The sequence below is a fragment of the Sphingobium lactosutens genome (assembly GCF_013393185.1).
Lineage (GTDB): Bacteria > Pseudomonadota > Alphaproteobacteria > Sphingomonadales > Sphingomonadaceae > Sphingobium > Sphingobium lactosutens_A.
Genome location: NZ_QJQX01000077.1, coordinates 1 through 42758, shown reverse-complemented (window position 1 = coordinate 42758; position 42758 = coordinate 1). Strand labels below are relative to the sequence as shown.

At 61.6% G+C, this 42758-nt stretch carries 39 protein-coding genes and 2 tRNA genes; 16 read left to right on the top strand and 25 right to left on the bottom strand.

What is annotated here, in order from left to right:
• On the top strand, positions 1-182 hold a 182-nt coding region (locus DM806_RS27025), incomplete at its 5' end, for a hypothetical protein (RefSeq protein ID WP_218647264.1).
• A gap of 38 nt (positions 183-220) precedes the next feature.
• Here the strand turns inward: DM806_RS27025 and DM806_RS21915 are convergent.
• Entirely contained in the window at positions 221-685 is a 465-nt protein-coding gene (locus DM806_RS21915) for a hypothetical protein (RefSeq protein WP_179041249.1), read from the bottom strand.
• Between the two features lie 411 nt (positions 686-1096).
• Positions 1097-1792: a RadC family protein gene (gene radC / locus DM806_RS21910; protein ID WP_179045282.1), complete on the bottom strand. Its 696-nt coding sequence runs from the start codon at positions 1790-1792 to the stop codon at positions 1097-1099.
• A gap of 152 nt (positions 1793-1944) precedes the next feature.
• On the opposite strand from radC, the gene DM806_RS21905 reads away from it, so the two are divergent.
• Genes DM806_RS21905 through DM806_RS21895 form a run of 3 tightly spaced genes read left to right on the top strand, consistent with a single transcriptional unit; the run spans position 1945 to position 5767 of the window.
• The gene (locus DM806_RS21905) at positions 1945-5169 is read left to right on the top strand and encodes an intermembrane phospholipid transport protein YdbH family protein (protein ID WP_179045281.1); all 3225 of its coding nucleotides are present in this window, start codon (positions 1945-1947) and stop codon (positions 5167-5169) included.
• Positions 5166-5354: a YnbE family lipoprotein gene (locus tag DM806_RS21900; RefSeq protein WP_179045280.1), complete on the top strand. Its 189-nt coding sequence runs from the start codon at positions 5166-5168 to the stop codon at positions 5352-5354. The genes DM806_RS21905 and DM806_RS21900 overlap by 4 nt, the downstream gene beginning before the upstream one ends.
• A complete protein-coding gene (locus DM806_RS21895) occupies positions 5351-5767 on the top strand; it encodes a YdbL family protein (protein WP_179045279.1) in 417 nt (138 codons plus the stop codon). The genes DM806_RS21900 and DM806_RS21895 overlap by 4 nt, the downstream gene beginning before the upstream one ends.
• Before the next feature lie 186 nt (positions 5768-5953).
• Here the strand turns inward: DM806_RS21895 and DM806_RS21890 are convergent, their stop codons facing one another.
• The gene (locus DM806_RS21890) at positions 5954-6259 is read right to left on the bottom strand and encodes a metalloregulator ArsR/SmtB family transcription factor (RefSeq protein ID WP_179045278.1); all 306 of its coding nucleotides are present in this window, start codon (positions 6257-6259) and stop codon (positions 5954-5956) included.
• Positions 6260-6452: 193 nt separating this feature from the next.
• Here DM806_RS21890 and DM806_RS21885 point away from each other — a divergent pair, with 193 nt between their 5' ends.
• The 5 genes from DM806_RS21885 to DM806_RS21865 all read left to right on the top strand — a co-directional run bounded on the left by DM806_RS21885 (position 6453) and on the right by DM806_RS21865 (position 9087).
• Positions 6453-6776, top strand: a complete 324-nt coding sequence (locus tag DM806_RS21885; protein ID WP_179045277.1) for an AtpZ/AtpI family protein — start codon at positions 6453-6455, stop codon at positions 6774-6776.
• Between the two features lie 47 nt (positions 6777-6823).
• Positions 6824-7609: a F0F1 ATP synthase subunit A gene (locus DM806_RS21880; RefSeq protein ID WP_179045276.1), complete on the top strand. Its 786-nt coding sequence runs from the start codon at positions 6824-6826 to the stop codon at positions 7607-7609.
• Positions 7610-7669: 60 nt separating this feature from the next.
• Positions 7670-7897, top strand: a complete 228-nt coding sequence (locus DM806_RS21875; RefSeq protein ID WP_006961951.1) for a F0F1 ATP synthase subunit C — start codon at positions 7670-7672, stop codon at positions 7895-7897.
• Positions 7898-7985: 88 nt separating this feature from the next.
• The gene (locus DM806_RS21870; protein ID WP_179045275.1) at positions 7986-8480 is read left to right on the top strand and encodes a F0F1 ATP synthase subunit B family protein; all 495 of its coding nucleotides are present in this window, start codon (positions 7986-7988) and stop codon (positions 8478-8480) included.
• Positions 8473-9087: a F0F1 ATP synthase subunit B family protein gene (locus DM806_RS21865; RefSeq protein ID WP_179045274.1), complete on the top strand. Its 615-nt coding sequence runs from the start codon at positions 8473-8475 to the stop codon at positions 9085-9087. The genes DM806_RS21870 and DM806_RS21865 overlap by 8 nt, the downstream gene beginning before the upstream one ends.
• 91 nt (positions 9088-9178) lie before the next feature.
• Here the strand turns inward: DM806_RS21865 and DM806_RS21860 are convergent, their stop codons facing one another.
• On the bottom strand, positions 9179-10237 hold the full coding sequence (locus DM806_RS21860; RefSeq protein WP_179045273.1) for a hypothetical protein: 1059 nt from the start codon (positions 10235-10237) through the stop codon (positions 9179-9181).
• 136 nt (positions 10238-10373) lie between these two features.
• Here DM806_RS21860 and DM806_RS21855 point away from each other — a divergent pair, with 136 nt between their 5' ends.
• On the top strand, positions 10374-11306 hold the full coding sequence (locus tag DM806_RS21855) for an NAD(P)H-dependent flavin oxidoreductase (protein ID WP_179045272.1): 933 nt from the start codon (positions 10374-10376) through the stop codon (positions 11304-11306).
• Here DM806_RS21855 and DM806_RS21850 read toward each other — a convergent pair.
• Positions 11296-12210, bottom strand: coding sequence for an alpha/beta fold hydrolase (locus tag DM806_RS21850; protein ID WP_179045271.1), 915 nt, complete (start codon positions 12208-12210; stop codon positions 11296-11298). The genes DM806_RS21855 and DM806_RS21850 overlap by 11 nt on opposite strands.
• Positions 12211-12491: 281 nt before the next feature.
• The gene (locus DM806_RS21845) at positions 12492-14453 is read right to left on the bottom strand and encodes a hybrid sensor histidine kinase/response regulator (protein WP_179045270.1); all 1962 of its coding nucleotides are present in this window, start codon (positions 14451-14453) and stop codon (positions 12492-12494) included.
• Positions 14454-14631: 178 nt separating this feature from the next.
• Here DM806_RS21845 and DM806_RS21840 point away from each other — a divergent pair, with 178 nt between their 5' ends.
• Both DM806_RS21840 and DM806_RS21835 read left to right on the top strand, forming a co-directional pair.
• Positions 14632-15540 carry a sugar kinase gene (locus DM806_RS21840; RefSeq protein WP_179045285.1) on the top strand — a complete coding sequence of 303 codons (909 nt, stop codon included), beginning with the start codon at positions 14632-14634 and terminating at the stop codon, positions 15538-15540.
• 128 nt (positions 15541-15668) lie between these two features.
• Positions 15669-15742: transfer RNA gene (locus tag DM806_RS21835), tRNA-Gly, on the top strand.
• Positions 15743-15754: 12 nt separating this feature from the next.
• Here DM806_RS21835 and DM806_RS21830 read toward each other — a convergent pair.
• Genes DM806_RS21830 through cyoA form a run of 7 tightly spaced genes read right to left on the bottom strand, consistent with a single transcriptional unit; the run spans position 15755 to position 22509 of the window.
• Positions 15755-16288 (bottom strand): response regulator transcription factor, encoded by a 534-nt coding sequence (locus DM806_RS21830; protein WP_179045269.1) that lies wholly within the window; start codon positions 16286-16288, stop codon positions 15755-15757.
• The gene (locus tag DM806_RS21825; protein WP_179045268.1) at positions 16278-17603 is read right to left on the bottom strand and encodes an ATP-binding protein; all 1326 of its coding nucleotides are present in this window, start codon (positions 17601-17603) and stop codon (positions 16278-16280) included. The genes DM806_RS21830 and DM806_RS21825 overlap by 11 nt, the downstream gene beginning before the upstream one ends.
• Positions 17600-18322, bottom strand: coding sequence for an SURF1 family protein (locus DM806_RS21820; RefSeq protein WP_179045267.1), 723 nt, complete (start codon positions 18320-18322; stop codon positions 17600-17602). Before DM806_RS21820 ends, DM806_RS21825 begins: the two co-directional genes overlap by 4 nt.
• Positions 18319-18759, bottom strand: coding sequence for a cytochrome o ubiquinol oxidase subunit IV (gene cyoD, locus DM806_RS21815; protein WP_179045266.1), 441 nt, complete (start codon positions 18757-18759; stop codon positions 18319-18321). The genes DM806_RS21820 and cyoD overlap by 4 nt, the downstream gene beginning before the upstream one ends.
• A complete protein-coding gene (cyoC, locus tag DM806_RS21810; protein WP_179045265.1) occupies positions 18756-19379 on the bottom strand; it encodes a cytochrome o ubiquinol oxidase subunit III in 624 nt (207 codons plus the stop codon). Before cyoC ends, cyoD begins: the two co-directional genes overlap by 4 nt.
• A gap of 5 nt (positions 19380-19384) precedes the next feature.
• Positions 19385-21385, bottom strand: coding sequence for a cytochrome o ubiquinol oxidase subunit I (gene cyoB, locus DM806_RS21805; RefSeq protein WP_179045264.1), 2001 nt, complete (start codon positions 21383-21385; stop codon positions 19385-19387).
• 5 nt (positions 21386-21390) lie between these two features.
• Complete coding sequence (cyoA, locus tag DM806_RS21800; protein ID WP_179045263.1) at positions 21391-22509, bottom strand: ubiquinol oxidase subunit II; 1119 nt, start codon at positions 22507-22509, stop codon at positions 21391-21393.
• A 188-nt stretch (positions 22510-22697) separates the two neighbouring features.
• Between cyoA and DM806_RS21795 the strand changes: the two genes are divergently transcribed.
• Positions 22698-24029 (top strand): MFS transporter, encoded by a 1332-nt coding sequence (locus DM806_RS21795; RefSeq protein WP_179045262.1) that lies wholly within the window; start codon positions 22698-22700, stop codon positions 24027-24029.
• Here DM806_RS21795 and DM806_RS21790 read toward each other — a convergent pair.
• The 5 genes from DM806_RS21790 to DM806_RS21770 form a co-directional block, all read right to left on the bottom strand.
• Positions 24026-24874 (bottom strand): glycosyltransferase, encoded by an 849-nt coding sequence (locus DM806_RS21790; RefSeq protein ID WP_179045261.1) that lies wholly within the window; start codon positions 24872-24874, stop codon positions 24026-24028. The genes DM806_RS21795 and DM806_RS21790 overlap by 4 nt on opposite strands.
• A 4-nt stretch (positions 24875-24878) precedes the next feature.
• A complete protein-coding gene (locus DM806_RS21785) occupies positions 24879-26150 on the bottom strand; it encodes an ammonium transporter (protein WP_179045260.1) in 1272 nt (423 codons plus the stop codon).
• Positions 26151-26411: 261 nt separating this feature from the next.
• Positions 26412-30722: a glycosyltransferase gene (locus tag DM806_RS21780; RefSeq protein ID WP_179045259.1), complete on the bottom strand. Its 4311-nt coding sequence runs from the start codon at positions 30720-30722 to the stop codon at positions 26412-26414.
• A 222-nt stretch (positions 30723-30944) separates the two neighbouring features.
• Positions 30945-32168: a Hint domain-containing protein gene (locus DM806_RS21775; RefSeq protein WP_179045258.1), complete on the bottom strand. Its 1224-nt coding sequence runs from the start codon at positions 32166-32168 to the stop codon at positions 30945-30947.
• A gap of 371 nt (positions 32169-32539) precedes the next feature.
• Positions 32540-33277, bottom strand: a complete 738-nt coding sequence (locus DM806_RS21770; RefSeq protein WP_179045257.1) for a hypothetical protein — start codon at positions 33275-33277, stop codon at positions 32540-32542.
• A gap of 54 nt (positions 33278-33331) precedes the next feature.
• On the opposite strand from DM806_RS21770, the gene DM806_RS21765 reads away from it, so the two are divergent.
• Positions 33332-34012 (top strand): tyrosine-type recombinase/integrase, encoded by a 681-nt coding sequence (locus tag DM806_RS21765; protein WP_256869432.1) that lies wholly within the window; start codon positions 33332-33334, stop codon positions 34010-34012.
• A gap of 620 nt (positions 34013-34632) precedes the next feature.
• Positions 34633-35220 carry a LuxR C-terminal-related transcriptional regulator gene (locus DM806_RS21760; protein WP_179045283.1) on the top strand — a complete coding sequence of 196 codons (588 nt, stop codon included), beginning with the start codon at positions 34633-34635 and terminating at the stop codon, positions 35218-35220.
• Between the two features lie 571 nt (positions 35221-35791).
• On the opposite strand, the gene DM806_RS21755 is transcribed toward DM806_RS21760, so the two are convergent.
• The 7 genes from DM806_RS21755 to DM806_RS21725 form a co-directional block, all read right to left on the bottom strand.
• Positions 35792-35868, bottom strand: a tRNA-Arg gene (locus DM806_RS21755).
• Positions 35869-35942: 74 nt separating this feature from the next.
• The gene (locus DM806_RS21750) at positions 35943-36332 is read right to left on the bottom strand and encodes a hypothetical protein (RefSeq protein WP_179045256.1); all 390 of its coding nucleotides are present in this window, start codon (positions 36330-36332) and stop codon (positions 35943-35945) included.
• A 102-nt stretch (positions 36333-36434) separates the two neighbouring features.
• On the bottom strand, positions 36435-37082 hold the full coding sequence (gene nth, locus DM806_RS21745; RefSeq protein ID WP_179045255.1) for an endonuclease III: 648 nt from the start codon (positions 37080-37082) through the stop codon (positions 36435-36437).
• 5 nt (positions 37083-37087) lie between these two features.
• The gene (gene dapB / locus DM806_RS21740) at positions 37088-37852 is read right to left on the bottom strand and encodes a 4-hydroxy-tetrahydrodipicolinate reductase (protein WP_179045254.1); all 765 of its coding nucleotides are present in this window, start codon (positions 37850-37852) and stop codon (positions 37088-37090) included.
• 79 nt (positions 37853-37931) lie between these two features.
• Positions 37932-38459, bottom strand: coding sequence for a molybdenum cofactor biosynthesis protein B (moaB, locus tag DM806_RS21735; protein ID WP_179045253.1), 528 nt, complete (start codon positions 38457-38459; stop codon positions 37932-37934).
• Entirely contained in the window at positions 38459-40258 is a 1800-nt protein-coding gene (locus tag DM806_RS21730) for a lytic transglycosylase domain-containing protein (RefSeq protein ID WP_179045252.1), read from the bottom strand. Before DM806_RS21730 ends, moaB begins: the two co-directional genes overlap by 1 nt.
• The gene (locus DM806_RS21725; RefSeq protein ID WP_179045251.1) at positions 40255-40965 is read right to left on the bottom strand and encodes a uracil-DNA glycosylase family protein; all 711 of its coding nucleotides are present in this window, start codon (positions 40963-40965) and stop codon (positions 40255-40257) included. The genes DM806_RS21730 and DM806_RS21725 overlap by 4 nt, the downstream gene beginning before the upstream one ends.
• 142 nt (positions 40966-41107) lie before the next feature.
• Between DM806_RS21725 and DM806_RS21720 the strand changes: the two genes are divergently transcribed.
• A partial coding sequence (locus DM806_RS21720; RefSeq protein WP_179045250.1) for an electron transfer flavoprotein-ubiquinone oxidoreductase occupies positions 41108-42758 on the top strand: 1651 nt, incomplete at its 3' end.

The following is a 42758-nucleotide window of genomic DNA, read 5'->3' as shown; positions in this document are numbered from 1 at the left end:
AACGACCAGTTTCAGACCTTAGAACCGTTCCGGGTCCGCTCAGAAAGCTGCCGCTTGGCCTGCGCGATTGCTTCCTTCAGCTTGCTGTATCGGAATGCGCCAACGCTAAAGGAGTCGATCGGTCGGCGCAAAATCCCAAGGTTCGCCATTTCGGTCACTTCCGCTTCAGAGAGTGGTGCTAGCCCCAGTCCCGGTCCATTTCCCAGTTCCACATTCGTTGTCACGATGCATTCTCCGTGCGAGCAGCATGCGACATAGCAACTATCTTTGCCCGATCTTGCCTCAGGAATCGGCTACGATTCTGGAATGCCTTGCCGCTGACTTGGCCGTCGGCAAACTCGCGCGCTAACAAGCGCTCGTTCCTTTCCACAACTCTCTTTAAGGCCTTGAGGCTTTCGCCATAATCAGCCGTTTTCCCTGCACGTTCCTGGGCGAAGACATGGGGGCCATGCTCAGGATACGGAGTAGCGTTGACTAGCTGCCGGGTATGTAGAGAGGCGTCGCGATGAAATTCATACGCCGCACCGCTTACAGCTATTTCAGCGTTCATAATGGAAATTTGCTCTTGCGCGAGCAAGGAATTGAGGTCGCGATGTTGCCAATCAGGCTGAACACATCCGCCATCGTCTTCCCACGAGTTTATACTGAGGTCGCGTGAAGAAGTGTTATCTTTCGGCCGGGCCATAATGCTGCTCCTCTGCGTTTAAGCGGGAGCGCGTCACATCTCTCAGCCGTCCACATGCTGAATTTGCTGAACGGTGGAGGATAGATGGTAAGTCGGTCAGCAAATTACAATCAGTATGGCGGGAGCGTGCGTGGTTCGCTCTGTCCATCGGATCACCGAAAGCGGCTGTTCCCCTTTCCACCCCTTCGCGATATCGCGGCGTTTTGGCCAACTCCTCTTGCCACCAGCTTCGACGTTGCACTGTCCTACACGTCATACCCGTGATAGACCCGAAACCGGCTCTTTCCTATCGTCCGGCGACGATCGCGCGGCGTAACAATATTTCGAACAATCATCCCAAAATTTCAAAATCTACGGGAAATGTGCGAAGTTAAGCGCGGCATTTCCTATCCAGCCCAACCGCCAGGCCCCCTACAACAAGCCTTTCGCCCGCAGGCTTACATGTCCCTGCGCGCCGATGATGATATGGTCGTGGACACTGATGCCCAGCCGCTTGCCCGCATCGATGATCTGCCGGGTCACATCTATGTCCTGCCGGCTGGGTTCGGGCGATCCGCTGGGATGGTTATGCACCAGGATCAGCGCTGCCGACCCGAAGTCGATCGCCCGCCGGATAACCTCCCGCGTATAGATCGCCGCCTGATCGATCGACCCGTCGCCCATATGGTCGTCGCGGATCAGCATGTTGCGGCTGTTGAGGTGCAGCACCCGCACTCGCTCGACCCCCAGATAGGCCATGTCGGCGCGCAGATAGTCGAGCAGCGCCTGCCAGCTTCCCAGCACTGGCCGCGCCGCCACCTCGTTGCGGAGCATCCGCAAAGCGGTCGCCTGCACGATCTTGATTGCGGCGACGCTGGTGTCCCCCATGCTCGGCACGCGGGCGATCGCCTGCCAGTCGGCGGTCATCAGTCCGCCGATCCCGCCGAACGTCCGCAACAATTCCTTCGCCAGCGGCTTCGTGTCGCGCCGGGGGATGGCCAGCGCCAGCAGATATTCGATCAGCTCATGATCATGCAGCGCATCGCCGCCATTTTCCGCCAGTTTCTGCCTCAGACGGGCGCGATGGCCCGCGCCGTCATGGCTGGCTTTCGCGTCCTGTTCGGCCAATCTTTCGTCCCCCTCATCGACGCCAAGTCACGCTATGCGTTGCGGAATCGTGGAGCAAGGATATTTAAGGGGCCAGAGACGTTATGGTCCCGTTACGGACCATCCGCATCATTTTGGCAGCGTCATTTTAAGAGCCGGGGTTGGCCATAGGCATGGAAGAAGAAAACGGCGAAGAAGCGGTTCGCCGGGCATGGCTGCGCTGGCTGGGCGTGGGAACGGGATCGCTGGCGCTGGTGCTGGTGGCCCTGTGGATCCAGCGCGCGCCGATCGCCGAGAATTTCGTCAGCCGCGAACTGAACCGGCGCGGCGTGCAGGCCAGCTATGATCTGGTCGATGTCGGCCTGCGCACCCAGCGGATCGAGAATATCGTGCTGGGCGATCCCACCCGGCCGGACCTTACCGCGCGCTGGGTCGAGGTCGATATCGCCTTCACCGGATTGACGCCGCAGGTCGCCGCAGTACGCGCTGGCGGGGTGCGGCTGCGCGGTTCCTATCATGATGGCGTGATGCGCCTCGGCGAACTGGACCGTTTCCGCGACCCGGATTCGACCGCGCCGTTCAGCCTGCCCGACATGCTGGTGTCGCTCGCCGACGCGCGCGCGACGCTGGATACCGATGCAGGGCGGATCGGCATGCAGGTCGATGGCAGCGGCAACCTCCAGTCGGGCTTCCGGGGACGGCTGGCCGCCGCCATGCCGCGCGCATCGCTGGCGGGCTGCGGCCTGTCGCAGGCGACCGCGATGGTCACGATCGCGATGCAGCAGGGCGCGCCGCATCTGGCCGGCCCGGTGCGCGCCGATGCTGTCGCCTGCCGCGATGTCGGCGCGGCGATTGCCAGGCCGGCGGCAACGATCGACCTGACCCTCGGCAAGGCGCTGGACAACTGGACCGGCCATGTCGACCTGTCGGGCGAGGCGCTGAGGGGCGGGGGACTGGTGCTGGCCGCGCCCGATGGCCGGATCGATTTCGACGGCACCGCCGCCCGCACCGGCGGCAAGGTCCGCATGCGCGCGAAAGCGATCACCGGGCGCGGCGCGGTGCTGCGCGATGCGGCCCTGTCGGGCGACTGGGTGCTGGGCAAGGAAGGCCAGAGCCTGCAAGGCACATTGTCCGGAGAAGACCTGCACATGGCGCGCGGCAATCCCCTGGCGGGCCTGCGCGCATCCGCAACCGGCACGCCGGTCGAACCGTTGGCGGCGAAGTTCTCCGATGCGGTGGCGAAGGCCGGGCAACGCAACCGGCTGCGCACGACCTTCGCCCTCTTGCAGAAGCCCGGCAATGGCAGCCTCGTCCTCACCGATACGGGTTTCGAAGCGCGAAGCGGCGCGCGGATCGATGTCGCGCGGGGCGGGCGGGTGACGCTCGCCTGGCCGGGCAAGGCGGCCGGGATTGACTGGGCGCTCGACGGCGCGATCACGACCGAGGGTGGCGGCTTACCGGAGGCGGCGTTGCGCCTCGCGCGGCGACCGGGCGGCGGTTTTGGCGGGCAATTGTTCGTCGATCCCTACGCGTCGGGCGGCGCCAAGCTGGCGCTCGACCGGGTGCGCTTCACCGCCGACCGCAACGGCGCGACCCGCTTCGCGACCGCGATGCGGCTCGACGGTCCGTTACCCGATGGCCATCTGCGCGGGCTCAGCCTGCCGGTTACGGGCCGCGTGGCCGCCAATGGCGCAGTGCTGATCAATCCGGACTGTGTCCCCGTGTCGCTGCTGGAGGCGCGCTACGGCAATTTCGCGCTTGGTCAGACCCGTCAGACCCTGTGCACGGTCGAAGGCGGGGCGATGCTCGCCATGGGACCGGCAGGCGTGCGCGGCGGCGCAGCGATTCGCGACCTCGCACTCGAAGGCCGCAGCGGCGACAGCCCGATGCGCCTGACCGCCGATCAGGCAAGCGTTGCGCTCGGCAAGACCGGTTTCGTGCTGGCCAATCCGGCGCTCGCCATCGGTCCGCAGGACGCGCCGGTGCGTCTGTCCGCCGCCGCCATGGATGGCGCGATGACCGCCAACGGCTTTGCCGGCAAGCTGACCGGCGCAGGCGGGCAGATCGGTGCCGTGCCGCTGATCGTCGAGCAGGGGGCGGGGGACTGGAACTTCGCCAAGGGAATCTTTGGCCTTCACGCCGCCATGACCGTGCGCGATGCGCAGGATGCTGCGCGCTTCAACCCACTGTCCGTCCCCGATTTCGCGCTGACGCTGAAGGATGGCCGCATCACTGCCACCGGCACGATGACCCGCAGCGGGTCGACCGTGGCGAAGGCGGACATCGCCCATGATCTGGGCAGCGGGAAGGGGCATGCCGACCTCACCGTCCCGAACCTCGCCTTCAACCCCGGCTTTCAGCCCGACGCAGTGACGCCGCTGACGCTGGGCGTCGTCGCCAATGTGAAGGCGACGGTGACGGGGCAGGGGCGGATCGACTGGACCGGCTCCGCCGTCACCAGCAGCGGCACCTTCCGCACCGACAATGCCAATTTCGCCGCCGCCTTCGGCCCGGTCGAGGGACTGTCGGGCGAAATCCGCTTCACCGACCTCATCGGCATGGTCTCCGCGCCGGGTCAGGAAGTGCGCATCAAGAAGGTCAATCCCGGTGTCGAGGTGCAGGACGGCGTCGTCCGCTACCATCTCGAAGCCGGGCAGAAGGTGCGGATCGAAGGGGGCGGCTGGCCTTTCTCCGGCGGCAAGCTGGACCTGCTGCCCACGACGATGAATTTCGGCGAGGATGTCGACCGCTACATGACCTTCCGTGTCATCGGGCTGGATGCGGGCGCCTTCATCCAGGCGATGGAACTGGACAATGTGTCTGCGACCGGCACATTCGACGGAATCATGCCGCTGATCTTCAACGCCAAGGGCGGCCGGGTGTCGGGCGGCGTTCTGGTCGCGCGACAGCAGGGCATGCCGCCGCTCATCATGCCCGAAGGTGTGCTGCCGACCATCCCCTGCGATCCCACCCGCCAGTCGGGCGTGCTGTCCTATGTCGGCCCGGTGTCGAACGAGCAGTTGGGCGTGATGGGTAAGATGGCCTTCGATGCCCTCAAGAATCTGCAATATAAATGCCTGACGATCCTGATGGATGGTGCGCTGGACGGCGAGATGGTGACGAACGTCGTCTTCAACGGCGTCAACCGGGGCAAGCTGGGCGACGCGCCGGGGGGCATCGCGCGCAACTTCATCGGCCTGCCCTTCATCTTCAACGTGCGGATCGCCGCGCCCTTCCGCGGGCTGATGGGCACCGCCCAATCCTTCATCGACCCCTCGCAACTGATCCAGAACAGCATCGGCGATCAGGTGCAGGGGGAAATGCGAACGGGTTCGCAACAAAATCTTGCGGTTCAGCCTCGGGAAAGCGAGACTGTGTCAGACGGGGAGCAGAAATGAAGACACGCGCAATCATGACCGCCGGTATCGCCGGCCTCGCCCTGGGGGGATGCATTCAGGTGAAGGCTCCAGACCGCCCCATCGAAATCAACCTGAACGTCAAGGTGCAGCAGGAGGTTGTGGTGAAGCTGCAACGCGACGCCCAGGATCTTATCCAGAATAACCCGGAGTTGTTCCCGCAATGACACGCAAATTGCTCATGCCAAAGCTGACTTGGCTCGCCGCCGGCGCCGCAGTTGCGCTGGCCAGCGGCTTCGTCATGACCGCGCCCGCGCGCGCCCAGTCCGGCGCCGTCGCTGCCGCCATGAATGCCGGAACCGTGGGCGAGCAGGCCGACGGCTATCTCGGCATCGCGGGGACGGTGGGCGCCGATGTCCGCTCGGAGGTCGAAGCGATCAACATCAAGCGCCGCGCCGCCTACACGCAACTCGCCGGGCAGCGTAACGTTACGGTGCAGGATGTCGCCGCCGCCACCGGATGCCAGACGCTCAGCAGCCGGGTGAAGCAGGGGCAGGTCTATCGCATCGGCGCTGGCGCCTGGCAGACCAAGGGCGCGGGGGCGATCGCGCTGCCGGGCTACTGCGCGACGGCTGGCTGATCGGAGCCGTCGAAGAAACGAGGGAAGGCGTGGTGCTCCTGTCACCGCGCCTTCTTTCGTTCTGGGCATCAAGCTCGGTCATTGGCTTGGCATGCAGATACGCAACATCCGTTCGGCTCTTCGACAGGCTCAGGGCGAATGGAGGCTGGAAACAGGCCCATTCAACGGGTTCTCGTTAAGACACCCTCAATCCCGTTTGCGCCGCCGTGGCCGCTCTTCCACAATGCCCCGCGCCCGCTCGCAAAAAGGCGACAGGAAATCATAGAGCTGGTCGGTCAGTTCCTCTGTCGCCAGCGAATAGAGCACATATTGCCCGCGCTTCTGCTCGCGCACTACGCCAGCCTCTTTCAGCACCGCCAGATGCCGGGAAATGGACGGCATCGCCATCTCGAAATTGTCGGCAATCTCGCCGACCGTCATTGGCTCTTCAGCCAGATGGTGCAGGATACGGCGGCGCGGTTCGGACGCCAGAGCCTTGAAGATCTTGTCCATTCTTATTTAGCTAAATAGGAAAATGGCTAATCGCAAGGGTGCAGGACCGGGTGGTCCAAAAGACCGATTTTCCGGCCTTCTGGCGGGTTGACACTCCGTTAAACCCTTCCTAGAGGGGCGTCGCCTTGACGGGTGCAGCCGCAAGCGCCATGCCGAAACCGATGCGGGCGGAATATGCCTGATGGAGGATGCAATGGCGGCGGACACACCCGGACAGGACCCGGCGGGCGAGGACTCGCGGATCGCTTCCCTTGAGGAGCGGATCGCGAAGGCTGAGCATGTCGAAAAGGTCCGGCAGGGGGCTACGGAGCAGCAGGCGGACGATGGATCCCGCCTCGGCAACCGGGTTCTGGCCGAATTGATCGGGGGTCTTGTCGGTGGTGCGTTGATCGGCTGGGTCTTGGACCGGCTGCTTGGCACATCCCCATGGCTCCTGTTGGTTTTCCTCGGTCTCGGGATCGTGGCGGCCTTCAGGAACATCATCAGATTGACGACGACGAAGCGTCCCGACGAATAGGGACGCGTTCGTTTTAGTCCGAAGACTTGAACGTTACAGGGGTCAACGTGGCAGAATCCGGCAAAATCGATCCGATGCACCAGTTTGCGATCGAACCTCTGTTCGGTACGGATCATCTGTCGCTCGGCGGCTTCAACATCGCCTTTACCAACAGCGCGCTCTATATGGTGCTGGCTGCTGTTGTGCTGTGGATCTTCGTGATCGGCGGCATGAAGCGTGAACTGGTCCCCGGCCGCTGGCAGATGGCGGTCGAATATATGACCGGCTTCATCAAGAACCTGCTGATCGCCAATATCGGCGACAAAGGCCGGAAGTACATCCCGTATGTCTTCTCGCTCTTCATGTTCATCCTGCTGGCGAACCTGCTGGGCCTGCTGCCGCTGGGTCTGTTCGGGCTTCACCCCTTCACCTTCACCAGCCACTTCACCGCGACCGGCGTGCTCGCCATCATGAGCTTCTCGATCGTGCTGATCGTCGGTTTCTGGAAGCATGGTTTCCACTTCTTCTCGCTGTTCGTGCCGCACGGCACGCCCCTGCCGATGATCCCGGTCATTTTCCCGATCGAGCTGATCTCGTTCATGGTGCGTCCGTTCAGCCTCGGCCTGCGACTGTTCGTCGCGATGACCGCCGGCCACGTCCTGCTCAAGGTTCTGGCAGGCTTCGTCATCAACAGCGCCAATGCAGGTGTCGGCTTCGGCCTGACCGTCGGCACGGCCAGCTTCGTCCTGATGGTCGGCATCAGCGCGCTGGAAATGCTGGTCGCGGTGATCCAGGCCTATGTGTTCGCGCTGCTGACCTCGGTCTATCTGAACGATGCCGAGAACCTGCACTGAATTTTCAAGTTTCGCCTGATTTCTTCAACTTTTATCTGATTTAACAAGGGAGTTTACGACATGGACGCAGAAGCCGCAAAGCTGCTCGGTGCTGGCCTGGCCGCGATCGGTGCGGGCATCGCTGCCCTCGGTGTGGGCAACGTGTTCAGCGCGTTCCTGGAAGGCGCGCTGCGCAACCCGGGTGCTGCTGACGGTCAGCAGGGTCGCCTGTTCATCGGTTTCGCCGCGGCGGAACTTCTGGGTCTGCTGGCGTTCGTTATCGCCATGATCCTGGTGTTCGTAGCCTAAAGCACGAAATTCGGAGCGGGCAGAGGGGCTTTCGCCTACACTCTGCCTGCTCCTCTTATTGACCGCCCTCTGATCGGACGGACCGAAAATGCCTCAAATCGCGCAAATCGCCGAAACCTATTCCAGTCAGATATTCTGGCTGCTGGTAACGTTCGGCTTCGTCTTCTTCGTCATTGGCCTCGGCATGGTGCCAAAGGTTCAGGGCACGGCGGACGCGCGCGACGCGAAGATCAGCGGTGATCTGGACGCGGCCAAGGCCGCGTTCGCCCGCGCCGACGAAGCGGAAGCGGACTACCGCATTCGCGACGCCGAAAGTCGCACCGCCGCTCAGGCCGTGATGGCCAAGGCGAAGGGCGAAGCGGCCAAGTCTTCGGAAACGAAGCTTGCCGCCGCCGATGCCGATGTCGCGAGCAAGATTGCCGCGGCCGAAGCGCGCATCCAGGCCGCAAGCATAGCGGCGCTGGCAGAGATCGAAACCGTCGCCGCCGATGCGGCGCGCGACATGGTGGCTCGCATTTCCGGCGTCGAAGCGTCGGACGAGGCAGCCCGTAACGCAGTAAAGGCGGCACTGGCCCATGGCTGAGGCAGCAGCACAGCATAACGCAGCGACCCCTCCGTCGCTCGGCGAGGCGATCCATAGCGAAGGCATGGAGCCGGTCGGCACCGTTGCCCATGAGGGCGTCGAACCGCACACCGATCCCAAGGCGGTCGGCCTGGACGCGACCGCCTGGGTCAGCCTGGCGATGGCGGTGTTCATCGTCATCCTGCTGGTCAAGAAGGTGCCTGCCCTGATCGGGAAGGCGCTGGACGGTCGGATCGCGCAGATCAAGGAACAACTGGCCGAAGCCTCCAAGCTTCGCGCCGAGGCCGAAGCGCTCAGAGGCGAATATGAAGCCAAGCTGGCTGCTGCGGCTGGCGAAGCCGAAGCCATGCGCAAGGCCGCCGAGCATGAGGCCGAAGGCCTGATCGCCGATGCCAAGGTCAATGCCGAAGCGCTGGTCGCCCGTCGCCAGAAGATGGCCGAGGACAAGATCGGCGCTGCCGAACGCGCCGCGATCGCCAGCATCCGCACCAGGACGGTGAATGCGGCGACTGCCGCTGCTGCAGCCCTGATCGCCCAGGGTCATGATGCTGCGTCGGACAAGGATCTGGTCGACAGCGCAATCAAGGGTCTCGGTACGATCAACTGATCATATGGGCTAGAATATCAGAAGGGCCGGGGCGTATGTCGTCCCGGCCCTTTTTCTTTTGGGTCGTATCTGATCCTGATTGATGATGCCCTCAGGCGGTTGCGCGGTCGAGATAGGGCAAGCGATCGGTCAGGGCTGGCGGTAGGCCATGGACGATGAGTGCTCGTGCATGGTGCCAGAGCGCCGAGAGAAGCAGCAGCGCCGAGCCGATGACAAGGCTGGTGAGCGCCCAGGAAAGTTCCACCGCGCCGGCTTGCTTGAACAAGGCGTAGAGGGCGAAGAGGACATAGGCCAAGCTGGACACCAGCAGTGCGCGGCGATCGATCGCCAGTGCGACGATGCCGAAGACCACGTAAAGCGCGATGACCAGCAGTGCCCGGCCGGCACCGATCTCATCTCCGTTGAGCACGCCAAGCAGGTGGAACAGCGAATGGGCAATCATTGGTGCGGCGGCGAGATGCAGCCAGAAAGCGACATCCGACCGCCGGCTGATGCGGCTTCGGTCGCTCATGTCCCAGCGCATGGCGAGAAGAAAGATGGCGATACCCGATGCCAGCAATAGCAGGAAGGGCAGGGTGTCGTCCTCAGGGAAGGCTGCGATGACGAGACCGGCGATCACGCCGGCAGCCGCCGCTGCCCCGGCTGCAACGGTGATCGGAACCATGAAGCGCTGCCAGTGCGCCCATGCGGCAAGCGCGCTCATTGCGGCAATGCCGGACATGATCAGTGCTGCTTCGCTGTCTCCGGCATTGGGAAATATCTGTGTCGCGAGCGCGCCAAGTGCGAAGGCCATGCCGCCGACGAAGCCGCAAAGCAGCAATATGGATGGCAGCGCCATGCGCCGCTGGCGGGTGAAATATTCGGCCAGTCCCCAACTCGCGATCGCGATCAGCACGCCGGACATGAATGCGGGATGATGATCGGGGGCGCCGAATCGTAGACTGTCGCCGAGCCAGCCAAGCGCCACGAGCAGGATCACGCTGGCGATCGCCACGAAAATATCGTTGAATCCGGTCAACAGTCGGAAATGTTCCTCGTCGACCACGGGGGTGGCACGCAACTGCGCCACATGGTCACGTAACGACTGCGCAGCCTGGGGTGTCAAAGCACCGGCCGCTACGGCATCCTGTAGATCGCTCTCGCTATACATCTGTCCTGCTCCTGGGGCGTTGCGCTGACGCCATGCTAACATTGCTGTATTATATCATCAATACAGTTGTTTTTCGCCTTTTTCTGGGGGTTCGGCAGTGTTAGCGCGAGAATATCAAAAGAGAGGACGCCCTTGTATGACCCTGCCGCCGCTGCTCCGCGATCGTTTGTCGCTGCCGCTGATCGGTTCACCGATGTTCATCGTGTCACAGCCTGAACTGGTCATGGCGCAGTGCCGCAGCGGCATCGTCGGTGCCTTTCCTTCGCTCAACGCTCGGCCGTCCGGCATGTTCGAGGCGTGGTTGCGGCAACTGGGCGAGGCGCTGACCGAGAAGGACGCCCCGTTCGCCGTCAATCTGATCGTCCATCGAACCAATGCACGGTTGGAAGAGGATCTGAAGCTCTGCGTCCAATATCGGGTGCCGATCGTGATTACCTCACTCGGCGCGCGGGAGGACGTGAATCGGGCGATCCATAGCTATGGCGGCATCGTCCTGCATGATGTCATCAATAATGTCTTTGCGCGCAAGGCGATCGAAAAGGGTGCAGACGGCCTGATCGCGGTAGCGGCGGGCGCGGGCGGCCACGCCGGGACATTGTCGCCCTTCGCGCTGATCCAGGAAATTCGCCAGTGGTTCGACGGTCCGCTGGCGCTGTCCGGTGCGATCGCAACCGGCCGAGCGATCGCTGCAGCGCGCATGCTGGGTGCGGACCTCGGCTATATGGGATCGCCCTTCATCGCTACGACGGAAGCCAATGCCGACGCGGCCTACAAGCAGATGATCGTCGATAGCGGGGCAGCCGACATAGTTTATTCGGACGTCTTCACCGGGGTCCATGGCAATTATCTGCGGCCCAGCATCGTCGCGTCGGGGCTGGATCCGGATGGCCTGCCAAAGGCCAAGGATATGGATTTCGCCAGCCTGACCGGCGGCGAGAAAAAGGCATGGCGCGATGTATGGGGTGCCGGCCAAGGTATAGGCGCGATCGACCAGATACAGCCGGCCGCGGACTTCATAGCGCAGTTGAAGGCCGAATATCAGGCGGCCGTTGACGGATTTACGGCCTGACGCCGGCGCCCGCAACTTGCGCGGATGGCGGCGCGAGAAAAGCGCGGAGTTCGGCAATGAAGCGATCGAACTGGTCATGGTGGAGCCAGTGGCCGGCGTCGGTGAACTCCGCCAGGCGGGCGTCTTGGAAATGGGCCATGCGTCCGTCCTTCGCGGGATTGGACGCCCAACTGTCCTTGCCAAGGCAGAGCAGGGTTTGACAGGTAATGCGCGACCAGAAATCGGGCAGGTCGGCATCCGTACCAGCCTGAGGCGCGGCATTGTTGAGGTAAGGATCGAACTTCCAGCTATAGCTGCCGTCCTCGTTCCGATTGACGCCATGGCGCGTCAGGTGGAGAGCCTGCTCGACTGAAAGATGCTCATTGCGTTCGCGCATGCGGCCGACGGCGGCCTCGATCGTCGGATAACGCCGCGTGATGCGTCCAGCGCTCGCGCGACGACTGTCGATCCATTGGCGCCAGACATCGGGTACGGCTTCTTCCGCTTTATGCTTCAGCCGATTGGGTGAGAGGCCCAATCCTTCGATGGCGACGATCTGGCCGACCTTTTCAGGGAAGAGACCGGCATAGCGCAGGCTGATCGAACCGCCAAGTGAATGGCCGACCAGAGTGACCGGTGCACGATCCAGCAGATCTATGATCAGCGCCAGATCATAGACGAAATTGGCCATCATATAGGAGCCTTCGGGCGACCAGGCGCTGTCGCCATGGCCCCGCAGATCGGGCGCGATGACATGATAGTCCTGCGCCAGGGCGCGTGCCGTCCAGTCCCAGCTTCGCGCATGATCGAAACCGCCATGGACCAGAATCAGCGGGGGCGCAGATGGATTGCCCCAGTCCAGATAGTGAAGCCGCGACCGCAGCGACATGAAGAAATGGGACGTCGGGGTAGGCGCAGTCTGCATATCCGTTCGGTCCTGCGGCGGCTGGAGGGATGGCTGTCCCGTCCCTTTGGCCAACTCTTGCATGCTTGCAAGCGCGAATGAACGAAAAACATGATTTTTCTTATGTTTCTGCCGCGTGATTGCAAATAATTATTGCCGCGCGGCAAAGTTTGCCCGTGTAGATATTCACGAAACAGCCGCGATCGGCCGCCTTTGTTGCCGCTCCTTTACCGGGCGCGATACGTCATTCCCTTTCGCAGGAACATGTCGCGGATATCACCTGCATACAGCGATGGTGACAATCAGTCCTGGTCGATCGGAGTTGTGAACCGAATCAACCGGCCCGAGGCCGCGTCATGACTGGCGGCCATGACGGCCCGAGCCAGTTCCGCCTGCTTGAACGGCTTGTCCAGCCTGAGCCGGCTGCTGGCATGCGGCGGCAATTCGGCAAAGCCGGTGATGATGATGACGGGCAGGCCCGGATGATCCTGTTCGATCAGGTCCGCCAATTGCGCGCCGGTCATGCCGGGCATGGCATGATCGGTCACGACCAGATCGACATTGGCTTCCGCCAGCATGCGCAGTGCGTCCGCTGCGCTGCCTGCCTGAAACACGGTGTGCCCCAGGTCTTCCAGCATACCGGCGGTGTTTGTCAGGACAAGATTGTCGTCGTCCACTGCCAGGATCACCAGGGGCACCGTGGCGCTGCCGTGCAGATCGACGCCGACATCGCATGTCTTGGCCGGTTCCGCCTGCGAGACGGGAAGCCAGAGTGAAACGGTTGTGCCGGCGCCCGATGCACTGATTATGGTCAGCGCACCGCCACATTGCTGGGAAAAGCCATGGACCATCGACAGGCCGAGGCCTGTGCCCTTGCCCACGCCTTTCGTGGTGAAAAATGGCTCACGCGCGCGTTCAATCGTGCCGGCGTCCATGCCTTCGCCTTCGTCGATCACCGAAAGACGGATATAGGAGCCGGGCGAGAGGCCGGAAACGGCTTCGTCGATGATCTGCGCCTCGCTCGCTTCCAGAATGATCCGCCCGCCATCGGGCATGGCGTCGCGCGCATTGACCGCCAGATTCAGCAAGGCCAGTTCCAGTTGGGCCGGATCGGCATGGGCGGGGGCCAGTGTCAGCGGAAATCGGGTGTCGATGGCGACACTGGTGCCGATAGTGCTCTGCAGCAATTCGGCCATGCCGCGGACCAGCGCGATGCAATCGACGCTCTGTAACTTGAGTTCCTGCCGCCGCGCGAAGGCGAGCATGCGCTGGGTCAAGGTGGCGCCTCGCTCGGCAGCTGCCATGGCATTGTCAAGATAGCGGCTGATATCGGCGCCGCTCGCCATCCGTTGCCGCGCCAGGTCCAGGCTCCCGACGATCACCGCCAGAAGATTGTTGAAATCATGGGCGACACCGCCGGTCAGCTTGCCAATGGCGTCCATCTTCTGCGTCTGGATGATCGCGTCCCGCGCCTCGTCCAGCGCGCGCTGCGCATCGCGTCGCTCGGTGAGGTCGCGGGTGATCTTGGCAAAGCCGAGCAGATTGCCCATTGGATCACGGATCGGATCGATCACCACATTGGCCCAGAAGCGGGAGCCGTCCTTGCGGATGCGCCATCCCTCCGCTTCGAACCGGCCCTCGCGCTCGGCGGTGTGGAGCGCGCGGGACGGCAGGCCTGCGATCCGATCCTCCTCCGAATAGAAGCGGGAGAAATTTTTGCCCATGATCTCGTTGGCGGTGTAGCCCTTGAATCGGGCCGCGCCGCTGTTCCAGCTCGTGATGGTGCCGACGGGATCGAGCATGTAGATGGCATAGTCCGTCACGCTTTCGACCAGCAGGCGGAACCGTTCCTCGCTCTTACGCAATTCCTCCTGCGCTTCGCGCCGTTCGGTGAGGTCGCGGGTGATCTTTGCGAAGCCGAGCAGATGGCCCATCGGATCGCAGATCGGGTCGATGACGACATTGGCCCAGAAACATGATCCGCCTTTGCGGACACGCCATCCTTCAGCTTCGAAACGGCCTTCATGCTCGGCCGTCCTGAGGGCGAGGGCAGGGATGCCCAAAGCCTGCTCTTCGGCTGTGTAGAAGCGGGAGAAATGCTGACCTATGATCTCGTTGGCCTCATAGCCTTTGAACCGGCGCGCACCGGCATTCCAGCTCAGGACGATTCCGTTGGGATCGAGCATGAAAATGGCATAGTCGGTGATGCTCTGCACCAGCAGTTCGAAACGGTTGCCGTTCGTGTCGGACAGGACGGTGGTCATGGGTTCCCCGATCAGGACGCCCAAATTGGCAGCGTCGCTTTTTGCCAGTGGCAAAACGCCGGATATGGGCGAACGTTCCGTAAGGACGAAACTGCGCGCCGACAAGCGGGATGACTTGACTCCCACGGCCGCTCTGCCCACGACGCAGCGCAGTAATCAAATGGGACGAGGCATGAGCATGGGTGCAGGCGCGACGATCACGGTCATCGGCGAGGCAATGCTGGAACTGAGCCGGGCGCAGGGCGACGGCTGGAACCTGCGCTATGGCGGCGATGTCATCAATACCGCCGTGCACATGGCTCGGTCCGGCGACAAGGTTCGCCTTGCAAGCGCGCTTGGGGCCGACCCGATGAGTGCGGACCTGCGCGCGCAGTGGGAAGCGGAGGGTGTCGATACCGCGCTCGTGCTCGCGGCCGCCGATCGCCTGCCTGGCCTGTATGCGATCGAAACCGATGCGGATGGCGAACGGACTTTCCACTATTGGCGGAGCGAGGCAGCCGCCAGGCGGATGTTCGCCTTGCCGGATAGTGCGGCGATGGTGGAACAGGCGGCCCAGTCGGATCTGCTCTATTTTTCGCTCATCACCCTTGCGATCCTGCCCGATGAAGGGCGCGAGTCGCTGCTGTCGCTTTGCGAAGCGGTGAAGGCGCGCGGCGGCAAGGTGGCCTTCGACGGAAATTATCGTGGACGGCTCTGGCCTGATACGGCGACCGCACGGCATTGGCGCGACCGGGCGATCGCTTTGGCCGATATCGGCCTGCCGACGCTGGCGGACGAGGTGGAGATGGGCGAGGCCGATGATGCCCGCGATGCTGCCACACGCTGGGGCGCGAACGAGGGGCGCGAGATCATCGTCAAGCTGGGCGGCGAAGGCTGCCTGGTCGGAGAAGAACTGGTTGCGCCGCCGCGCCTGGTCGATGTTGTCGATTCGAGCGGTGCGGGCGACGCCTTCAACGCCGGCTACCTGCACGCACGACTTACGGGCGGGACGCCGGCCGAGGCAGCGCTGGCTGGGCATCGCCTGGCGGGATGGAATATCGGCCGTCGTGGCGCGATCCCGGCGAAGGATGCGGACGCGCCTTATTAAAGGCCTTCGGCTCCGCTTAGACAAGGCCACCATAAAAATTTGGAGCGCGGCCAGCGTCAGATTTGACGGAGCGCGCTCCAAGTCCCGTTGACAGCGCCCCATGGCTTGGGCCATGGACGCGGGACTATGCGGGTGTAGCTCAATGGTAGAGCAGCAGCTTCCCAAGCTGACGACGGGGGTTCGATTCCCCTCACCCGCTCCATTTCTCCGACGGTCAGCCGACCTGACGTTTCGCCAGCTTGCGGGCGAGGGTGCGGCGGTGCATGCCCAGGCGCCGTGCGGCCTCTGATATGTTAAAGTCGCTGTCCTTCAGCACTTCATGGATATGTTCCCATTCCAGCGTCTTGATCGATGTCGGGCGCGGCGCGAGCGGAGCGGCGGGATCGCCGCCGGAACGGGCGAAGGCCGCCTCGATATCGTCGGTGTTGGACGGCTTGGCGAGATAGTTGGTGGCGCCAAGCTTGATCGCCTCCACTGCGGTGGCGATGCTGGCGAAGCCGGTCAGCACGACGATCAGCATTGCCGGGTCATGGGCATGGAGCGCCTGAACACAGGCCAGGCCCGATTGTGGACCGAGCTTCAGGTCCACCACGGCGAAACCCGGCTTATGCAACGCGAGGAGCGCCGTCACCGTTTCGAGGCTGTCGGCCAGCAGAACCTCATAGCCGCGCCGTTCGAAGGAGCGCTTGAGCGTCCTGGCGAAGGCCTCGTCATCCTCGACGATCAGCAGTTGCTTGTCACTCGTCATCGGCCAATTCCTCCAGTGCCAGGGTCGCGAAGGGAAGGCGCAACTGGATCATCGCGCCGCCTTCCGCGCCATTGCTCGCGTCCACGCGCCCGCCCAGCTTGCGGACCACATTGACGACCAGGAACAGGCCCAGCCCGCCGCCCTGCTTGCCCTTGCTCGATCGGTATGGCTTGCCGAAGTCGGTCAGCATGTCCGCGCTGAAGCCCTTCCCATTGTCGCGCACGGCAATGTGCAGCCACTGATTGTCGCGGCTGACCATCATGTTGATGTAGGATGCGCCGGCTTCCCGCGCATTGTCGAGCAGGTTGGTCACGGCCTGGCGGATCACCGGGTCGGCGATGATGCGGGGATAGTCATGCGGGCCAAAATCGCTGCGCAGCGGCATGCCAGGATTGGCGGCGCGCCATTGCTGGGCGATATGTTCGATGAAGGTGCGCACTTCGGTGATTTCGGGGGCCTCGCCGCGGGCTTCGCCGGCCGACATGAGAACGCCGGTTAGGATCGACTTGCAGCGCTTGACCGCCGCTTCCATCTCCTCGACCTCCTCGACGAGCGTCGGGTCTTTCCTGATCTGCGGCATGTGCCGCCAGTCGCCCAGCACGACTGCCAACTGGGCAAGGGGCGTGCCCAGTTCATGGGCAGCGCCCGACGCGAGCAGGCCCATGCGGACGATATGCTCCTCCTCCACAGCCTGTTGCCGCAGTCGCGCCAGATAGGATTCGCGCTGCTGGAGATTGGAGGTCATGCGCGTCATGAACAGCACCAGCAGCACCGCGATCATGGTGATGCAGACCCAGGTGCCAAAGATATGGAGGTCGAACAGATGGCCTTCCAGCGGCTCGCTGAGATCGAGCGGACGATAAGCGAAGGCAAGCATCGCCGCGCAGATCGACGATATGGTGACGATGCCCCATACGCTCCAGCGATGGAGCAGTACCGCGCCCAGCGCTACCTGGACGAGGAAGAGCGACACGAAAGGATTGGTCGCGCCGCCGCTCAGATAGAGTTGGGTGGTCAGCGCCAGCACGTCGAACAACAGCGCCAGGAAGAGTTCTGCATGGGTGATGTCGGTGCGTCGGCGCAGGATCATCAGGCTGCCGACATTCATCAAGACCGCGATAAAGGGCACGACCAGCATGGAGATCAAGGGCAGGCGGATGCCCATGCCATATTGGGCAAACAGGATCGTCGCGATCTGTCCGGCGATGGCGATCCAGCGCAGTTGCACCAGCAATGCCATGTTCCGCCGCCCGGCCGCGTCGGCAGGCCACTGGCTGGGCAGCCAGCGGATGCGCTTGGCGGACGATAGGGTCATCCCCGGCGATCTTTCCCTGTCTGGCGCATGACGACCATATAGGCCCCGACGGTCATTGCTGCCAGCGCGAACCAGGTGATGGCATATTGCAGATGATTATTGGGGAAGCTGACGACGGTCAGGCCACCGACCGGGAAGCGGGAGGGCGAAGGCCCGGCACCAGCGTCTATGAAATAGGGGGCGACATTTTCACCGAGGCCGCGTGCCTTGGTGATCGCAGCGACATCGCGCGAATACCAGCGGTCGCGGCTGGGATCGTTGCTGCGCAGGAAGCCGCCATCCGGCTCGGTCAGGCGAGCCAGGCCGATGACCCGCGTCACGCCCTGCGGTTTGTCATAGGCCGCCTTCCGGCTGGGCACGAAGCCGCGATTGACCAGAGTGATTGCGCCATCGTCGTGGCGTAGCGGAGTCAGCACCCAGAAGCCGGGACCGCGAACCGTGGAGGCCTGCACCAGCGCAGCCTTGTCGTGAAGGAAGACGCCGCCGACGGTGACGCGGCGATATTCGTCGGCCTTTGTCGCGCTTTTGGGGGCGGGGACGGGTGCGGCGTGGATGCGGGCATCGACGCGGGCGATCAGGTCGCGCTTCCAAGCGAGACGGTGGACCTGCCAGGCGCCGAGCGCAGAGAAGCCGAAAAAAAGAAGAAGGGCGATCAGCGTCAGGCCGATCGTAAAGATCGGGGAGCGCCTTGAGCGCCCCCCGTTCCCGACCGTTGTCACGGCATTTCGCTCATGTTCGCCATGGCGTTCATGTCGTGCGAGGCACTCATCTCCCCGACCATTTCCATGTCCGCATGCGGCATCATATTGGTGTTCATATGATACATGACCCACATGGAACCGGCGAAGGTGATGACCACCAGCACGATCGTCAGCATCATCGCCATGAACGACCAGCCGCCTTCGACGCGGGTGTTCATGTGCAGGAAGTAGATCATATGCACGATCACCTGCACGGCGGCGAAGGCCATGATGACGAAGCCGGTCAGTTGGGGATCGCCGAGCGTGCCCGACATGACCAGCCAGAAGGGGATGGCCGTCAGGATCACCGACAGGCCGAAGCCGATCATGTAGCTGCCGAAACTGCCGTGCGAATGATCATCGTGATGATCGTCGTGATGGCCATGGCCACCGTGCGGATGGACTGCGTCGCTCACCGGAGCACTCCCATCAGATAGACAAAGGTGAAGACGCCGATCCAGATGACGTCAAGGAAGTGCCAGAACAGGCTGAGGCACATCAGGCGGCGCTTGTTGGCCGGGATCAGGCCCTTCTTGGCGACTTGTACCATCAGCGTGATCAGCCAGATCGAACCGAAGGTGACGTGCAGGCCGTGGGTGCCGACCAGCGTGAAGAAGGCCGACAGGAAGGCCGAACGCCACGGACCTGCGCCCTCATGGATGAGATGCGAGAATTCGTACAGTTCGATGAACAGGAATGCGCCGCCGAAGAGGAGCGTGACGAACAGCCAGCCTTGGGTGGCGCTGACCTTGTTCTTTTCCATCGCCAGCATGGCGAAGCCATAGGTGATCGACGAGAAGAGCAGCATCGCGGTGTTGAGCGCGATGAGCGGCAGGTCGAACAGATCCTTGGGGCCGGGGCCGCCGGCGAAATTGCCGCCAAGCACGGCGTAAGTGGCGAAGAGGATGGCAAAGATGAGGCAGTCGCTCATCAGATACATCCAGAAGCCCAGCATGGTGCTGTGGCCTTCGTGGAGGTGCGGTTCCTCGGGCAGATGATATGCCCGAGGTTCCGTGGTTGCAGTTGCGCTGCTCATGGGTGTCAGACTCCCGCCGCGAGGATTCGCGTGCGCTCTTCCTCGGTGCGCGTCACATCCTCGACGGGGATGTAGAAGTCGCGCTTGTAGTTGAAGGTGTGGAAGATCGCATAACCGATCATGCCGATGAAGCTCAGGCCCGCGAGCCACCAGATATACCAGATCAGCGCGAAGCCGCAGAGCGTGGCGAGCGCCGCCAGGATGACGCCGGAACCGGTGCTGCTGGGCATGTGGATCGGTTGGTAGCCGGTCAGCGGACGCTGATAGCCGTTCTTCTTCATGTCGGCCCAGCTGTCAGCGTCATAGACGACAGGGGTGAAGGCGAAATTATACTCCGGCGGGGGCGAGCTGGTCGCCCATTCCAGGGTGCGGCCATCCCAGGGATCGCCTTCCACCTTCAGTTCGTCGCGCTTCCAGATGGAGACAGCGAACTGGACAAGCATGGCGCCGATGCCGGCCGCGACGATCGCGGCGCCGATCGCGGCGATCACGAACCAGATCTGCAGCGACGGATCGTCGAACACGCGCATGCGGCGGGTCACGCCCATCAGGCCCATGATGTAGAGCGGGGTGAAGGCCATCCAGAAGCCGACCTGCCAGCACCAGAAGGAGACCTTGCCCCAGAACACGTTCAGCTTGAAGCCGAACGCCTTGGGCCACCAGTAGTTGATCGCCGCGAACAGGCCGAACAGCACGCCGCCGATGATCACATTATGGAAGTGGGCGATCAGGAACAGCGAGTTGTGCAGCACGAAGTCGGCGGGCGGAACCGCCAGCATGACGCCGGTCATGCCGCCGATGGTGAAGGTCAGCATGAAGGCGACGGTCCACATCATCGGCAATTCGAACCGGATGCGGCCGCGATACATGGTGAAGAGCCAGTTGAAGAGCTTCGCACCCGTCGGGATCGAGATGATCATCGTCGTGATGCCGAAGAAGCTGTTGACGCTGGCGCCCGAACCCATGGTGAAGAAGTGATGCAGCCACACAAGGTAGGACAGCACCATGATCGTGCAGGTCGCATAGACCATGGAAGTGTAGCCGAAGAGGCGCTTGCCCGAGAAGGTCGAGGTGACTTCGGAGAAGACGCCGAACAGAGGCAGGATGAGGATGTAGACTTCCGGGTGGCCCCAGATCCAGATGAGATTCACGTACATCATCGGGTTGCCGCCGAAGTCGTTCGTGAAGAAGTTGGTGCCAGCATAGCGGTCGAGCGACAGCAGGACCAGCGTGGCGGTCAGGATGGGGAAGGAAGCGACGATCAGGACGTTCGCGCAGAGCGAGGTCCAGGTGAACACCGGCATCTTCATCAGCGACATGCCCGGCGCGCGCATCTTCACGATGGTCGCGATCAGGTTGATGCCGGACAATGTCGTGCCGACGCCGGCCACCTGCAACGCCCAGATATAATAGTCGACACCCGTGGCCGGGCTATAGTCGATGCCCGACAGCGGCGGGTAGGCGAGCCAGCCGGTCTGGGCGAACTCACCCAGGAACAGCGAGGCCATGACCAGCACCGCGCCGCCCGTGGTCATCCAGAACGAGAAATTGTTCAGGAAGGGGAAGCTGACGTCGCGCGCGCCGATCTGCAGCGGGACGATATAGTTCATCAAACCGGTGATGAACGGCATCGCGACGAAGAAGATCATGATCACGCCGTGGGCGGTGAACACCTGGTCATAATGGTGGGCGTTGAGATAGCCCTCGGACCCGTTGAAGGCGAGCGCTTGCTGGAGGCGCATCATGATCGCGTCGGCAAAGCCGCGCAGGAACATGATGAGGCCGAGCACCATATACATGATGCCGATCTTTTTGTGATCGACGCTGGTGAACCACTCCTTCCAGAGATAGCCCCAGAGCTTGAAATAGGTGAGCGCTGCGGCCAAAGCCGCGCCGCCCAGCACCACCGCGCAGAATGTCGCGACGACGATGGGCTCATGCCATGGGAAGCTGTCCCATGTCAGACGACCGAAGATCATCTGTGCTGTTGTCATTGTGCCAGTCATGGGCCTTACCGATGCTGCGCGTGCGCGTCAGCGCCGCTGTGAGAGGATTGATCGGCCGCAGGAGCCTTGTCCGCGCCGGGCGCGTCGGGGGCGGTTTCCTGCCCCTTGTTCCGGTCTTCCTGGTCGATCACATGGCTGTTGGGGAAATCGTACTGGAGGCCGTTGGTCTCTTTTGCCGATTCCTTGCCCGCGCCGCCCATCTGGTTGATGTGCATCAGCTCGCCCATGCAACGCTGGCCGGGCTTGGGGCAGAGATTGACGATCGCGTCAAACAGCTTGGTATCGGAAGCGTCGAAATAGGCGACAGGCGCCTTTTCGCTCGGCTTGGCGAGGCTCAGATACATATTGCGGTCAAGCTTCGCGCTGCTCGCCTTGACCTTGGCGACCCAGGCGTCAAAGCCAGCCTGGTCCAGCGCCTTGTAACCGAAGCGCATGTGGGTGAAGCCCGCGCCCGAATAGTTGGCGGAGAACCCGGTGCCGGTGACGGGCTTGTTGGCCACGGCGTGGAGCTGCGTCTTCATGCCGGGCATGGCGTAGATCTGGCCGGCCAGTTCAGGGACGTAGAAGCTGTTCATCACGGTCGACGCGGTGATGTCGAAGCGGACCGGAACATTGGTCGGCAGCGCCATTTCATTGACGGTCGCGATGCCGAGGTCCGGGTAGATGAAGAGCCACTTCCAGTCGAGCGCGACGACCTGGACGGTCAGCGGCTTGACTTTCGGGTCGATCGCGGTTTTCGCGTCGATCCGGTCGAGCGGACGATAGGGGTCCAGCTTGTGCGTGCTCACCCAGGTCAGGGCGCCCAGGCAGATGATGATAAGCAGCGGGGCCGACCAGATCAGCAGCTCCAGCTTGGTGCTATGATCCCAGTCGGGGTCATAGTCCTTCTCGACCGCCTTGTTCGCGGCGCGATACCGCCAGGCGAACCAGACGATCAGCACCATGACGGGGATGACGATAAGGAGCATCAGCGCGGTCGAGATCAGGATCAGGTCGCGCTGCTGCACCGCAATATCGCCCGATGGGTTCATCACGACCCAGTTGCAGCCCGCCAGCGGCGCCGCAAGGATCGGAGCGGACCAGCGCAAGAGCCTGATCCAGTTGGGTGAGAGAGGATGTGACATGGGCGCGCGCCTAACCTTTCCACAGGGAGTCGGATAGTGGGCAATTTGTCCAATTGTGTGCGGACGCAAAAAATGTTTGGAGTGTGGGATACTGCTTAGACTCTGCGGGTTTTCTGTTATGTTGCCATTCTCTGGCCGTCGGAAGACCCAAAACAGGCGCCGCCGGCCCAGCAAGGGAGCGGATGCCTATGAGTTCACAGGCCATTACCTTCACCTCGACGCCACTTGAGGATGATGCGCGCAGGATCAATGCGCGCGACCACAAGATCGCGCCCGGTGATATTTCCATCGGTGTGATCATTGGTCGCACCTCCGAATTCTTCGATTTCTTCGTTTACGCCATCGCTTCGGTGATCGTGTTCCCGAGCCTGGTCTTTCCCTATGTGGATGCGCTGACCGGCACCCTCTATTCCTTCGCTATTTTCGCCGTGGCCTTCATCACCCGGCCAATCGGCTCGCTGATCTTCATGGCGATCGATCGGCGTTACGGGCGTGGCACGAAACTGACCGCCGCCCTCTTCCTGTTGGGCGGGTCGACCGCGTCGATCGCCTTCATGCCCGGTTATGCCACGATTGGCCACTATGCTGCGGTCGTGCTGGTCATTTTGCGCGCTGCGCAGGGCATTGCGCTTGGTGGAACATGGGACGGCCTCGCCTCGCTGCTGTCGCTCAACGCCCCGGCGCATCAGCGTGGCTGGTATGCGATGGTGCCGCAACTGGGCGCGCCGCTGGCATTGCTGGTGGCGAGCGGGCTGTTCGCCTTCTTCCTGCTCAACATGACGGAGGCGGATTTCCTCGACTGGGGCTGGCGCTATCCCTTCTTTGTCGCCTTCGCGATCAATGTCGTGGCCCTGTTCGCCCGTCTGCGGATCGTGGTGACGCATGAGTTTGAGCGCCTGTTCGAGCAGAAGGATCTGCAACCGTCACCGGTGCTGCCGACGGTCAAGGCCGAGGGGCGCAACATCATTATCGGCGCCTTTGCGCCGTTGGCCAGCTTTGCGCTGTTCCATATGGTGACGGTGTTCCCGCTGTCGTGGGTGGCGCTGTTCACCGACCAGCCGCTCGACCGCTTCCTCATCATCGAGATGATCGGCGCGTCGGTCGGCCTGCTTGCCATCGTCGTGTCCGGCTTCATTGCGGACCAGATTGGGCGTCGCTCGCTGCTGGGCTGGTCGGCTGGCGGTATCGCGGTATTCAGCATCATGGCGCCGCTGTTGCTGAATGGCGGGGATCTGGGCGAGGTCGCCTTCATGATCCTGGGCTTCATGCTGCTGGGCCTGGCCTTCGGTCAGTCCTCCGGCATAGTCGCATCGAACTTCGCTACGGAAGCGCGTTATACCAGTTCGGCGCTGACATCTGACCTTGCCTGGCTGGTGGGTGCGGGCTTCGCTCCGCTCGTGGCGTTGCTGCTGTCGGTGAAGTTTGGCCTCGCCGCTTCGGGCATCTATCTGCTGTCGGGGGCGATTGCGACGATCGTTGCGCTCTACATCAACAAGGAGTTGGCTGGCCGGGACCGTTAAGCAGCGGTCCGCATCCGTCCGAGCGCCCTTCGGTCGAACCATCCGGTGAGACCGGGGCGAGGGCGGAAGCGGGGCAGCCATAGTGGATAAAGACTCGCAAGACGGGCGGGGAGCCCATCTGGCCCCTCGCGCGTCATGATGTCAGACACGATCCGGTTCTGGAAGAAGCGGACCGAGTAGCTGGTCATCCGCTTATATTGCATTCGCCAGGTGGAAGGCCGTAGCAGGCTTACCTGTTCGGCCAGGAAACCCGCTCCCTCGCAGGCCAACACCCGCTCCAGTTCCCACTGATCGTCCGGCTTCAGGTCGGTATGGGCCAAGGCCGCGACCAGTCCGTCATCGCCGATCAGGTCTTCTGGCAGGCGCAGGCCCCGCGCGCGAATCTCGCCGAGGAACCGGCCCGACAAGGCGTAGAGGTCGCCGAACAATCCCCGCTCGACGCGAAGCGCTTCGCGATAGGCCGGGGCCATGCGGCCGTTCATCGGCATGCCCGCTGCCGCGTTGGCGGCCGGATGGGCAGCCAGATCGGCCACCAACGCCTCGAACGACCCTGCCGCGATTTCCGCGTCGCCATCCAGGAAGATCACGGCGTCCTCGCTGCCTGTCAGCAGGTCATGGACCATATGGTTCCAGGTGCGCGACTTGCCGCCCTGCAAGATGTCATGAATGATGACATTGGCCCGTCCACGCGCAGCGTGGCGCGCGCGTTCGACGGTCGCATCGGTGCTGCCGTTTACCAGCACATGGAAGAATGTATCCGGCCGGTCGAGCGGCAGCGAGGCGAGGCAACCGGCGATGCGGCGCTCCTCCTGATGCGCGAAGATGGCGACGGCGACTGTCGTCATGACTTCAGCGAAAATCCCAGCTCTGCTGACCATGTTGCCCAGCGTCCAGCCCGTCGCTCTCGATCTGTGGACTGACGCGCATGGGGATGATGACGGAAACGATCAGCGCCGCGACGGCGCTGCCGACCATTGCCCAGAGAGCGACGATGACCATGCCGATCGCCTGGCTCACAAGCGCGCTGCCAAGAGTGACGCTCGGATCGAAACCGACGCCGCCAAGCAGGGGCAGGGCGAAGAGGGGGAGCAGAAGAGTGCCCGTTGCTCCGCCCAGGCCATGCACGATGAAAATATTGGCGCCGTCATCGATGTGCCGACCGACAAGACCTGCCCCAAGATGGCAGATGCAGGCCGTAATCACGCCGATCAGAATGGCGCCGCCGGTGCCGACGAGCGCAGCTGAGGCGGAAATGGCGGCGATCCCTGCCAGTGCACCCGACAACAGGCCGGTCGCACTGCTCCTCGAACCGCGAATCCGGTCGAGCAGGGCCCAGCCGAGAGCGCCTGCGCAGCCGGCGAAATGATGGTTGAGGAGGGCGGTCGCGGCATCGTCTGTCGCGCCCAATGCCCAACCGCCGACCAGCCCCGACAGGCCGATCCAGACGAGCGCGCCGCCAGCGATGCCAAGGACGGGGCTATGGCCGGGGTCGGACGGTTCACGCCGCGGCCCGACGATCAGGGCTAGCGCCAGGGCGGAAAATCCCGCCACCATGTGGATGACTAAGCTGCCCGCGAAATCCATGATCCCCAGGCTTGCCAGCCATCCTCCGGCCCATATGCCGTGTGCGACCGGGACATAGACGAGCAGCAGCCACAAAATGACAAAGGCCAGGAACCAGCCGATCCGCGTCCGTTCCGCCACGGCGCCCACCAGCAGGCATGCAGGAACCAACGCCGATCCCATCTGGAACAGGACGAAAGCGGACTCCGGCACGGTCAGTCCGTCGCGCAACTGACCCAGATTTGCGAGAAACAGGTTTGCGCTGCCACCCAGCCAGTCGCTGCCCGGCGCATAGACCAGGCTATAGCCTGCGATCGCCCAGCCCAGCGATACAACTGCCGCCACGCCTGCACCCTGGGCCATCACCGACAGGGCGTTGCGGACATTGACCTGTCCTGCGTGGCGCAGCATCAGTCCCGGCAAAGCGGCGAAGAGCAGCAGCAGGGCGCACAGGATCATCCACGCCGTATCGCCGCTATCGGCTGCCGCCACCTGGGCGAAGGCGGTCTGGGGGACGGTCAGCATGGCGGTGACGAAAAGGGCAGCAGGAAGGCGCATCCAAGGGTCCGGAAAATCGACGATGGCCTCTCCTAACCCCGACGGGGTGAAAAAATCGATAAGGAGGGCATTCGGCCCTATCGCCGACAGCGCATGAGCAGGTCGATAACGGAAAAGTCGGCGAAGAAGACCCCGGCGGCAACATCGCACCATGCGATTTCGGGGGGCACGCCGCCGGGGCGGCTCCGCTGGATGGGTCGCAGCGGAGCCGAACCTGTGGATCAGAAGGTCAATTCAGCATCGGTGCGCCATCGGCGATCGTCATGACGACCAAGGCAGGACATCGTCGCGGTGACAGGCGATCAGGTCGGGTGCATAGAGGGCGGATATGTCGCTCAAGGCGAAAGAGTCGAAATAGCGGTCGATCATGTCCGCGAAATCCCGGGTCAACGCAGCGGAAATCCGCATGCGATCTACATGTTCGGCGGGAACGAAAATATAGTCGTGGGGAATGATGCGGCACTTCTGACCGGACAAGGACGGACTGATCGTCCAATCCCGGACATGGTCCTTGATCTGCCCGGGCGTCAGGTCATGATAGACGCTGCCGAAACGGGAATGGGTCGAGCGTTTGTAGAGGCGGCCCGTGGCGGCCGAGAATGTTTCGGAGGGCCGCAGCCGGTCGAACGTTCTTGCCCAATCGCCGCGAATGGCATGATCGCTCTTGGCGACCAGCAGCGGCCGGCCGGCAGCTGGGCGATCCATTCGGTCAAAGGCGCCGGTGACGTTGCCCAGGGCCTCGATTGTCCAGGTCGCGCTGCCTATGTCGCTGGCTTGCTGGGCGTCGAGGGACAGGCTATGTGCGCCGCTCTGGTCACTCCATACGCCTGTCACCGTCCCGACCGCGGATTGCAGCAATGTGCGATTGGCCCGGATCCAGGTTCGCATATCCTCTTCGGACGATGCCTGTACCATGATGTCGAGCCCGCGCGCTTCCTGTGTTGCGGTCTGAACGGCCGTGGCGGGCGTCGCGATTTTCAGGCGGGCGCGATTACTGTTGAAATCTTCGGTATGGGTGATCTGGTTGTCGGCCTTGCCGGTATGATAGCGGCCCAGCAGGGCAGGCACCATCAGCGGTGGCCAATCCTTCGTGTACCGCAGGATCAGTTCCCAATCGACCAGCCGGCGGAGATTTTCATCAAATCCCCCATGCAGGCCGTAGAGGTTGCGCCGGTGCATGAAGATATTGAGATCGATGAAGTTGCGCTCTTCCAGCCGGCTGCGGTTGAAAGGGCAAAGCCGGATCGACTTCTGTTCTTCCTTGTCCGGGCTTCCGCCGCCGCCGGGGACCGTCTGGTAGACGATCTGGCCGGCATAAGCGGACTGATAGCCGGGGCGCTCTGCCATGCAGGCCGTCATGATGGCGAGATAGTCGGCATCCCATTGATTGTCGGAATCGAGATAGGCGATGATTTCACCACTGGCCGCCTTCAGCGCACGGTTGCGCGCAGCCGATACGCCTAGATTATCGGGTGACTGCAGGAAGAGAAGGCGTGGGTCATCGAATCCGGCGACCACGGCGGCCGTATGGTCCGTGCTGCCATCGTCGACGATGATCAGTTCGAAATGCGGATAGCTTTGATCTAGGACGGACTGGATCGATGCTGCGATCACGTCGGCCCGGTTGAAGGCGGGCATGATGACCGACACCAGTTCGGACGTATCGGACTGGTCCGCCTGCTGCCTGAACAGCCTTTTTTCCATTTCGAACTGGCGCAACAGGCTGGTCGCCAGTTCCGAGTGGCCTGCTCCCATACGATCTTCGCAATAGGCCCATTGCAGAAAGCTGCGCATGGTGAAGTAAGGCGAGAAGCCGCGATTGTCATTGTTCACGACCACGGTTTTCTTGGCCAGACTGTCGTCATGACCTGCAAGACGCAATTCGACGTGCAGGCTGTCCTGCAAAAGATGTCGATTCTGCAATTGCAGCGTGAAGCCGTGGCGGCCATTGCCGATCCGGGCGCGTTTAAGATCCTCGCGCGGAATGGCGGCGCAAATGTCGGTGGCGATGGTTTCATTCTCGATGCTGATATCGAGCCTGATACTGATATCGGGATGGGCCAGATCGACCGCCCAGCCGGTCAGCAGGCCATCGGCAACGCTTTCGACGCAGGCCTTGAGCCGCGGTTCACGCGGCTGGCACACAGCATGGCTGCTACTCCAGGCATCGCCCCGCACCGTATCCGATATCGGTAGACGCCGCCCATTGGCATCGCATCGCAACTCGAATTCATGACGATCCTCACCGGCACGGCGCGGCAGAGGCAGCGTGAATCCCGTGCCCTCGCAATAGCCTGCGCCGGCGACATCGGGTCGCGGCAGCGAAGGCTGGACGCGGCTGAGCGGCCGTCCGTCCCGGAACAGCCAGGCGGCGCCTGGACGCCAGTCCGGCTCCGCCGTGGCGCCGCGCTCCGCGATCCAACCGCAAAGCAGCCTATCGTCCTTTCGATCGATCCGGCCAACGCTTTCGCTTTCCTTCGGCAAGCGGACGGCATCGATGCGACGGCTGACGTCGATCATGCCCGAAACCCCGGCCTTGCCATCCTCGATGCCAGCCTGGACACAGCGTTCGAACAGCGGAAGGAGTTCCGGGTTAGACCGGGCGATCGTCTTGCGAAGAGGCTCTATATAGGCGCAGTTCAATCGATCGATAATCGTATCGACATCGATCCGCATATTCTTGCGGGCCCATTTCCGGGCCAATCGAATGCGATTGCGGACTTCATGGTAAAGAGGATCGATGCCGGGGAAAGGCGTGGGTGACGCGCCCGGGGTCATGCGGGCGACGATCGAGGGTTCGACGACAAGAGCGACGCCCTTCCGCCTGGCGGTCATGCTCCAGTCGACGGCGGCATGGCAGGACGCAAACTCCTCCGGAAGAAAGCCTATCTGATCGCACAATGCGGTCGGGAGAAACAGGACGCCATGGCCCAGTGCCTGGGCGGTATAGGCCTCCCGGTTGATCGACGGGTCGTCGCCGGCAAGCAACGGCTCGATTTCGAGATAACCGCCATGATCGTGGAAACCGCGATAGCCGCCATGTACAATGCGCCCATTGTCGCCGGTGACGATAGTCGAAACAACGCCATTGTCTCTCGGCCGCGCCAGCAGGGTCCGCAGGCCGATCTCGTCGAGATGGAGAGCGGGGTCGAGGAGAAGGACATGCTCGCACCCATCCCGCTGGATCATCGACAGCAGGATGTTGATCGCCGCAGCTTCGCTCGTCCTGGCGTCGGCATAGACGAGAGTGTCCGCCATGGTCTGCAAGCCATAATGGGGGACGCCGTTGGCCGCATTGTCGAACAGATAGACATTGATGCTGGCGTCCGTCAGCTTGCGCAGTTCGGCCAGTTGGTCGCCGATGCGGTCGGCATGGCCGTTGCTGATGATGCCGACCGCGATCTGCGCAGCGCGAATAGGCTTGCGAATATGATGCACCTTGTGTGCTCTACCGCCGACCTTCAGCGTTTCGCTCTTGGGCGCGATCGACTGGGTCAGTTGCTCGCGGAAGGTTTCACCGATCTTGGTCCATGCCTGGGCGGAGGATAATTTCCGGCCGCTGATCGATATGGCGGCGCGCTTTTCGTGGTTGAGGTCCAGCGCTTGCTGCAGCGCATCGGCCAGGCCGCCGGGCATGTCCGGTTCATAGGAAATGCCCAGCCCCGCCTCGTCCACCAGCGACAAAGACGGGAGTCGAGGCGCGACGACAGGTTTGCCATAATTGGCCGCAAGCATGAGGTTGCCCGAGGTCAGAACGTCGCGATACGGCAGCGCCACTACATCCGCGGCACCGAAGAGCAAGGGCACCTTCGTATCCGGAATGAAGCCGTCGAGAATATGGATGCGCGGATTATTCTCCTCCATCAGTCGCGCATGGCCCGGCGAAAAGCCGCCGAGCGGTTTTCCGGCGATGAGCAGATGGACCTGCTCCCGATCCGCGCGGCCCGTGATGTCGTGAAAGGCATGAATTAGCTCGTCCAATCCCTTGTACGGCCGGATCTGACCGAAAAAGAGGATCAGCGATTCCACGTCCTTGAGGCCGAGCAACTGACGGCTTTGATATTTGTTGAAGGCCGGGCCGTAGCATCCTTCATAGCTGCCATGCGGGACGATGATGCATTTGCGGTCATCAAGTGCATAGCATTCGCGGACTTCGGCCAGCGCCGCGGCGTCGTGGAGGTGGATGACGTTGGCGGCTTCCGCCAATTGGCGATGAAAGGCGATGGCGAGCGGCCCGAACGGCGCATCGTGGGGCAACCGATTATGTACTGTCCACAGGAAAATGCCGCCCGTTGCCTTGAAGGCCTGCACTGCCTGGAGGAAATTGCTGGCACGGACCTGATAGTCGAACCCGTCGCGCACATCGGCAAAGAGTGGATCGGGCCAATGAAGGTGGAAAATCGTTCGCCGGTCGGAGGCGGCGGCGAGGGATCGCTCCAGCGCATGCTGGATGTTCCCAAACTCGACGATCCCCTTCGAGCGGAAGGCCCTGTAAAGACCGTTCTGATACGGGTTGGACGCGGTATAATCCGGATAGGCGACGATCGTGGCGCCTTCCAGGGGATCGGGCATGTCTATGAGGGCCGGCAAAGACGGTATCGCCGCTTCAGGCGCTCCGATGGCTGCCAAATCCCCGATATATGGAAGGACAGCGGATTCGCTGCTTTCGATCGGCTGGAAGCTGGTGAAAGAGGCGACGTGCTGATCCATTTCCATCCCCGTCCCGGCCGGTCGCCAGAATTGCAGAACTATCGGTGAATCCGCGCCGACCCGAAGGCCGGCGCGGACACGAACTCAGGCCGTGCGCTTGAGCGGCAGCATTTCGCCGTCCAGCATCACCGCCCGGTCGGCCAGGCGCTTGTGCATCGCGCGGATGGTCTGCTGATCGCGCACTGCATGGAAGCCGGGGCGGCTGCCTTCGCGGCGGCCATGGCCTTCGGGCGCCAGGCTGGTGACATCGGCATTGTGGAAAAAGTCACGGTTGCCGCCATCGGTGTAGGATTCCGAATAGATGCCATGGGCGCGGATCACGTCGAACTGGTCGAGCTCGATATGATAATAGGAAATGCGCTTCAGGCCCTTGTCGGCGACGACGGTGGAGCCGTTGACCAGATCCTTCGCGCGGACGAGCAGGCCATCGACATAGAGATGGTGCCATGGCGACACACGGATGTCCTTGCTGGGCACATTCTCGCTTACCGCGTTCCTTTTGACGAGGATCGGCCAGAAATCCTCCAGCTTGGCCTGGGGGATATGGTGTGCCCAGTCATGGCGATAACCGACCCAGCGGACCTCCCGCATGCCGTTGCGGCCACGGACCTTGTCGCCGACCTGGATGTCTTCGACGGCCACTTCGCCATTCTCTGTTTCGATCATCGTGCCAGCCAGGAAGCAGACCGGCGCGACGAATTCGCCGTTGACGAAGAAGCTGTCCGGGTCGGCCTGGATCATAGCCGCCAGTTCGGGGCTGATGCCATTGAGGTTGAAGGTAAATTTGTCGGCACCGAAAAGGCCGCGTTCGAGAACAAGCGACGCGCTGCCGGAGACGGAATTATAGCTGAAGTCGTCAAACGTATAGCCATCGACCGAAACGCTGTCGCCCCAGCTGAAGCCATTGACGTTGAACGAACTGACCGTGTCGATCAGCCCTTTCTCGTAAGAGAAGGAGCCCGATCCATTGCCGGAGAAGTTGACCGTCTGCGTACCGATGGTGAGACCAAGCAAGTCTGGCCCCGACACCGATACATTGGATGTATCGCCGATATTGTAAGTCACGGCAGTGAGTGCCGACACGCCCAAGGCGCCATAGTTGACGGTGAGATCCCCGCCGTTGATGGCGGAGAAGGTGGGCGATGCCGCAGCGGCAATGCCGGCAATAGAGTTCAGGACAGCGCTGACGCCATCCACGGTAAGGGTTTGCGACCCCAAGGCGGTAAGGTTGACGGTATTGGTCGAGTCGGCATTGCTACTGTCGATGACGTAATCGCTGGCACCAAGGTCGAGATTCAGAATGGCCATGTCAATCTCCTCGCATTAGGATTTTCTGCTTATCTACTCCACGAGATAATGTGATTTGATATTTTATCGTGGAATAAATTCCGTGTATTAATGATCCGTAATGGGTGAATTATATCAACGTATATTTTCATATATCTCTTAAATTGTATTTTTAAGTTACATCGAATTTGGAGGAATTGTAATTCCCCCATCGGCCTCCATGAAAGCCATGTTCCTTCTTTCACGTAGGGCGTCAGGCTTGCTCTGCAGAGCGGCCATTGGGCCGCATGAGCATAGCTGTCGTCGAATGGATGGCGGGCGGTGGATGCCTGGGCTTGAACATGCTCATTCCGCGGAAATGGTACGGGAGCATGAGATGCAGGCATCATCATTCAGGCCGCCTGTCGCGCCAATGTCGAGGATTGAAATGGCCTCAGTGGGTGAATGACCTTGCGACCGTCCCGCTCGATGCGAATGCGTCTGATGCCGGGGTAGTCGAGGCGGTCGCCCTGAAGCCGGTATATGCCGCGGGTGCTCGCAACGTTGCTCAAAGATGGCGGCGCGCCGGTTTCGGCGATCTTGTTGGCGAGCGGCGCTGGCGGGATGCGCTTTCGTGCGCTCTGGGGTGAAATATTGACTCCAGCGTGGACCTGCTGATCCGCTTCGAGTTTGTCCGGAATGAAGAGTATTTCCAGCCGAGCTAGGATTGGATCCGGTTCAATTCGCTCGCGGGTATCTGTTACGCCGCCGCACCCCTTTTGCTGATCATCGGGCGATATCCTCCAAAGCAGCTTCTCGTGGTGGAAGATGGCATCCGGCGCGAGGAGATGGCGAATGACCGATCTTTCTCGGGAGCGCAGGCTTGTAACAGCCGGCACATGCTCATGTTCGCGTGCCGGGAAGTCGGCGGGCACGGGGGCTGTGATCGTTGCGATTGCAGACGGCCGCAATTGCGGACCCGGTTCATGGCGATACGAGATTTTCAGATCGTTGCGGGCGGTTTGGGTAGCATCCTCTCCATAGGGCAAACATGTCAGCTCCGAATTGTCGATCCTCAAAACCGGGGCGAGGTCACCTGCTCGAAAGCGGTCGATTCCGCGCCTTGAGTTGCCGGCCCTCGTGCTGGCCATATCACCCCCTGGGTTGCCCTATGGAGTGACAGAATAGTCAATTCTGTATCAACGATGTCTGGTGGACGCTTTGATAACCTCGAAAATGGCACCATCGATAAAGTCAAAAATAGTAAAGAGGAGGTTTATGTGCCCTGGTCAATGTATGACCGCAGAGGAAAGCGGAAATACCTCACTAACAATGAAACAGTATCATTTTTATCGGCGGCAAAAAATGAAAGTGTAGAAGTTTATAGCTTCTGCTGGTTTCTTGCCGTAACGGGTTGCAGGATTTCAGAAGCGTTATCGATAGGGCCGGAGAATATCGATTTCTCTTCCGGTCACGTCATTATAAAATGCTTGAAGAAACGGCAAAATGCTGTTTTTCGCGCCATTCCGCTTCCACTCAAGATGTTGGATCGGATTCAGGAGTGGATGACCAAGGAAAAGCTTGGGGATGATGGTTTGTTTTGGTCATGGTCTCGCATGACAGCCTACCGGAAGGTCACGAATGTCATGATAAAAGCGCGCATTTCTGGGCCTTGGGCGGTGCCTAAGGGGTTGCGCCATGGCTTTGGCGTGAGAGCGATCCAATCCGGGGTTCCGCTCAATCTGGTACAGCGCTGGCTTGGTCATGCCGACATGAAGACAACAGCTATCTATGCAAACGCCAGTGGTGCCGAAGAGCGCGAAATCGCCGCACGCGCCTGGCTGACCGAAGATTCCCGCTACGAGCTCAAGCGGGCCGCAGCCTGACATGGTTAATTACGAGTTCTTATGATCAAAGTAAAAACCAAGAAATAAGGCAAAATTTATAGTTAATAAAATTCATAAGGCGCTGTAATTTAGATATTAAAATTCATTCCGGTTGCGTCGTGATACGAAATTGACTATTCTGTAACATATGGAAATACTATATTTCATATAGTTAGCCTTTTTTGACGCGTGAATGTTATAAATTCCGTTGCCATTGCGGCAGATGTTGGCACGTATTTGTATTTTTTACTTTGGATTTGATGCATTATTTATTTACTGAAAAATTATAATTTCGATCTATTATTTATTTAATGGATTTTAATCTATAATTTACTATATTGTAGATAGTAATATTTGACCTTCATCAAAGTATCTGCATGTTCTAGTTTGAGAGGGTAATCTGCCCTCGCCTGACGGCATGAAAATGGCAATCTGATGTCAAGGTTATGCGGTTCGGCTTTCGTCACGCAAGCCGATTGCCCTTTGCCTGGACGGGATAAGTTTGCCCGATGGAAATATGTTTCCGGCAGGGCGCCGTATCGACCGCGTGCGCTCATTGTGCAAGGGTGACAACGCATCCTATGGTGCAGGAATGACCGATTTTGGGACCGGGTTCGACCATGTCTTTGTCAAAGCTGATTGCCACAAGTCCGATCGCGGCCTTGATCTGTGATCCGCGCCAACAGGATACGCCAATCATAGAGTGTAACGCTGCATTTGAGGCATTGACCGGCTATGGTCGCGATGAGGTTATTGGTCGCAATTGCCGTTTTCTGACGGGGCCGGGGACGGAACCGTGGCTTACCCAGAATCTTCGCATTGCCATCGGCGAGCGTCGCCCCATTCTGCTCGAAATATTGAATTACAAGAAGGGTGGAGCAGCTTTTCGCAACGCCGTTCTGGTCGCGCCAATCTTTGATGAGGCAGGGACGCTGCTATATTTTCTGGGATCGCTGATGGAAGTGGAGGATCCCAGGATCGATGTCGTTTCCCGGCGATCGAATGCCCATGAGTGCATTGCCGCGCTGACAAGGCGCCAGCGGGAAGTGTTGATCCTCATGGCGGCCGGGCAGCTTAACAAGCAGATCGCTCATGCACTGGATTTGTCGGAGCGCACGGTCAAGATGCACAAGGCGGCGCTACTGAAGGGTTTGGGCGTCGCTACGGCCGCTGACGCCATCAGGCTGGCAGTGGAGGCGGGTTATTGATGCGGCTGTCCGTTACTCTGCGCATCCTGTTCGAAATAACGAAAGCCTTCAATAAGGCTCGTCCAACTCAAAAGGCCTGAGAAATTTGATAGAACATTGAATATCGGTCCGAACCGTCACAATACCCTCGGCCGAATGATGCTTGACGAGAACCGTTACCACTGAATTCAGGCGTGGAATATAGTCGCCGGTCACGACCATGCCGCTTGGGATCACTTTTCGGATCTTGATTTCGGTAAGTGTCGGCCCATCCTGAAGCAGGGCCGGAAAAGATGCGCGTCGCCTCCGAAAGCATTCATATATTTTTTTTGCGTCCATCGGGATCTGGCGAATGCCTCATCAATTTTGCGATATTGCCAAGAAATTTCCATTTATTGGCATGATGTTATCCTTCTGATAGTGTCATTTATAATGACATGTCAAATCGTTCCGTAATCGTAACGATTTTATCAATCAGAAGCGCCTTATTGATTATCATCGAGCAATGCATATTTAAGTCAAGGGCGCGGGGACGGCAGGCGCAGGCATCGACGGCTGATTGCCGAACGCCATGAGCGACTTATTTGAAAAATGGCGCACCCAAGAGGATTCGAACCTCTGGCCTTTGCCTTCGGAGGGCAACGCTCTATCCAGCTGAGCTATGGGTGCGTGACGCTGGTCAGAAGGGGCGGTTAGCAAAGTCCATCGGACTGCGCCAGCACCAAAATCATCTGTCGCCGATCTTATTTCGCCGCTTTTTCCATCGGCTGGAATTTGCCCAGGCCACAACTCGCGCCCGGTTGCAGACCGGGGCCGGAATTCCAGAGCACAGTGATGATATCGACCGAGCAAAGCTGGGACAGGCTGGTCTTGTAGAGGAACCGCTTCTCGAACCCCAGGCTGGGGCAACTGTTGGGCAGCGTGTTGCGGTAGATTTTCCGGCCGTTCATAATGAAATCGATCGTCTGATCGTCGCGCACATTGGTGGACTGGATCGACCGGATGGGGATGCAGTCGGCGGGCTCGCCCTTGGCCACATAAGGGTCGGGAGCATTGGTTTTCGCGATGGCGGGGGCGACGGCGCAGCAAAGGGCAATGCCCAAGGCAAGGCGAACGGGGGTGCGGATGGGCATGGCTTCTCTCCTCATATCACGCCGATTCGACGGCACGGAGCGCGGGTTTCCGTCGCCTTCCTAGCACGGTCCAGCTGAACCGGGCGATAACGGAGAAGAAGGTCAGGCCGCCTTGGGCGCGGGCGTCTTGGGCTTGTAGCGGCAAAGGTCGGCGACGATGCAGCGCCAGCATTCGGGGCGCCGCGCCTTGCAGACATAGCGGCCATGCAGGATCAGCCAATGATGGGCATCGCGCCGGAATGGTCCCGGCACGCGCTTTTCCAGCTTTTGCTCAACCGCCAGGACCGTCTTGCCCGGCGCCAGGCCGGTCCGGTTGCCGACGCGGAAGATGTGGGTGTCGACCGCGAAGGCCTCCTGCCCGAAGGCCGTGTTGACCACGACATTGGCGGTCTTGCGCCCGACGCCGGGCAAGGTGGTCAATGTGTCGCGATCCTGCGGAACCTCTCCTTCGAAGTCGCGAACGAGGATGTCCGAAAGGGCGATGACATTTTTCGCCTTGGCATTGAAGAGGCCGATCGTCTTGATATGCTGCTTCAAGCCTTCCTCGCCCAGATCGACCATCTGCTGCGGGGTCTCGACATCGCGGAAGAGCGCCCGCGTCGCCTTGTTCACCCCGACATCGGTCGCCTGCGCAGACAGGACGACCGCGACCAGCAACTGGTAGTCGTTGCCATATTCCAGCTCGGTGCGGGGGGCAGGGTTAGCCTCCGCCAGGCGGCTGAAAAAATCGAAGATCTGCGCCTTGTTCATATGCTTTAGAGACCCAGCACGCCCTTCATGTCGTAACGGCCCGCGCTCTGGCCCAGCAACCATTGCGCGCCCTTGATCGCGCCGCGTGCGAATATGGTGCGATTTTCCGCGCGATGGCCGAGTTCGATCCGCTCGCCCTCAGCCGCGAAAATGACTTGATGATCGCCCGCGACCGATCCGCCGCGCAGGGCCGCGAAGCCGATAGCCCCCTTGGCCCGAGCGCCGGTTATGCCATCGCGGCCGCGTTCGCTATTGTCGGCAAGCACGATGCCACGACCGCGTGCAGCGGCTTCTCCAAGCAATAGCGCCGTGCCCGACGGCGCGTCCACCTTGTGCCGATGGTGCATTTCGACGATTTCGATGTCCCAGTCGTCACCCAGTCCGGCTGCAGCCTTTTCAACCAGGGCCGCCAGCAGGTTGACGCCCAGCGAAGTATTGCCGGTCTGGAGCACGGGAATATGCTTCGCCGCCTCGTCGATCAGCGCGTGATGAACCGGTTCCAGTCCGGTGGTGCCGATCAGAATGGGCTTCTTCGCGGCGATGCAGGCGTCGAGATGGGCGGAGAGGGCGCCGGGGACGGAGAAGTCGATCAACACGTCGCTCGCTTCGGCCAGTGCCAGCGAATCTGCCGTGATTGCGATGCCCGGCGCGATCTCGCCGGTGCCGCTGCGATCCGTCCCGCCGGCGATGCCGATGCGGGCTTCCGCGGCCATGGTGGCAATAGCGCGGCCCATGCGGCCCGCTGCTCCGAAAATTCCGATGCTGGTCATGATCATGCCTGTCCTGAAAGTCGTGGCAGGCGCGATGCCAGAGAGGGGCGCTTTTGTCATCCCCACGCGGACGATGCGGTCAGCGTTCGGTAAGGCGCGGCATCAGTTCGACAAAATTGCAGGGACGGAAGCGGCTGTCGAGCTGCGTGACGAGAATGCCGTCCCAGGCATCTTTCACCGCGCCGGTCGAGCCGGGCAGGGCGAAGATATACGTGCCGCGCGCGACGCAGGCGGTGGCGCGAGACTGGATGGTGGACGTGCCGATGCTTTGATAGCTGAGCCAGCGGAACAACTCGCCGAAACCGGGGATCTCCTTGTCCTGCACCTGGGCAAGCGCTTCCGGCGTCACGTCGCGGCCAGTGACGCCGGTGCCGCCCGTGGTAAGGATCACGTCGATTTCGGGATCATCGATCCAGGTATGAAGTCGCGCGACGATCGCGGACTTGTCGTCCTTTTCGATATGGCGCGCGGCGAGAATATGGCCGACGCCTTCGAGGCGTTCCACTAGTGCGTCACCGGAACGATCTTCCGCCAATCCGCGCGTATCGGAAACGGTTAGAACCGCGATCCGGACGGGCAGGAAGGTCCGCCCCTCGTCGATCGGCATCAGTCGGAGCCGCCGGCAATGTTCATGGCGGGGGATGTACGGCCATCGGCCTTGCTCAGGCGAACCAGCTTCACACCCTTGGCATTCGGGAAGGTCGGCCACATGCCCTGCGCCATGCCGGTCAGGCAATCGGTGCTGCCCTTCGCCTGGATCTGGTACATCCAATAGTTGCGCATGACGATGTTCACATAGGCGCGGGTTTCATAATAGGGCAGAGATTCCATGAAGAGCAGCGGATCGCCCTTGTCATGGACCTGCGTGTTCCAGCGCTCGACCGGCAACGGACCGGCATTATAGGCAGCCATTACCTTGGGCAGCAGGCCGCCCGTCGCGCTCATGTCGCGCAGCGATTCCAGATAACGCTGGCCATATTCCATGTTGGTCGACGGTACGAACAACTGCGCAGCAGACGTCATGCCAACATCGCCCGCCGTGCCCGGACGAACCTGCATCAGACCGCGCGCGCCGGCGCTGCTGACCACATCGGTGCGGAATCCGGATTCCTGCAGCGTATGGGCGAAGATCAATGACGGATCGACGCGCCAGCCGCCATCAGGGCGCCAGTCTGGTGCGGGAAAGCGGGCGAAGCTGGCGGGCTGGGTGCCGGCCGGGCCGTTATGGGCAAGGTAGAGCTGCGTTGCGGGAAGGTTGAGAGCGCTCGCAAGGCGCAGCAGCGCGTCATATTGATCGTTGCCGCCGATCTTCGCCTGGTAACGGAGCAGCTCGTCTGCCCGACCCGCTTCACCGATCGCAGACAGGACGATTGCGGCGCGGGCATTGGGACTGTTCTTCAGCTTCTGCCATTCAAGCGCACCGAAACGGCTTGCAATGGGTGCGCCGCCCAGCGGCATGCCCAATGTTTCCTTTGCGAGCAGGCCGTAGAAAGTCTCATCCGAACGGGCGGCAAGCTTGAGATAATTCGCGACCTTCTCTGCCTCGCCGCAGACCATATAAGCGCGCGACGCCCAATAGGCGCCGGCCGATCGCATGTCGGCGTCGGTTGCGAGCGCGGCGACATTGGCGAAGGCGGGGGCGGCGGTGCGGCAATCATTCTGGCGCCACGAGGCAAGGCCGGCGGTCCAGTGCGCCTGCACCGTCCAATCGCCGCCACTCCGCGTTTCCAGCGCCTTGGCAGCCATGCGCCGCGCGTTGTTGTCGTCATTTTCGATATAATAGGCCCAGGCAACGCGCTGGCGGACTTCGGTCAGGCCTTCCGGGGTCAGGCCTGTCTCGCCGCCGGCTAGCAGCCCTTCGGCGCCGGCTGGATCATCATTCTTCACATAATTCTGGATCTGCCCGGCAAGCGCCTGCGCCAGCATGTCGGTCTTGGTCGCGGCGACATATTGGCGACGTGGGGCCGAGCCCAGCCAGACCATCTTCTGGATCTGGGGCAGCGTGGGCAGGATCGTCGCGCCGCGCTTTTGTGCAAGACGGGAAAGCTGGTCTGCCTTGGGCAGCCAAGGTGCCTTGTTGACGAGGTCGAGCAGGGCGAACAGTTCGACGCGGGGGGAGTTGCGGGCGAGATAGAGTTCGGACAATGCCACCGGACGCACCGCGTCCTGCGCGTCGAGCGCCTGGATCATCGCCGTCGCGTCGGCCCATTTTTCGGCACGCAACGCGGTAAAGATCGCATTGTAGCGGGCCTTGTCCCCGTCGCTCAGGTCGAGTGGCGATTCATCCGACTTCATGATCGGCAGGCCGGGAAGGGTTTCGGCGGTTTCGGCAGCGGCCTGCGTGACGGCTGCGGTTCCCAGGGCCATCAGGGCCAGGCAGGACAGGCGGGTCGCGGCTCGAATCACGGACGGTATTCCTCGATCAGGCTTTGCAGGGCACGCCAACATTCCGCCTTCGCCGCAGGCTGGCTGAGCAGCAGGCGTGGATGGAATGTGGCGACGGCGGGCACAGTGCCGCCATCATGATTAAAATTGCGTAAACTATTTGCGGGCATGGCAATGTCGGCAGGCATCAGCGCGCGGATCGTCCGGTCTCCAAGCAGGAGTAGGCGCCGCGGACGTGCCAGATGAATCTGCGTGCGCATCCGTGCTGCGGCTGCCTCCAGATCGGCTGCCTCCACCATGCCGCCGGGCGGCCGTGCAAAGAAAAGGGATGCGATATATGCCTGCGTCCGATCGACACCGATCGCGCGCAGCATGGCGTCGAACAGGACGCCGGCGCGGTCGGCGAGCAATGCGCCCGTTTCGACATCGGCCGGGTCGGGCATATCCGTGACGATCATCAGTGGCGAATCGACGGCCCCGGCGGGGTAGATGGGGCGCGTCGACCAACGCCGTTCGGGATGAACCGATTCGCTTTCCAGCCAGAGATGAAAGGCTTGCAGATCCTGCGGCTTAGCGGATGCGAGTGTCTCCACCGGCTGTGGCGCGGAAACCGCCGCGGATATAGGGCGCAGCCAGTCGCACGGCCCTTCCGCCACGGCGCTGTCCACGCCGGCCAACTGCCACCATGCCAGATAGGCATCGGCCGACAGAGCCGCATTATCCTGCATTAATCCCCGCATCGCAATCAACTAGGGCCAGAGGTTGACGACCGGGTCAAGCTGCTTCATCGCTTTCAATGGTAAAGTGTTGGAGTAACGCGGCGGTTGGAAGGACGGGGTGCAGCCCGCCAAACGCCTGGAGGAGGGATGAATGAGCGAACGGGATTCGATGCCGTATGACATCGTGATCGTGGGCGGTGGGCCTGCGGGACTGTCGGCGGCGATCCGGTGCAAGCAGTTGGCCAATGATGCGGGTCAGGAACTGGCGGTGTGCGTGCTGGAAAAGGGGTCGGAGATCGGCGCCCATATCCTGTCGGGCGCAGTGATCGATCCCAAGGCGCTGGATGAGCTGATCCCGCAGTGGCGCGACATGGGCTGTTCGCTGGCCGAAACCCCCGTCACCGACAATCAGCACTGGATGCTGACCAAGACCGGCAAGATCGCGATGCCGCATCTCCTGACGCCGGGCTGGATGCACAACAAGGGCGCCTATACCGGATCGCTGGGTAACCTCTGCCGCTGGCTGGCCGAGCAGGCCGAGGGGCTGGGCGTGGAGATCTTCCCCGGCTTTGCCGCGGCGGAGATCCTCTACCATGAGGATGGCAGCGTGAAGGGCGTGGCCACCGGCGACATGGGCATCGACCGCGAGGGCAATCGCAAGCCCGACTATCAGCCGGGCCTCGAACTGCACGCCAAATACACCTTCTTCGCCGAAGGGGCGCGCGGCCACCTGACCAAGATATTGAAACGCCAGTTCGCGCTCGACGCGGACAGCGAGCCGCAGGTTTATGGCCTGGGCATGAAGGAATTGTGGGACATCGATCCGGCCAAGCACAAGCCGGGCCTGGTCATTCACTCGCAGGGCTGGCCGCTGACCGATGCTTACGGGGGGGGCTTCCTCTATCACCAGGCCAATGGCCAGGTGGCGCTGGGCTTCGTCGTGGGGCTGGGCTATCGCAATCCGCATCTCTATCCGTTCGAGGAGTTCCAGCGATGGAAGCAGCATCCGGAAATCCGCAAATTCCTCGAGGGCGGGCGCCGCGTTTCCTATGGCGCACGCGCGATCAACGAGGGCGGCTGGCAGTCGATCCCGAAACTGGCCTTCCCCGGCGGCGCGCTGATCGGCTGTTCGGCGGGCTTCGTGAACGTGCCCCGGATCAAGGGCACGCATACCGCGATGAAGTCGGGCATGCTGGCGGCCGAGGCAGCGTTCGCCGCAGTGCAGGCCGACCGCTCTGGCGATGCGCTCGACGACTATGACGCGACCCTGCGCTCCAGCTGGATCGCTGACGAGCTGCAACTGGTGAAGAATGCCGAGCCGCTGCTGGCCAAGTTCGGCAACACGATCGGCACGCTGCTGGCGGGCATCGACATGTGGATGCGCACGCTGAAAATCGGCCTGCCCTTCACGATGAAGCACAAGCCCGATTGCGAGAAGCTGTGGACCAAGGACCACGCCAGCAAGATCGCCTATCCCAAGCCGGACAATGTGATCAGCTTCGATCGGCTGTCGTCGGTGTTCCTCTCCAACACCAATCATGAGGAGGACCAGCCGGTCCATCTCCAGCTGAAAGACCCATCGGTTCCGATCAGCTACAATCTGCCCCTTTATGACGAGCCGGCGCAGCGCTACTGTCCAGCGGGCGTCTATGAAGTGGTCGGTCAGGAAGAGGGCGATCCCAAGTTCCAGATCAACGCGCAGAATTGCGTCCATTGCAAGACGTGCGACATCAAGGATCCCACCCAGAATATCAACTGGGTCGTTCCCGAAGGCGGCGGAGGACCAAATTATCCCAATATGT

Excerpts from the sequence above, each read along its gene's own strand:
- DM806_RS21915 (WP_179041249.1), bottom strand. The coding sequence starts at position 685 with ATGGCCCGGCCGAAAGATAACACTTCTTCACGCGACCTCAGTATAAAC.
- DM806_RS21905 (WP_179045281.1), top strand. The coding sequence starts at position 1,945 with ATGGAAGAAGAAAACGGCGAAGAAGCGGTTCGCCGGGCATGGCTGCGC.
- DM806_RS21900 (WP_179045280.1), top strand. The coding sequence starts at position 5,166 with ATGAAGACACGCGCAATCATGACCGCCGGTATCGCCGGCCTCGCCCTG.
- DM806_RS21895 (WP_179045279.1), top strand. The coding sequence starts at position 5,351 with ATGACACGCAAATTGCTCATGCCAAAGCTGACTTGGCTCGCCGCCGGC.
- DM806_RS21890 (WP_179045278.1), bottom strand. The coding sequence starts at position 6,259 with ATGGACAAGATCTTCAAGGCTCTGGCGTCCGAACCGCGCCGCCGTATC.
- DM806_RS21885 (WP_179045277.1), top strand. The coding sequence starts at position 6,453 with ATGGCGGCGGACACACCCGGACAGGACCCGGCGGGCGAGGACTCGCGG.
- DM806_RS21875 (WP_006961951.1), top strand. The coding sequence starts at position 7,670 with ATGGACGCAGAAGCCGCAAAGCTGCTCGGTGCTGGCCTGGCCGCGATC.
- DM806_RS21870 (WP_179045275.1), top strand. The coding sequence starts at position 7,986 with ATGCCTCAAATCGCGCAAATCGCCGAAACCTATTCCAGTCAGATATTC.
- DM806_RS21865 (WP_179045274.1), top strand. The coding sequence starts at position 8,473 with ATGGCTGAGGCAGCAGCACAGCATAACGCAGCGACCCCTCCGTCGCTC.
- DM806_RS21860 (WP_179045273.1), bottom strand. The coding sequence starts at position 10,237 with ATGTATAGCGAGAGCGATCTACAGGATGCCGTAGCGGCCGGTGCTTTG.
- DM806_RS21855 (WP_179045272.1), top strand. The coding sequence starts at position 10,374 with ATGACCCTGCCGCCGCTGCTCCGCGATCGTTTGTCGCTGCCGCTGATC.
- DM806_RS21850 (WP_179045271.1), bottom strand. The coding sequence starts at position 12,210 with ATGCAGACTGCGCCTACCCCGACGTCCCATTTCTTCATGTCGCTGCGG.
- DM806_RS21845 (WP_179045270.1), bottom strand. The coding sequence starts at position 14,453 with ATGACCACCGTCCTGTCCGACACGAACGGCAACCGTTTCGAACTGCTG.
- DM806_RS21840 (WP_179045285.1), top strand. The coding sequence starts at position 14,632 with ATGGGTGCAGGCGCGACGATCACGGTCATCGGCGAGGCAATGCTGGAA.
- DM806_RS21830 (WP_179045269.1), bottom strand. The coding sequence starts at position 16,288 with ATGACGAGTGACAAGCAACTGCTGATCGTCGAGGATGACGAGGCCTTC.
- DM806_RS21825 (WP_179045268.1), bottom strand. The coding sequence starts at position 17,603 with ATGACCCTATCGTCCGCCAAGCGCATCCGCTGGCTGCCCAGCCAGTGG.
- cyoC (WP_179045265.1), bottom strand. The coding sequence starts at position 19,379 with ATGAGCAGCGCAACTGCAACCACGGAACCTCGGGCATATCATCTGCCC.
- cyoB (WP_179045264.1), bottom strand. The coding sequence starts at position 21,385 with ATGACTGGCACAATGACAACAGCACAGATGATCTTCGGTCGTCTGACA.
- cyoA (WP_179045263.1), bottom strand. The coding sequence starts at position 22,509 with ATGTCACATCCTCTCTCACCCAACTGGATCAGGCTCTTGCGCTGGTCC.
- DM806_RS21795 (WP_179045262.1), top strand. The coding sequence starts at position 22,698 with ATGAGTTCACAGGCCATTACCTTCACCTCGACGCCACTTGAGGATGAT.
- DM806_RS21790 (WP_179045261.1), bottom strand. The coding sequence starts at position 24,874 with ATGACGACAGTCGCCGTCGCCATCTTCGCGCATCAGGAGGAGCGCCGC.
- DM806_RS21785 (WP_179045260.1), bottom strand. The coding sequence starts at position 26,150 with ATGCGCCTTCCTGCTGCCCTTTTCGTCACCGCCATGCTGACCGTCCCC.
- DM806_RS21780 (WP_179045259.1), bottom strand. The coding sequence starts at position 30,722 with ATGCCCGATCCCCTGGAAGGCGCCACGATCGTCGCCTATCCGGATTAT.
- DM806_RS21775 (WP_179045258.1), bottom strand. The coding sequence starts at position 32,168 with ATGGCCATTCTGAATCTCGACCTTGGTGCCAGCGATTACGTCATCGAC.
- DM806_RS21770 (WP_179045257.1), bottom strand. The coding sequence starts at position 33,277 with ATGGCCAGCACGAGGGCCGGCAACTCAAGGCGCGGAATCGACCGCTTT.
- DM806_RS21765 (WP_256869432.1), top strand. The coding sequence starts at position 33,332 with ATGTCTGGTGGACGCTTTGATAACCTCGAAAATGGCACCATCGATAAA.
- DM806_RS21760 (WP_179045283.1), top strand. The coding sequence starts at position 34,633 with ATGTCTTTGTCAAAGCTGATTGCCACAAGTCCGATCGCGGCCTTGATC.
- DM806_RS21750 (WP_179045256.1), bottom strand. The coding sequence starts at position 36,332 with ATGCCCATCCGCACCCCCGTTCGCCTTGCCTTGGGCATTGCCCTTTGC.
- nth (WP_179045255.1), bottom strand. The coding sequence starts at position 37,082 with ATGAACAAGGCGCAGATCTTCGATTTTTTCAGCCGCCTGGCGGAGGCT.
- dapB (WP_179045254.1), bottom strand. The coding sequence starts at position 37,852 with ATGACCAGCATCGGAATTTTCGGAGCAGCGGGCCGCATGGGCCGCGCT.
- moaB (WP_179045253.1), bottom strand. The coding sequence starts at position 38,459 with ATGCCGATCGACGAGGGGCGGACCTTCCTGCCCGTCCGGATCGCGGTT.
- DM806_RS21725 (WP_179045251.1), bottom strand. The coding sequence starts at position 40,965 with ATGCAGGATAATGCGGCTCTGTCGGCCGATGCCTATCTGGCATGGTGG.